The organism is Streptomyces sp. NPDC054866 (assembly GCF_053610745.1).
Genome location: NZ_JBSGZA010000009.1, coordinates 268,458 through 326,128, shown reverse-complemented (window position 1 = coordinate 326,128; position 57,671 = coordinate 268,458). Strand labels below are relative to the sequence as shown.

At 69.3% G+C, this 57,671-nt stretch carries 44 protein-coding genes (2 of these 44 cut by a window edge); 17 read left to right on the top strand and 27 right to left on the bottom strand.

Going from position 1 to position 57,671, the window contains the following annotated elements; genetic code table 11:
- Positions 1-3,462 carry the 3' portion of a type VII secretion protein EccCa gene (eccCa, locus tag ACWGI2_RS36220; protein WP_453700092.1) on the top strand. Its footprint begins 516 nt before the window's first position, so 3,462 of the gene's 3,978 nt are visible here — the last part of the coding sequence; its start codon lies off the left edge, out of view; it ends in the stop codon at positions 3,460-3,462.
- Positions 3,463-4,316: 854 nt separating this feature from the next.
- Here eccCa and ACWGI2_RS36215 read toward each other — a convergent pair.
- The 6 genes from ACWGI2_RS36215 to ACWGI2_RS36190 all read right to left on the bottom strand — a co-directional run bounded on the left by ACWGI2_RS36215 (position 4,317) and on the right by ACWGI2_RS36190 (position 9,528).
- Positions 4,317-4,535, bottom strand: a complete 219-nt coding sequence (locus tag ACWGI2_RS36215; RefSeq protein WP_453700091.1) for a hypothetical protein — start codon at positions 4,533-4,535, stop codon at positions 4,317-4,319.
- A 155-nt stretch (positions 4,536-4,690) separates the two neighbouring features.
- Complete coding sequence (locus ACWGI2_RS36210; RefSeq protein WP_453700090.1) at positions 4,691-5,251, bottom strand: hypothetical protein; 561 nt, start codon at positions 5,249-5,251, stop codon at positions 4,691-4,693.
- Positions 5,252-5,433: 182 nt separating this feature from the next.
- Positions 5,434-5,736 carry a WXG100 family type VII secretion target gene (locus tag ACWGI2_RS36205; protein ID WP_453400866.1) on the bottom strand — a complete coding sequence of 101 codons (303 nt, stop codon included), beginning with the start codon at positions 5,734-5,736 and terminating at the stop codon, positions 5,434-5,436.
- A 56-nt stretch (positions 5,737-5,792) separates the two neighbouring features.
- Positions 5,793-6,131 carry a WXG100 family type VII secretion target gene (locus ACWGI2_RS36200; RefSeq protein WP_453400867.1) on the bottom strand — a complete coding sequence of 113 codons (339 nt, stop codon included), beginning with the start codon at positions 6,129-6,131 and terminating at the stop codon, positions 5,793-5,795.
- A gap of 57 nt (positions 6,132-6,188) precedes the next feature.
- A complete protein-coding gene (locus tag ACWGI2_RS36195; protein WP_453700089.1) occupies positions 6,189-7,280 on the bottom strand; it encodes a S8 family serine peptidase in 1,092 nt (363 codons plus the stop codon).
- A 1,774-nt stretch (positions 7,281-9,054) separates the two neighbouring features.
- The gene (locus ACWGI2_RS36190; RefSeq protein WP_453700087.1) at positions 9,055-9,528 is read right to left on the bottom strand and encodes a hypothetical protein; all 474 of its coding nucleotides are present in this window, start codon (positions 9,526-9,528) and stop codon (positions 9,055-9,057) included.
- Between the two features lie 1,037 nt (positions 9,529-10,565).
- On the opposite strand from ACWGI2_RS36190, the gene ACWGI2_RS36185 reads away from it, so the two are divergent.
- From ACWGI2_RS36185 to ACWGI2_RS36175, 3 genes are all read left to right on the top strand, one after another.
- The gene (locus tag ACWGI2_RS36185) at positions 10,566-10,991 is read left to right on the top strand and encodes a hypothetical protein (RefSeq protein WP_453400870.1); all 426 of its coding nucleotides are present in this window, start codon (positions 10,566-10,568) and stop codon (positions 10,989-10,991) included.
- Between the two features lie 10 nt (positions 10,992-11,001).
- Complete coding sequence (locus ACWGI2_RS36180) at positions 11,002-13,293, top strand: hypothetical protein (protein ID WP_453700085.1); 2,292 nt, start codon at positions 11,002-11,004, stop codon at positions 13,291-13,293.
- A 423-nt stretch (positions 13,294-13,716) separates the two neighbouring features.
- Complete coding sequence (locus tag ACWGI2_RS36175) at positions 13,717-14,001, top strand: hypothetical protein (RefSeq protein ID WP_453700084.1); 285 nt, start codon at positions 13,717-13,719, stop codon at positions 13,999-14,001.
- 390 nt (positions 14,002-14,391) lie between these two features.
- On the opposite strand, the gene mycP is transcribed toward ACWGI2_RS36175, so the two are convergent.
- Both mycP and eccB read right to left on the bottom strand, forming a co-directional pair.
- A complete protein-coding gene (gene mycP / locus ACWGI2_RS36170; RefSeq protein ID WP_453700083.1) occupies positions 14,392-15,639 on the bottom strand; it encodes a type VII secretion-associated serine protease mycosin in 1,248 nt (415 codons plus the stop codon).
- 18 nt (positions 15,640-15,657) lie between these two features.
- On the bottom strand, positions 15,658-17,190 hold the full coding sequence (gene eccB / locus ACWGI2_RS36165) for a type VII secretion protein EccB (RefSeq protein ID WP_453700081.1): 1,533 nt from the start codon (positions 17,188-17,190) through the stop codon (positions 15,658-15,660).
- Between the two features lie 186 nt (positions 17,191-17,376).
- Here eccB and eccE point away from each other — a divergent pair, with 186 nt between their 5' ends.
- From eccE to ACWGI2_RS36120, 9 genes are all read left to right on the top strand, one after another.
- On the top strand, positions 17,377-18,699 hold the full coding sequence (eccE, locus tag ACWGI2_RS36160) for a type VII secretion protein EccE (protein WP_453700079.1): 1,323 nt from the start codon (positions 17,377-17,379) through the stop codon (positions 18,697-18,699).
- A complete protein-coding gene (locus ACWGI2_RS36155) occupies positions 18,699-19,469 on the top strand; it encodes a hypothetical protein (protein WP_453700078.1) in 771 nt (256 codons plus the stop codon). Before eccE ends, ACWGI2_RS36155 begins: the two co-directional genes overlap by 1 nt.
- 307 nt (positions 19,470-19,776) lie before the next feature.
- Positions 19,777-22,965 carry an SCO5717 family growth-regulating ATPase gene (locus ACWGI2_RS36150; RefSeq protein ID WP_453700076.1) on the top strand — a complete coding sequence of 1,063 codons (3,189 nt, stop codon included), beginning with the start codon at positions 19,777-19,779 and terminating at the stop codon, positions 22,963-22,965.
- Positions 22,966-23,543: 578 nt separating this feature from the next.
- Positions 23,544-25,442 (top strand): ABC transporter substrate-binding protein, encoded by a 1,899-nt coding sequence (locus ACWGI2_RS36145; RefSeq protein WP_453700074.1) that lies wholly within the window; start codon positions 23,544-23,546, stop codon positions 25,440-25,442.
- Positions 25,443-25,445: 3 nt separating this feature from the next.
- A complete protein-coding gene (locus ACWGI2_RS36140) occupies positions 25,446-26,528 on the top strand; it encodes an ABC transporter permease (protein ID WP_453400879.1) in 1,083 nt (360 codons plus the stop codon).
- Positions 26,525-27,463: an ABC transporter permease gene (locus tag ACWGI2_RS36135; RefSeq protein ID WP_453700072.1), complete on the top strand. Its 939-nt coding sequence runs from the start codon at positions 26,525-26,527 to the stop codon at positions 27,461-27,463. The genes ACWGI2_RS36140 and ACWGI2_RS36135 overlap by 4 nt, the downstream gene beginning before the upstream one ends.
- A 29-nt stretch (positions 27,464-27,492) precedes the next feature.
- Positions 27,493-28,518, top strand: a complete 1,026-nt coding sequence (locus tag ACWGI2_RS36130; protein WP_453700130.1) for an ABC transporter ATP-binding protein — start codon at positions 27,493-27,495, stop codon at positions 28,516-28,518.
- A gap of 35 nt (positions 28,519-28,553) precedes the next feature.
- Positions 28,554-29,570: an oligopeptide/dipeptide ABC transporter ATP-binding protein gene (locus tag ACWGI2_RS36125; RefSeq protein ID WP_453700070.1), complete on the top strand. Its 1,017-nt coding sequence runs from the start codon at positions 28,554-28,556 to the stop codon at positions 29,568-29,570.
- A gap of 133 nt (positions 29,571-29,703) precedes the next feature.
- Positions 29,704-29,901, top strand: a complete 198-nt coding sequence (locus ACWGI2_RS36120) for a hypothetical protein (protein WP_453700069.1) — start codon at positions 29,704-29,706, stop codon at positions 29,899-29,901.
- Positions 29,902-29,988: 87 nt separating this feature from the next.
- On the opposite strand, the gene ACWGI2_RS36115 is transcribed toward ACWGI2_RS36120, so the two are convergent.
- Entirely contained in the window at positions 29,989-30,177 is a 189-nt protein-coding gene (locus ACWGI2_RS36115; RefSeq protein ID WP_453700129.1) for a hypothetical protein, read from the bottom strand.
- Positions 30,178-30,362: 185 nt separating this feature from the next.
- On the opposite strand from ACWGI2_RS36115, the gene ACWGI2_RS36110 reads away from it, so the two are divergent.
- A complete protein-coding gene (locus ACWGI2_RS36110; RefSeq protein ID WP_453400883.1) occupies positions 30,363-30,563 on the top strand; it encodes a hypothetical protein in 201 nt (66 codons plus the stop codon).
- A gap of 22 nt (positions 30,564-30,585) precedes the next feature.
- Here ACWGI2_RS36110 and ACWGI2_RS36105 read toward each other — a convergent pair whose 3' ends face one another.
- From ACWGI2_RS36105 to rimP, 9 genes are all read right to left on the bottom strand, one after another.
- A complete protein-coding gene (locus ACWGI2_RS36105; protein ID WP_453700067.1) occupies positions 30,586-31,533 on the bottom strand; it encodes a bifunctional riboflavin kinase/FAD synthetase in 948 nt (315 codons plus the stop codon).
- A 114-nt stretch (positions 31,534-31,647) separates the two neighbouring features.
- Complete coding sequence (locus ACWGI2_RS36100) at positions 31,648-35,337, bottom strand: trypsin-like peptidase domain-containing protein (protein WP_453700066.1); 3,690 nt, start codon at positions 35,335-35,337, stop codon at positions 31,648-31,650.
- Between the two features lie 238 nt (positions 35,338-35,575).
- On the bottom strand, positions 35,576-36,484 hold the full coding sequence (gene truB, locus ACWGI2_RS36095; protein ID WP_453700064.1) for a tRNA pseudouridine(55) synthase TruB: 909 nt from the start codon (positions 36,482-36,484) through the stop codon (positions 35,576-35,578).
- Entirely contained in the window at positions 36,481-36,942 is a 462-nt protein-coding gene (gene rbfA, locus ACWGI2_RS36090; protein WP_453400887.1) for a 30S ribosome-binding factor RbfA, read from the bottom strand. Before rbfA ends, truB begins: the two co-directional genes overlap by 4 nt.
- A gap of 32 nt (positions 36,943-36,974) precedes the next feature.
- The gene (locus ACWGI2_RS36085; RefSeq protein WP_453700063.1) at positions 36,975-37,268 is read right to left on the bottom strand and encodes a DUF503 domain-containing protein; all 294 of its coding nucleotides are present in this window, start codon (positions 37,266-37,268) and stop codon (positions 36,975-36,977) included.
- A gap of 139 nt (positions 37,269-37,407) precedes the next feature.
- Complete coding sequence (infB, locus tag ACWGI2_RS36080; RefSeq protein ID WP_453700062.1) at positions 37,408-40,554, bottom strand: translation initiation factor IF-2; 3,147 nt, start codon at positions 40,552-40,554, stop codon at positions 37,408-37,410.
- 145 nt (positions 40,555-40,699) lie between these two features.
- Complete coding sequence (locus ACWGI2_RS36075; RefSeq protein WP_160507520.1) at positions 40,700-40,990, bottom strand: YlxR family protein; 291 nt, start codon at positions 40,988-40,990, stop codon at positions 40,700-40,702.
- Between the two features lie 67 nt (positions 40,991-41,057).
- Entirely contained in the window at positions 41,058-42,056 is a 999-nt protein-coding gene (gene nusA / locus ACWGI2_RS36070; RefSeq protein ID WP_453400890.1) for a transcription termination factor NusA, read from the bottom strand.
- A 2-nt stretch (positions 42,057-42,058) separates the two neighbouring features.
- Positions 42,059-42,559, bottom strand: coding sequence for a ribosome maturation factor RimP (gene rimP / locus ACWGI2_RS36065; RefSeq protein ID WP_453400891.1), 501 nt, complete (start codon positions 42,557-42,559; stop codon positions 42,059-42,061).
- A gap of 262 nt (positions 42,560-42,821) precedes the next feature.
- On the opposite strand from rimP, the gene ACWGI2_RS36060 reads away from it, so the two are divergent.
- The 3 genes from ACWGI2_RS36060 to ACWGI2_RS36050 are packed head-to-tail and all read left to right on the top strand — an operon-like array spanning position 42,822 to position 44,740.
- The gene (locus ACWGI2_RS36060) at positions 42,822-43,364 is read left to right on the top strand and encodes a hypothetical protein (protein ID WP_453700060.1); all 543 of its coding nucleotides are present in this window, start codon (positions 42,822-42,824) and stop codon (positions 43,362-43,364) included.
- The gene (locus tag ACWGI2_RS36055) at positions 43,361-43,819 is read left to right on the top strand and encodes a ferritin-like domain-containing protein (protein WP_453400893.1); all 459 of its coding nucleotides are present in this window, start codon (positions 43,361-43,363) and stop codon (positions 43,817-43,819) included. Before ACWGI2_RS36060 ends, ACWGI2_RS36055 begins: the two co-directional genes overlap by 4 nt.
- Positions 43,820-43,846: 27 nt before the next feature.
- Entirely contained in the window at positions 43,847-44,740 is an 894-nt protein-coding gene (locus ACWGI2_RS36050) for an aminoglycoside phosphotransferase family protein (protein ID WP_453700059.1), read from the top strand.
- A 191-nt stretch (positions 44,741-44,931) separates the two neighbouring features.
- Here the strand turns inward: ACWGI2_RS36050 and ACWGI2_RS36045 are convergent, their stop codons facing one another.
- From ACWGI2_RS36045 to ACWGI2_RS36005, 9 genes are all read right to left on the bottom strand, one after another.
- Positions 44,932-46,626, bottom strand: coding sequence for a proline--tRNA ligase (locus tag ACWGI2_RS36045; RefSeq protein ID WP_453700058.1), 1,695 nt, complete (start codon positions 46,624-46,626; stop codon positions 44,932-44,934).
- Between the two features lie 69 nt (positions 46,627-46,695).
- Positions 46,696-47,241 carry a GNAT family N-acetyltransferase gene (locus ACWGI2_RS36040; protein WP_453700056.1) on the bottom strand — a complete coding sequence of 182 codons (546 nt, stop codon included), beginning with the start codon at positions 47,239-47,241 and terminating at the stop codon, positions 46,696-46,698.
- 72 nt (positions 47,242-47,313) lie between these two features.
- Positions 47,314-48,162 carry a GNAT family N-acetyltransferase gene (locus ACWGI2_RS36035; RefSeq protein WP_453700054.1) on the bottom strand — a complete coding sequence of 283 codons (849 nt, stop codon included), beginning with the start codon at positions 48,160-48,162 and terminating at the stop codon, positions 47,314-47,316.
- 357 nt (positions 48,163-48,519) lie between these two features.
- Positions 48,520-49,677: a flavodoxin-dependent (E)-4-hydroxy-3-methylbut-2-enyl-diphosphate synthase gene (gene ispG / locus ACWGI2_RS36030; RefSeq protein ID WP_453400898.1), complete on the bottom strand. Its 1,158-nt coding sequence runs from the start codon at positions 49,675-49,677 to the stop codon at positions 48,520-48,522.
- Between the two features lie 163 nt (positions 49,678-49,840).
- Positions 49,841-51,142, bottom strand: coding sequence for a M50 family metallopeptidase (locus tag ACWGI2_RS36025; protein ID WP_453700052.1), 1,302 nt, complete (start codon positions 51,140-51,142; stop codon positions 49,841-49,843).
- The gene (gene dxr / locus ACWGI2_RS36020) at positions 51,139-52,395 is read right to left on the bottom strand and encodes a 1-deoxy-D-xylulose-5-phosphate reductoisomerase (protein WP_453700050.1); all 1,257 of its coding nucleotides are present in this window, start codon (positions 52,393-52,395) and stop codon (positions 51,139-51,141) included. Before dxr ends, ACWGI2_RS36025 begins: the two co-directional genes overlap by 4 nt.
- 109 nt (positions 52,396-52,504) lie before the next feature.
- Entirely contained in the window at positions 52,505-54,451 is a 1,947-nt protein-coding gene (locus tag ACWGI2_RS36015; protein WP_453700048.1) for an acyl-CoA dehydrogenase family protein, read from the bottom strand.
- A gap of 224 nt (positions 54,452-54,675) precedes the next feature.
- Positions 54,676-56,121, bottom strand: a complete 1,446-nt coding sequence (locus tag ACWGI2_RS36010; RefSeq protein ID WP_453400902.1) for an aldehyde dehydrogenase family protein — start codon at positions 56,119-56,121, stop codon at positions 54,676-54,678.
- Between the two features lie 144 nt (positions 56,122-56,265).
- A protein-coding gene (locus ACWGI2_RS36005; protein ID WP_453700046.1) for a PucR family transcriptional regulator crosses the window boundary here: on the bottom strand, positions 56,266-57,671 show its 3' portion. Its footprint extends 184 nt past the window's final position; only the last 1,406 of its 1,590 coding nucleotides appear in the window; the start codon falls outside the window, past its right edge — the gene reads right to left on this strand; the stop codon is at positions 56,266-56,268.

The following is a 57,671-nucleotide window of genomic DNA, read 5'->3' as shown; positions in this document are numbered from 1 at the left end:
GAGACCGCGCCGGTGGACGAACTGGAACCGCTCACCGCGGGGGCGATGCAGCGCTTCCTCGCCGCGCACAGCACGCTGGAAGACCTGCCCATGGCGATCTCTCTGCGGGCCTTCTACCACGTGACGGTCAGCGGTGATCCAGACACCGTCCGGGCAGCGGCCCGGGCGCTGACCGGCTCTCTCGCTTCGCTGCACTCCCCCCAGGACCTGGTGATCGCCGTCGCGGTGGGGAGGGACGCCGCTCCGGAATGGGAGTGGTCCAAGTGGCTTCCGCACTGCCAGACGCAGGGCAGCGCGGACGGTGCGGGCAGCCGACGCTTGATCACCGGTGACCCGATCGAGCTCGAGGCCATGCTCTCCGCCCGGCTGCAGGGGCGCCCCCGCTTCCACCCCGGCGGAGCGCACGTGCCGGACGAACCGCACATCGTCGTCGTACTCGATGGTCTTTCGCTGCCTCCCATGTCGGTCCTCGCGTCCCCTGAGGGGCTGCAGGGAGTGACGGTCCTGGAGGTCGTGCCGGGAGAACTGACGGGCGGGCGAGGTGGGCTGTCCCTCGTCGTCCAGCCGAGGTCGCTGCGCATCGAATCCGGACACGGCCTGGTGTACGAGGGCACGCCCGACCTCCTCTCCTACGAGGCCGCCGAGGCGCTGGCCCGGCAGCTGGCCCCGCTGCGGGTGGCATCGGGCGGGGACGACGACGAACCGCTGCTCGCCAACCTCGAGTTCACGGATCTGCTGAGCCTGGGCGACGCGAACTCGGTCGACACGGCCCGGACGTGGCGCCCGCGCGCGCAGGCCGAGCGGTTGCGCGTGCCGATCGGTGTCGGCGAGGACGGCCGCCCCGTGATGCTGGACCTCAAGGAGGCGGCGCAGGAGGGCATGGGCCCGCACGGTCTGTGCGTGGGAGCCACCGGTTCCGGCAAGTCGGAGCTGCTGCGCACTCTGGTGCTCGGCCTCGCGGTCACCCACTCCTCCGAGAGCCTGAACTTCGTCCTTGCCGACTTCAAGGGCGGTGCGACCTTCGCCGGCATGGCGCAGATGCCGCATGTCGCCGCCGTGATCACGAACTTGGCGGACGATCTGACGCTCGTCGACCGCATGGGCGACTCCATCCGCGGCGAGCTCAACCGGCGTCAGGAGCTGCTGCGCGACTCGGGCAACTACGCCAACATCCACGACTACGAGAAGGCCCGCGCGGCCGGTGCCCCGCTCCAGCCGATCCCGTCCCTGGTGCTGGTCATCGACGAGTTCAGCGAACTCCTCACCTCCAAGCCGGACTTCATCGAGATGTTCGTGCAGATCGGCCGTATCGGCCGCTCCCTCGGCGTGCATCTGCTGCTGGCCTCGCAGCGTCTGGAGGAGGGTCGGCTTCGCGGCCTGGAGACGTATCTCTCGTACCGCGTCGGTCTGCGGACGTTCTCCGCCGCCGAGTCACGTGCGGCGCTCGGCGTACCGGACGCGTACCAGCTGCCGAACGTGCCCGGCTCCGGATACCTGAAGTACGGCACGGACGAGATGGTGCGCTTCAAGGCGGCGTACGTCTCCGGGGTGTACCGCTCGGGATCGGAGCAGGCCGCCGCCTTGGGCGGGCCACGGCCGGTGGACCGCCGTCCGGTGCTGTTCACGGCTGCCGAGGTACCCGTGCGCTATGCCGCGGCGGCGGCCGTGCCGGAGCCGCGTACGCAGTCGGCGACTGACCCGGACGACGCACTGGCCGACACCGTCCTCGATGTCATCGTGCGCCGCCTGGAGGCACAGGGCCCGGCGGCCCACCAGGTGTGGCTGCCGCCGCTGGACAGCCCACCGTCCCTGGACCAGCTGCTTCCGGGGCTCGCGACCGTGCCGGGGCGTGGGCTCACGCAGCCCGGTTACGAGGGAGCGGGGCGGCTCGTGGTCCCCCTCGGTCTGGTCGACAAGCCGTACGAGCAGCGTCGTGACGCGCTGTGGTGCGACTTCTCGGGCGCGGCGGGCCACATGCAGATCGTCGGTGGCCCGCAGTCCGGCAAGTCGACGTTGCTGCGCTCACTGATGGCGTCCTTCGCCCTCACGCACACTCCGCGTGAAGTGCAGCTCTACGGCCTGGACTTCGGCGGCGGTGGCATGGCTGCCGTCGCCGGCCTCCCGCACGTCGGCGGGGTCGCCTCGCGCCTCGACCCCGAGCGGGTGCGGCGCACGGTCGCCGAGGTGTACGGCGTGATGACGCGCCGCGAGGAGTACTTCCGTACGTCCGGCATCGCGTCGATCGCGGACTTCCGGGCGCGGAGGGCCCGCGGTGACATCTCGGTCGCCGACCAGCCGTGGGGCGACGTCTTCCTGATCATCGACGGATGGGGCAACTTCCGCTCGGATTACGAGGCCTTGGAGCCTGCGGTCCTGGACATCGCGGCGCGCGGCCTCGGTTACGGAGTCCACCTGGTCCTTTCGGCATCGAGGTCGATGGAGGTCCGTGCGAATCTCAAGGACCACCTCATGAACCGCCTCGAACTGCGCCTCGGCGACACCATGGACTCCGAGTTCGACCGCAAGGTCGCCGCCAATGTCCCGGCAGGGGTGCCGGGCCGGGGCCAGTCCCCTCAGAAGCAGCACTTCATGGCGGCGGTCCCGCGCATCGACGGGCTGTCGTCCGACACGGACCTCGCTGACGCCACGGCCACCCTGACCGCCGAGGTGTCCCGCCACTGGACGGAGCCGGGCGCACCGAAGGTCCGCCTGCTGCCGAGGGAGCTCCCCTCCGACCAGCTCCCGCCGGGCAACGTCTTCCCCAACCGTGGTGTGTCCTTCGCTCTCGACGAGACCAACCTCGAACCGGTCTTCGTGGACTTCGAACAGGACCCGTTCTTCTTCGTCTTCGGCGAGAGCGAGTCGGGCAAGTCGAACCTGCTTCGCCTGCTGATCACCCGCCTCACCGAGCGCTACAGCGGCGACGAGTGCAAGCTCTTCGTGGTCGACAACCGCCGCTCCCTGCTCGACGTGACCCCGGCCTCGCACCTGGCGGAGTACATCCCCATGTCCAACGCCATGGACCACCACATGACGGCGCTGGCCGACCTGATGAACCGCCGCACGCCGACGGCCGACGTCACCGCGCAGCAGCTCCGGGACCGCAGCTGGTGGCGGGGCCCTACGGTGTACGTGATCGTCGACGACTATGACCTGGTCTCCACGTCCAGCGGCAACCCGCTGGGCCAGCTCACCGAGTTGCTCCCCTTCGCCCGCGACGTCGGCGTCCGCTTCATCATCGCGCGGTCTACGGCGGGCGCGGGACGTGCGGCGTACGAACCCTTCATGCAGCGGATGAAGGAGCTGGGCGCGCAGGGGGTGGTGCTCGCCGGGGACCCGGGCGAGGGCGACATCCTGGGCGGCGTGCGACCGCGGCCGATGCCGGCGGGGCGGGGGACCTTCGTCTCGCGGCGGCGGGGGAAGCCGTTGGTGCAGACGGGGTTGGTGGCTGGGGAGTATTAAGGGGATCAGGCTGATCAGGACCGTACGACAGACGCCGTACGGCAGGGGAAGGGGGACCGAATATGACTGCCCTGGCTAGCACCGAACTTCAGATACTTACGGTGGAGACCGTGAGCCCTTCGGAAGCCATCTGCACGGTGCGGTGTCTAGCGGGAGTCGCACGAACCGAGCAATCATTCAGCGTCAGGAGCGCGGCTCACGTACCGACGTCAGAAGTCCTATACGTCGAGCTGGATTGGATAGACCGCTACCAACGGCGCGTGGACTTCTTCGATCCTCCCCACGGAGCAAAGGTCGCCTTGTCGGGGGTGGGAGTTCCTGCCCTGCGCCTGGGCATGATCATCTCCACTTCCGGCGCGTGAGACAGGAATGATCCGGGTCCAGGCGTATGTGGCGCGTCCCCCAGAGGGCTCCAAGTAGGTAGCGCGAGAGGTTCATTGGAACGTCAGGAAGTGTCCTCTGCGTCATGGCCGAGGCAGAGGACCAGGAGTCGGAGCAGCACGTCAAGGTGCGCTAGGCGAGGAGCGTGTCGAGATCGCTTACCTCCCCGAGGGAGTCGTGGCCATGCCACGCCAAGCCGCGGTCGGCCTATAGCCCGCCGGGATTCCGCCCCGTCTGTCAACCACCCAAGCAAGCCGCCCACTTGACGAGTACGGCTCCGGCAGATCTACGTCCGTGCCAAGCTCGGCGACGGCATCAATGCGGCTCTTGGGTGTTGCTGTCATCGTTCCGCCGGGGACCTATGCGCGCTGCGCCTAGTCATCCGCCGATCAGTTCGGCAACTTCAGGTTCGTACAGCCGTGCTGCTTGGCGGCGCGTTCGGCGAACGCACTCAGGGATTTACTGAGGAACTCTCATTGCGGATCGGCGAACTGCGTGGCGTTGATACGGAAGGCCGCCCGTGTGGCGCCTGGGCAAACAGCGCTCGCCCACGCGCCATCCCGGTCGATGCCCTTGGCCGCGTCCCGTGAGCCTGATTCACCGGGTGCTGACAGCAGGCGCTGGGCATAGGGTCCGAACGCGGCCTCCAGCTCGAAGAGGGCTGCGTCCCACCCCTCGGTCTCGCCCAACACGCAGACTTCCAGCGGCGGTGCCCGGCGCGTCGGTCTCCTTGAGCCAGTGGATTCCATCGCGCTCACGGATCGGTATGCCGCGACAGGTTCCCCTCGCGGCATACGGGGAGGGCTGCCCTTCTGGCGCAGGCACCGATGGGATCGGTCCTCCCTGATCAGCCGTACAGGAACCGGTTCGCCGCCTTGCTCGCGGTGGCCGCCGCGAATTCCCCCGCAGCGCGGGCCCCAGTCGAGTCCTCGTGCGGCTGGTCGCTCGAAAAGGTCACGACGCCGGAAGCGGGTCTGTTGCTGCAAGACAGCACAATGCTGGTGTTCAGCATGTTCGTGTAGCCGTGCCAACCGCCGCCCAGAGGCAAGGGTAGATCAGCATTCTCGGCCGACGACAGCTCCGAGAAGATGTCGTCCAGGCCCGAACCAGACGGGCGAGCGTCGTGGGGCAGCAGACCGACGATCAGGGTCATGTCTGCGACACGGCAATAGCTGAAGCGGTGGTGACCGTAGCCACGCTGCATGTCACGCGACAAGCCGGCCCTATCGAAGTGAGTGAAGGCTGCCGACTCCTCGAGAGGAATCAAGCCGCCGCAGTACTCAGCGAGTCGGTCCTCATATCGCCACTCCTTGCCGGTGTCACTCAACCAGTACCAGCCGTAACCGATACCGACGACGAGTGCCAGCGGCAGAACGGCATACAGGGCAGCGCCGCGTACGAACCCCACCCGCCTTTCTCCCCTTCCTCGCACTGGCGGCCAGAATCGCACCTGCAGACTTTCGGAAATCCGGCGCCACCGCACTACGCGGCATTCTGGAATGCGGCCGTTACTGCCTGGCTCGCATTGCCGACGAGTCGGGGTGGGCATCTCCCGCGAATGCCCACCCCGGACCTGCGTAATGCTCAAGATCACTGGAAGTAGCTGGCGCCCTTCAGGTCACCGCCGCGGTAGTCGCCGCCGGCCTGGCCGACCTTCTGGCCGATGTCCACGAGGGCCCGGTGAATCGCCTCGACGTTGTTGTCCCATTCCTTCTGCTTCAGGACGTACGCCCTGTGAGCCTCTCCCTCCCAGCCCTCGGCCACCTTCGCCACCGCCCGCTTGATGTCCGCGAGGTCGGCCTCCAACTGCTTGGCCTGAATGCCGAGTTCGGTCGTGATGGCGTCAAGGCCGCCGTATTTGACCGCGAGCTCGTCCAAGTGAACGTTTGCCATGCCTACCCCGTTTCTCAGTAGTTGTGGGGAACGTCTTCCCCGCTGGGATCAGTGCTTCAGTAGCTGCTGATGGCCGAGTGCTTGCCGCCGTGTTGCACGTCAATACTGTTCATCGTCGACCGGACCTGGTCCTCAAGCCCATCGGCGATTTTCTCGTTGTCGTTGATGGCCTCCAGGAAATCCACCAGGATCCTCCCGATCGCCTGCATGCGTTCGTTGATCTCGGTCTGCTTCTTGTCGAACGCGTGCGCGCCGATGCCTCGCCAGTTCACCTCCATGGTGTCGAGGGTGCCCTGGAGACGCTTGAGCTGCTGCTGGACCGATTCGTACTTGCCCACGATCTCTTTCTTCAGCAGCGCCACTTGCTGGTTGTTCAACTTCTGGCCTTCAGCCACGACTGGGCTCCCTTCTTGAGCATTTGTTGGTATGCGTCGAGTGATGCCGCGCCGCGCTCAGGCTCTGCGGCGGGCACGCATCGTCATGAATGCGATGCCACCGATCATCACGACGGCAGCAGCAGAACCGAGGATCAACCACAGCTGGCTATCGCCTTCAGCGGACTGCGATCTTGAAGCCGCCGCTGCGGCTTCACCACCCGTAGATCCCTTCGAGGGCTTCGACGAGGCTTTTTCGGAAGGAGAGGGCGAAGCCTCCTTGCCTGACCCGACACCGGGAATCTTCTGGTTGGTGAGAGGGTCAACATCCGCAGGGCCAGGGTCCCCCTTCCCCTCCAGCAAGTTGGGAGCCGGCCGGACCAGGCCATAACCGAGGTACATACTCGGATCGTTCTTCGGCCAGTCGCGGCCCGCAGTGTCGATGAGGACGCGGAGGACCTGGTTGGCGGTCCAGTTGGGGTGCTTGGACCAGATCAGGGCGGCGGATGCGGAGGCGATGGCTGTGGCCGCGCTCGTTCCATCTCCGTCGTCGCAGTACGAGCGGAAGGTCGCATCGCACCATGTGGGAAGACCTAGGCCCGGGGCCGCCAAGTCAACGTAGTCACCACGTTCAGAGAACTTTGCGACCTTGCCGGACTTGTCCGCAGCGGAGACACCCGTGACAGATGGGTAAGCGGCGGGATACCCGATGAAGTTTTTCTTCTCTCTTTCATTCCCGACGCTGGCAAACATCAATTTGCCCTTCGAGGCCGCGTACTTCACCGATTCCTCCTCATCTGGATACATGTAATCAGATCCGAAGGACATGCTGATGATCTGGGCGTCACTGTCGGCTGCGGCCCGAATTGCTTCGGCACTCCGGCTACCCTCCTTCCCGAACTTGTCGCCCAGATTTGTGCGGAAAGACACGACTTCCGCTCCGGGCGCCAAACCCTTGATCCCCCCGCCTCGGCCGGATCCCACGATCAGCTCCGCCATCGTGGTTCCATGCCTGTCGTAGTCATCCAGTGACCCACCGGGCAGATCCGTCACGTCCTTGCCCGGCTGCACACGACCTTCAAGGGAGGGAGTCTTCGAGACCCCCGTGTCGATGACCGCGACTTTGATTCCCTTGCCAGTGCTGACTTTCCACAGGTCATTGGCACCCATGGCATCCAAGTGCCACTGTTGAGACTGAACGTCGTCGGCAACAGCGCTCGGGGCCAACGCAACTGACACGAGGGCCAACACACCGACTGTCGAGCCCACGAGAGCGGCAAATCTCCGTGCTGACCCCGAAAACTGCTCGACCCATTGGCCATGTCGGTCGAACTTTGGCTCCATGCCCTGCACGTCCTCGCTCGCGATCAGTCGATTACCGGCGGCACTTGCCGTCGGCTGCTAGGCAGATGTGTTTCCTCATCCTCAACCAGGTGCCCCGGCCGCTGCGCGCCCTCGTCCTCGTCCCGATCAGGGCGTTGTCTGTTGCTCCCAGAGCCACGCACCAAGCCTGCTCCACCAGCAGTGAACCCGTTACTGCCGCCCCCGCGGGTGGGCACACGCCCCCTGGGAGCCCCGACAACACCATCTGCATTAGCGGTGGATCGGCGAGGCGACTGCCCCCCACTGGCCGGGCGACCCTGGGGTGTCGCTCCCACTACCCCGCGCTGGTTTCCGCCTCCACCTGTGGTTCTCGAACCACTAGTGCCCTCAGCGCCAATGACCGGGCCGCGCGACACCCGAGACTTGCTAGGGCTCGGCACCGGGCCGGAGGCAGGCCGCCCCCCGACAACGCCATTGGCGCGTCCCGCACCAGTCCCGGGCATGCCAGAACGTGGGCCCACTGCTTCGCTGGGTCGAGGCGTTCCTCCGGTTACAGCACGCCCCAACGGCGGCTGCCCAGTCACCGTCGGGCCACTGATGCTTCTTCCCGGGGCAGGCTGTCCTGCGCGTCCAATCGGACCCGAAGGAGCACGTCCAGGACCAGCAGTCGGCCCTGACGGGCCCATGGTTCTCCCCTGAGCCGGGAGTGAAGTCTTGGGACCTCCTGCGGGCGCTGAGGTCCGAGTCACAGGGCCACTGATCGCAGGGTTCCGAGGACCGCCCACGAGGGGAGGAACAGGTTCACCACCAATACCCGTTGGACCAGGGCTTGGAGGCGGCGAACCGGGTGCCGGGCCAACGGTTTGCGGCGGCAAGGTACCGACACTGTCAATCTCCGTGCCAACAGACTGGTCCGGGGTGGCGATCGGACCACGTTCGGCGACCCGGGGCGGCGAGGTGTCGTTCGAAGGTGCGGGGTCTGACATCGCAGCGTCGACGGGAGCAGGAGCGATCCGCTGAGGTGCAGCGGGAAACGCAGCGGAACTCGCCGCCTCCCGGCCCCGACCACCAAGACCATCACCCCTGCCCACAGGCCTCGGCACTCCCACATTCGGCATAGCCGAGAACGTAGGCGGCTCCTGGTCAGCCATCGAGTGCTGCGACACCTGGTAGAACGACGACAACCGGTTCATCTGGTTGATCGCCTCTTGGCGATGGTTCTCCGCCTTGGCCGCAGCGTCGTACTCCGCATTGCCGTCCACCCGCTTGGGGGTGGGGATGTCCTCGACCATCTTCGGGTCGGCCCGCTGGTCCCGGGGCGGCATGGAGCTTCGGACGGATGCCAGCCCGGCACCCGCGGATGCGATGTGAACGCTGGCAGTGTCAGCGAACTCGGAGAGCTTATGCGTGTCCTTGACGAGGTTCTTGCCCCACTTGCGGAACGCCTCCCCCGACTCGCCTTCCCAGTCGACGCGATCGATGTGCTCGCCGAGCTCTTTGGCGGCCGCGGCAATCGCGTTGCGGGCCTTCTTGAGGGCCTCGCCCGCGCTCTCCAGGTCTGCGGGGTTCGCTTGTTCGACCAAGTCGATCATGTCGTTGAGGCGGTGGCCTTCGAAGCTCATCAGCGCCACCCGGAGTCAGAGCCGGCGTCGCCGTTACTACGCGGCGAGTCAGGCGTGCCGCTCCGCTCGCGCTCATCGGACAACTGCTCGCGGCGGACATCGGTCTGGATCGCCCAAAAGCGCTGCCGAAGGTCCTCGTCAAGATTGTCGAAGCCGACGTCCGCGCCATGCACCGCAATACCCATAGCGTCGATCTGGTCACCGAGCATCTTGGAGAGCGAGGTCAGCCGCTCGTGAACCTGGTCGTACTGCGAGTACAGCCCATCGGCTGCGGGGAACGAGCTCCCCCCACCGCTAAAAGACCCCCGGGAGAGCTTGTACCCCCCAACCTTGCTCGAACCGCCCGCCGAACCCTCGAACTCCGTCAGCAGCGTGTTGACGCGCCGACGAAAGGTCTTCAGCGCCTCCAGCCCGCGCTTGAGGTCGGCGCCGGATGACGGCGCGGCGCCCCCGCGCCCATCTGTAGCAAGCACGATGCCTTCCCTCCCCGTTACCGGCCCGCCCTGATCGCTTTACGATCTCGGTGGCTCGGTGGTCACTTATCGCGCACGCGTCACTCTAGTCACACACACTGTGACTACCAACTGATCTATGTGCCACACCGGGTTGAGAACCAGCCATCAGCCGAACTCTCACAGGCCCCGCGGACAAGGCGCAACTGTTCTCCGTGGGAACCCGCTACCAGTCAAGACTTGGTCGCTTGCGAGTCCGTGACGCCGCAAGGCGACTAACTTTTCGGTGCCTTGCTGTTGGCCGCAGGTCACACACTGCCACCTCTGCCCCCATGGAACGACATGTCCTCCACTCCACCCACCTGAGTACACCTACTCAGCTTCGCCGGGCACAACTATCGCTACTCTCACCAGGGTTCAGCTGAGCCAGCAGCACTGGCACCCCTCCACTGCACTCGAAGGAAGGAGACCATGCATGGCGTGGGACGAGTGGGAACATCTCAAGCCGGCAGCGGCCGAGCAGCGCACAGCTCACATGCAGCTCGACGAGGTGCAGGCCGACGGACGCGAGGTTGGCCCATCCAACAGCGGGAGCAGTGGCGCTGGCACGCTCAAGCGCAGCGCCAGCCCTTGGACCAGGGCAGCGAAGACCGCGGGTGACCTCGAGTCCAGCACGACCAGATCAAGAACCGACGTCCACTCGGCCCCCGGTGGCATACCCATCCTGGAACCCGAGGCCGACCTGCCCACCATCTCCCACGACGATCTTCACAGCCCACCCACCGACCGACGTCGACAGCGCGTCCTGGGCCTCCTTCACCCCGGCCCCGACCGCCACTGGCACCCCCGCGGCCTCGCCCGCCACTCGGCTACGGCCCACCCTTGCCGTGACCTGCCGCCGCAGGCGGATCACCTGGCCCGTGGCACCAGAGAGTTTCAGTGGCCGACAGGGCTTGGCCATCTCTTCACCGTTAGCCCTTGCAAGCAACTCTCCATGATCCATAAGGTTTTGCGGTCCGAACGTGTCCGGACGATCTCTACAGACGGGGGAATCTCAGATGGCCTGGGCCGAATGGGAGCAGTTGAACGCGGAGGCCACAGCGCGTCGGTCCAGCGGGATGCAGCTGAACGGTCAGCCCGCAGAAGGCGGGGGTGTAGGAGGCAAGGACCTCGTCGTCCGCGACAACGAGCTCGGAAAACTCGGCAACATGGCCTACGACCTGCGAGAACGCTTCCGCGTGGACAGCGACCACGCCCGTCAGAGCACGTTCGACGCCTCCATCGAGCTCTTCAACGACGGTCTGGACACCGGCTCCGCACTCACCGAGCTGCACGATGCGTGGAACAGCAAGACCAAGGTCCTCAAGGAAGCCTGCGCGCACATCTCCAACGGGCTCGACTTCACCCGCTCGCAGCACGCGAAGGACGAGGTCGATATCGAGACGTCACTCAAGGCCTCCGTCATTTCCAGCTACTTGACGTGAGGAGAAACAGGTGCTGACCGTAGAGGATCTGACGCAGCTGCGTCTCGGCAGGCTGCAAGAGGCCGTCTCCGACTGGGAGGCGATGGTGGGAAAGCTCCAGCGCCTGGCCGCCGGCAAGGGCGAGGGCATCACCGCCGGAGAACTTGCCCAGGCGGCGAACGGCGCCGTTTGGAGTGGCGACAGTGCCACCGTGACCCGCGAATTCGTTGACAAGACCGCGAAAGAGTTCAGCCACGCGGCCGCCGAGGCCAAGACCATCCTCGGGCTGCTGCGCGACACACACCACGACTTTGCCAAGCACCGCAGTGATCTCAAGGCGGCCATTGCCGACGCGGAGAAGCGGAACATCTACGTCGCGGACGACGGTACGGCAACCTCGGCTGCACCCCCGCCGGCGGTCACGAAAGGTAAATCACTCGCCCCCACCCAGGAAGAACTGGACGCGGCGGCCGAGCGCGTCTCGCGCATCCTGTGGGAGGCCACGGAGACCGATCGGATCGCAGCCAAGGCCTTGCGTGACATCGCGAAGAACAAGAACGACTTCAGGACCGGCGGGCCCAAGGATCTCGAAGAGGCGGACAGGCGGCAGGGCAAGAAGGAAGCCGAGTACTGGGCGAAGAAGATCAAGGAAGGGAACGTCGGGGACTGGAGCGACGCCAAACTCGCACGTTTCAACGAGGCCCTGCGCAACCAACGCGACAACGAGCAGTTCACCGCCACACTCGCCACATCCCTCGGCGGCGAGGGCACCCTCCAGTTCTGGCGTGACCTGGCCGCTCCGGCGGGCACCGACATCGAGGGCGACCGGGCAAAGATGCTGGCCCATGTCCAGGACAACATGAGCATGTCCCTCGCCAACGCCACCCACGTCGACACCGACGGCATGGACCAATGGAAGCGCGACGTCGTCGCAGCCGGGGACAAGCAGTTCCCGATCCGGCAGGGTCTCGAAGGGCCGTACGGTTTCCAGGTGGCGAGCAGCCTGATGCAGAAGGGCAAGTTTGATTCCAGCTTCCTCAATAGCTACGGCAGCGAACTGATCAAGTTCGAGCGTGAGAAGGGGAAGGACGAGACCCTAGGGAACCCCGACTTGCTGTGGAGCGACGACACGCAGCTGGACTACCCGCCCTCGGACAAGGGGAACGACCCGATGGCCGGCTTCCTGGAGGGCCTGGCGCACAACCCGCAGGCATCCGCGGAGTTCTTCAACGGCTCCACGGACACCAAGGGCCTGGAGAAGCTCGACAATTTCGCGTACCTCACGGGTGAGGAGCAGAAGAACAGCGATGGTGAGCCGATCGACGTCCGTAAATGGCCGGAGGACGAAGAGGGTAAGCAGCTCGGGTACGCGAACCTGGGGCATGCTCTGGAGTCGGGGACGCTCGGCTACGCGTACGACGACAAAACCCCGGAGATTCCCCCGCTGAAGACAGAGGCGGACATCGCGGCACGGGCTGAGCGGACCGACCTGATGGACAAGGTCGTCGACCACTACAAGAGCGCCGAGCTGATCGACGGGCAGCCAGGAGTGCGGGACAGTCTTGCGCGGATGGCGGCGGGGCATGTCGACAGCCTCACCTACTCGGTGAGCGACTTCGGGGGCAGCCGGGGTCCGGCCGGAATCGACGGACTACTCAACGCTGAAGAGAAGCGTCTGGTTGATTTCGGTTCTTCCGATTCCACAGGGTTCCTTCGCGCGCTGGGATCGGACCCGGATTCCTACGCGACGGTTTCCGGTGCGCAGCAGGTTTACGGTGCAAGCCTCATGGCGGCCCAAGGCGACAACCACAAGGCCGCAATTGATGCAGGTGGGTACAGCCTGCTGGTGCACGGCATGCTCGACGAGTCCCGTATGGAGGCCATCGGCAAGGACTTCGCCGACGACGAGACGGCGCGCAACAAGGAGCTGGAGAAGCAGGCGGAGTGGCGCAAGTTCGCCGCGAGTGCCGCGATCGGCACGGCAGTGGGCGTGGGAGCAGCCACTATCGTCCCCGCAGGTGCCGCTGCCATGATCGCCGTACCGCTTGCTTTCGAGGCTGGCGGTGGGGCGGCGGAGACGGCATGGGCGACCAGCACCATCGACTGGCTTGAGGCCAAGGAGTACAGCAACGACCAGGAGGCCATCAAGAGCATCGACGAGGCGCATGAAATTGGCAAGGACAATGCCATGACACCCATCGTGAACTATGCGGAGTCCAAGGGGATAGTTGGCGAACCTTGGCGTGCTGAAGAGCCGGATCTACGCACAATGTACATGCACGGCGCGAGGCAAGCGGACACCGACAATTCGAGAGGTCACTGAATGAGAAGGCGATGCGCCGGGTTCCTCGGCCTGATGGCCCTTCTGCTTGGCGCCGGTGGCTGCACCAGCGCGGATGATGGAAACGCTCGTGACGATCGTGCGACAGCGGAGCGGGAAACATGCGAGAAGCTGCTTGGCGATGAAGGCCTGAAGTGGATAGAGAGCCGCACCGAAAAGGATTCGTTGAAAATGACCGGCCCGGCAAATTTGACGGAGAACCGTACGGACTTCCGTAAGCAAGTGCTGGAGGCGCCGAAGAAGTACGAACCGCTGCGTTTCAACTCATCAAGAGCATGTGTGGCGAAGCGAGCTACGTCAAAGTATGGCGACAAGTCTCTCTCTGTCTCATACGGGCCATCTGAGTTCCCGTTTAATTACGACTTCGGGAGATCCCCTAGGTCCGACCGCGACACCAAGAGGACCGTGATCAGCGTCGGGCCCGATGTGAAGCTGGCCTACTGGGAACACCATCTCCTCGGCGAGATGCAGTACTACGTCTACGTCAGGTGTGGAGTACCCGGAAGCCCCGGGTCCCAGCTGAATGAAGTCCCGTTGGAAGGGCGCATGACGGACCACCTCACCACGGACCCCAGCACCCGCACCCACCTCCAACATCTGATGCACTCCGCCAAGGTGATGGCCGACGCCTTCAACTGCACCAACAAGCCCAAGATCCCCTCGACCGTCCCCGCCTCCGCGAAGGACTGAGAGGGGGTTTGAGGGCTGCCAGCCTTCAATATCCTGACATGTCGACAGGGTGCCCGGACGGTGAGAGTTGCCTTGACCTGGGCGAACACAACCCACTGAGCGAGGACCCCGGCGGGAAGGCTCCAGCGTCTGGGGTTTGGGCCGTGACTGGCTCTGCCCAAGAACCTCACGTACTCCTCCTCATCCGGACAGTGCTGAACTGCCCTGGGGTTCGTAGCGGCCGAGGTCTGGGACCACGTCCGACTCTCCAGCGGCTACTGCCCGTAGTTGCCCAGGCGCATGGCATCGGCTCCGGGAGCACGGCTTGGAATTGGGCGTCCGAGAGTGAGACGAGCGCCGCCGGATTAAGAGTCCATGGCGTGCAGCCGTACACGAATCCGCGCCACGGGCCTATCTGGCTCCCAGACCCCGCCGCCCCCGCCGCCGCCAATCCCGCACAGCCACCCCCGCCCCAGCAAGCCCCGCCACCACAACCCCCGCCCCCACAGCCACGTACGTAGCGATCCGCGCCGTACGCTCCTCTGACGTCTCACCGAGGTGGAGTTCAGCGGGAGTTGGGGCCTTCGCGCGAGTGATGGCCTCCTCGGCCCTCGGGGTCTCGATCGGGTGCTCGTCCTCCGTGAGGGCTCGGACCGGGTCCACCACTCCCCAGCCGACCAGGCGGTCGTGGCCCGCTACCGAGCGTTCCGCTGTCTGTTTGATCTGGGCCGTGATCTGGCGGGACGTCCAGTTCCTGTGCTTGGACTTGATCAGGGCCGCCACACCCGCCACGTACGGGGCCGAGAAGCTTGTGCCGTTGTCCGAGCAGTGGCCGCCGTCGGGGACAGTGGAGATCATGTCCACGCCCGGGGCCGCCACGCCCACGAACTCGCCCGACTGGGAGAACGCGGCCCGTTCGTTGTTCCGGTCCGATGCCGCTACCGCCAATACGCCTTCGTAGGAAGCCGGGTAGGTCCGCTTGACGTTGCCGCCCAGGCCGTCGTTGCCTGCGGAGGCCACGATCACCTTTTCATCCGCCAGCGCCCTGTCCACTGCCCGTTTCAGGATCGGGGTCGGCTTCACGGCGTTGGCCGTGTCCTGGGAGATGTTGATGATGTCCGCGTCGGCGGAGACCGCGTAGTCGATTGCTGCCGCGAGGGTCTCTGCCGTGCCGTGGCCCTCCGCGTCGTTCTGCTGGATGGGGATCAGCGTCGCGTCGGGGGCCAGGCCCACGAAGCCGGTGCCCTCGGCCGGGCGGGCGGCGATGATGCCCGCCACGCGCGTGCCGTGACCGACCTCATCCGTCGTGCCGTTCTCCTTGCCGCGCTTGATCTTGTCGCCGTTCTCGTCCTTGATGTTCTTGGGGAGCAGGTTGCGGCCCTTCGACACGTCCACCGCACTCTTGATCTGAGAGTTCTTGACGTCCACCCCTGTGTCGATCACCGCCACCCGTACGTCCTTTCCAGTGGACTGACGCCACAACTCGTCCAGGAGAACGCGCTGCAGTGCCCAGGGGCGGCCCTCGTATTTCTTGGACGGGAACGTGCACTGCTCCGCTCCCGCGGCTGCCGCGGGAGACGCGGCGAACGCCGTCGTCATCACTGTCAGGGCTGCTGCCGTGGCCGCTGTCACGCGCGGCCACCCGTATGCGTACGTCATCGTCGGCGTCCCTCCGGCCTAGGAACCCTGCGGCTGGCGTGCCGCCGAGGTCGAGAGACGCGGGCCCGTGGGGAGGAATGTGGACCATGGGGCCGGTACCGGAGTCACGTCCGTATTCGCGTAGCCCAGGCGGGTCTGCGCCTGTCGCGCCTCTGCCTGCTGCTGCTTGCGCTGCTTGGCCGTGGTGCCGATGCCCTCATCGTTCGTCGCGCTGTCGCTGTTGGACTGCATCGCGTAGCGCAGGCCCGTGTCCGTGGCGAGGAAGACGCCGCCCACCTTTGGCTCCGAGCCCGTGAACTGCCGGTACAGCAGGCCTGACCCAGCCGTGACGTACGCGCTGGACGAGCCCGTGGGCAGCGTTGCGGGGAAGTCCGTTCCCGCCCATGTGCTGAGCGTGGTGTCGCCGTCGTTGCCGTCCACCTTGCGCAGGACATTGCAGACGGTATTGCGGCTGCCTGCGTCGGCGGAGGCTTCGTTGGTGGCCTTCGGCGCATGGCTCGGCCACTTGTACGACGCGTCGAATGCCTCGCGGTCGGGGGTGAAAGCGCCGGTGCTCAGGTCGCGGGCGTGGCCGTCCTGGCGCAGAGAGAGCAGGTCGCGGCTGCTGAGAAGCAGTTTCGCGGTGAAGTCGGAGACCGGGGCGACCCGTCCGCGCTCAACGACGTAGTGCTGCATACCTGCCCCATCAGACGCCTTGAGGACCATGCCGACCCTGTTCGCCTGTTGGTCCTGGAGGCCCTCCACATTGGCCGGCGCTCCGGGAGTTCCCTCCACCTTCGGGTAGGAGATCGGGTCGCCGTAGTGCAGCGTGTCCAGCCACTCCTTGGACACCCGCTGCGGTTGACGGCCTGAATCGACGATTGTGCGCAGGAGGAGTTCGAGCCGTTCCCGTTCCGCGATCCGGTACGCCATCCCGTGAGCGTCCACCACGTAGCGGACCTTGTCTGGCCCGACGACGTACAGCAGCTCACCACCGCGCAACCGTTCGCTGCCCTCGGTCTTGTTCTGGTCGCGCTCCGCCAGGATGAACGCGGCCTTCTGGATCGCCCTGCCGCCCTCGCCCGGACGCTCGCACACCGCCCATCGCTTGGCGGAGCCAGCCTCGGACTCGGAGGGCAGGCGGTCGGGAGCGTACGGAATGCCGATGGTGGCCCCGTGCGGGATCTTGCCCTTGTCGAGTACCGATTCGTCGACGTTGATGACGTCGCCCTTGTCGGCGTCGAGGAGGAGCTTCGCCGAGGCCATGTTGAGGACCGGGTGCAGTTGGCGCTTGCCGTCCGTCTTCAGGACCACGTATCGCGTCGTGGACTTGCTCGCGATGATCACGTGCTCGTTCGGCTTGTCCCAGCCGGGCTTGGCCGCCGGTTTGAACATGCCCCACGCGCCGAAGACGGCGAGGACGATCACTCCGACGATGATGCCGGGAACCACGCCACGCAGCGGGCGAGGTGCGCCTTCCTCCGAACCCGATGGTGACGGCTGGATGAAGGACGCCAGCGTGCGGCGCTTCGCGAAGGTGTAGGCGTTGAGTTCGTCCCGCCGTGATGCCATGAGTGTCTGCTTCTCCCCCGTGCAGCGCCGGGGGCACGCGACCCCCACCCTCCGTTGTCAGACCCGGCCCCTACTATGCCTGTTGAGTAATCGCGCGTGTGGGGTGGGTAAGGTTCCCAGGCACTCCTGGGGTGCATGTTCCTTGACCACCAGGGGGATTCGGGAGATTTACGGGGGGTTGGACTGATGGCTTCCGCAGCGCGGACCGGAGCTCGGGGGCCGTCAGGGTCCGGGGGCCCGGGGCAGGCAGAGCCCGTTGGTGGCGGCGCGCCGTCAGGCCGAGGTGCCGTCACCTTCCATCTCCGGTCACGTTCAGCGCAGTTCGGGTCGTTTCGCTTGCAACGACTTGTGTTGATCGAGGTCGCAGCAGCGCTTCTGCTGACCGCATGGGTGATCGATCCGCTGGCCGTCGTGCCGACCGCTGTCGTCGCAGCCGTGCTGGCGCTGCTCGCTGTCGTACGCCGTCGTGGCCGCGCGTGGCCCGAATGGCTCGGTACCGCGCGGGCGTTGCGGGCACGCAGACGGCGAGCGCTGAGCGCCCCGATACCGCCGGGGACGGAGCCTGCCTTCGCCCCGGCCGTCGAGTGCGACCCGGCCTTGCGCACGTATGCCTACGCGGACCGGGACCGGCGACAGGTGGGGATGGTCGGTGACGGGACGTTCGTGACCGCTGTGCTCCAAGTGGAGTCGGATGCCACCGCGTTGCGGGCCGAGCGCGGGCGCCAGCCGCTGCCGGTGGGGCTCGTGCGTGATGCCCTGGAGGTGGACGGGATCCGGCTCGAGTCGGCGCAGATCGTGCAGCACGCCCAGCCGGCACCCGCACTGCATCTCCCCCAGCAGTCCGTGGCCGTCAGCAACTACGCGCCCCTTCAGGCTCAGACCGGAGCACCCGCCGTACGGATCACATGGGTTGCGCTGAAGCTCGATCCCGAGCTCTGCCCCGAGGCGGTGGCGGCGCGCGGAGGCGGCCTCGTAGGGGCCCAGAAGTGTGTGGTGCGTGTCATGGATCAGTTGGCGAGTCGGCTGACGGGGGCCGGGTTTCGGGCCACAGCGTTGACGGAGGAGCAGGTGGCCGCCGCCATCGCCACTTCGGCGGGCGCCAATCCCCTCGTCACGGCGGAGGCTGGGCGGACCGAGCTGCCGGAGCGCAGGACGGAGGAATCCGCACGTGCGTGGCGCTGCGACAACCGCCGCCATACGACTTACTGGGTCCGGCGCTGGCCACAGCTGGGGAACGCGGGCGGTCCGTCGCTGCCGCAGCTCGTCGCGTTGCTCACCGCCGTTCCTACACTGGCCACGACGTTCAGCCTCACCCTGCGCCAAGGGGAACGGCAGGAAGTGTCGCTGTGCGGGCACGTGCGCGTGACTGGGCGCAGTGACGCCGAACTCGAGGCGGCTCGGCACGCGTTGGAGCGAGGGGCCCGGCAGGCCGGTACGGGGTTGGTCAGGCTCGATCGCGAGCAGCTGCCCGGGATGCTCGCCACTCTGCCGCTCGGAGGTGCCCGCTGATGGCCGTCACGAATCCGACCACCCCAGCCACGCCGCCGTCGCCCGATCCGGGCAACACGTTCCGCACGGCGCTCCGCAGTGGATTCGGGCTGCTCGGGCCTCGGCATCGCCGCCACGCGCTCTCCGCCGAGCAGGTGGACGCGCTGGCGTTGCCCATCGGCGACGACGGCGTCGTGATCGGCGTGGACGCACAGGGCCAGCCTTCGGTTCTCGGCATCAACCGGCCTACGCCATACGACGTGCTGCTGATCGGAGGGCTGTGGACGGCGCAGGTCATCGCGTTGCGGGCCGCCGCGACGGGAGCGCGGGTGGCCGTGGAGACCGGTCGGGCCGCCGCCTGGGCCCAGCTCGTGGCAGCCCTCGGTGTCGGCCCGAGCGGGATGTCGGTGCACGACGTGGGGCGGGTGCCCCCACAGGGCGCGTCAGCGGGAAGTCCCGTGCTCGTGGTGCGGGATTGCGGGATGCGGCCGCCCCGGGGGCGCGTGGTCTCCGGACCCTGGCAGTCAGTCCTGACGCTGCTGCCCTATCTGAGTCCGGTCGCGCCCCGGCTGATTCGACAGGCCCGGCTCGTCGGCGTGCAGCGGGTCTCACCGGATGAGGCGGTCCAGATCGGGCGGTCCGTGGGGCTGCCGCGCGGTGATGTCGAGGCATTGCCGACGCTTGCCGACGGGGTCACTTTGTGGTGTGCCGATCGTGACCGGCAGTACGTGATGACGCAGCCCACAGACGCCGAGACCGGATTGTTGGGTACGGCGCGGAGGATGGATTGAGCGGAGGGTCGGTGTCGGTTGAGGATGCGAATTAGCAGGCATTCGATGCTTGTTGGTTGATTTATCCGTCCCGGTTTGGGATACGCGGATCACTCCCGTGGGGAGCGTGACGGAGAGGACAGTATTCGTGGGGTGGGCTGCCCTGCCGTGCTGGTGGTTTTGGTGATTAGGCTGGGACTGGGCGCGACGCCAGAACCCGCGAGTGGGTGGTGCGCGTCCATCACGGGGAGAGCCAAGGCGGATCGGACGACAGGAACGGTCGCCCCCCACCACGGCACGAGGGTGCTCGACCACACCAGGAGGCATTGTGAACAGCGATCGGGACGAGATCCGCGGGGGCTGGGATTCACCCGTCGATGATCAGTCCGACGCGGAGTCCGCAGCCGAGACTACGGGCGAGTTCACCATCGACTACGCCCCTCCTGCCTGGTACACGCAGAACGCGTCCGGCAGTGCGGGGGAGACTCCTTCGGCTTCGCCTGTGCCGTCTTCGTCACCTTCCTCGCCTTCGTCTCCGCCGGTTTCTTCGCCTTCGGCTGCTGCGGAGCCTGCCGCTCCGCCCGTTGCTCCGGAGCCTCCGGCTCCGCAGTCTCCGCCTGTCGGGCCGCCTGCCGTTGTGCCGAAGCTGCCTGTGGGCGGCGGGTTCCAGCCGCGGGCTGACTGGGCTGCGCCTGTTGCTCCGGCACCGGTTCCCTCTGCGGATCCTGCTCCTGCCGAGTCTGAGAGCCGTTCGCCTTCGGGGGGTGCCTCCGACTGGAGTGGTGCCGTTGCCGGTGTCGCCTCCTCCGTGCATGTGACCGGTGTTGTTCCTAAGCCTGAGGTTGCGTCAGAGGCGGAGCCTGAGGCCGAGGCAGAGGCCGAGCCTGAGGTGGCGCCCTCTGCCACGCCTTCCCCTGTGGTTGAGCCTGTTGCCGACAGCAGTGGCGATCTTGAGAGTGGCGCCACCATGCGGTTCTCCTCTGCTGCCCTGAAGCGGGAGATCGAGGAGCGGGCCGCCGGCTCCAGTTCCCCCTCTGAGCCTGAGGAGTCCTTGGGGTCTTCGGAGCCCTCGGGTGCAGACGAGTCGGATGAGGCTGACCTTGGCCTCGGTGATGAGCAGCCTGAGTCGTCTCTTCTGGCCGCAGCCGGACTCTCCTTCGGTGACGATGCGCCGCCTTCTGGTGAGCCTGTTGGAGAGTCCGTGGACGCGGATGAGTCGGACGAGGGCGTTTCTGCCTCTGATGATTCGGATGATGACGTCGAGGGCTCCGGCGATTCTGGTGCTTCCGGCGATTCCGGCGATTCTGGTGATGTCGCTGACGAGATCCGGGACGCTGCTCCGCAGGACGCTGCTCCGCAGGAACCTGCTCCTCAGGACGCCGTACCTGCCGCGCCGCCCGTCGATGAGGTGCAGGACTCCGTTCCGCCCTCCTGGACTCCGCCGCCCGCGCCGAACGGTGGGCTTCCGCCGCTGCCGCCCGCCTTCCAGCCTGCCGCGCCCACCTCGGCGCCGCAGTGGCCCGTGCCCGGCCAGGCCTCGGCTCCGCCGCCGGCTGCCGAGCCGACGCCGGCTGCCGAGCCCGTGCAGCCGCCCGTGCCGCAGCAGGCTGAGCCCGCGCCTGCCCCTGCCCCTGCGCCCGTACAGCAGTCGGCTCCTCAGGCTGCGCCGCCGGCTTGGCCCTCGCCCACCGGGCCCGTGGCTCCCTCACCGGTCGCGCCCACGCCGCCGGTTGCTGATGCGTCGGCTCCTCCCAGTGGGTACGGGTTCCCGCAGGGCGGTGCGGCCGCTCCTGCCCCGGCTCCTGCTCCGGCTCCGGCTCCCGTGACGCCTACTCCGGCTCCCGCCGCGCCAGCTCCGCCCGCCGGGTATGGGTTCCCTCAGCAGGGCACGCCCGCTCCGGCTCCGCCTGCCGGGTACGGGTTCCCCCAGCCGCCCGCGCCTCAGGCCCAGCAGCCGCTGCCGCAGGCTATGCCGCAGCCGCAGCCGCCTGCTCCCGTGCAGCCGCAGCCGCAGGCTCAGCAGCCTCTTCCGGCTCAGCAGCAGCCCCATGCCCAGCCTCAGCCGCAGGCCCAGCAGCCCCCGGCTCAGCCTCAGCCGCCCGTCGATCCCCGTACCGGTGCCGCCTGGCCGCAGGCCGTGCAGCATGATCAGCGGGAGCGGACCAACCCTGGCGCGCCGCTCGGTTACACCGCTGCCGTCGAGTTGTCCTCCGATCGGCTGCTGCGCAACACCAAGCCCAAGGCCAAGAGCAGTCGGCCCGCTGCCGGTGGGTCCCGGTTCAAGCTCGGCGGCAAGAAGGAAGAGGCCGAGCGGCAGCGGAAGTTGGAGCTGATCCGGACTCCGGTGCTGTCCTGCTATCGCATCGCCGTCATCAGTTTGAAGGGTGGCGTCGGTAAGACCACCACCACTACCGCGCTCGGCTCCACGCTCGCCACCGAGCGGCAGGACAAGATCCTTGCCATCGACGCCAACCCCGACGCCGGTACGCTCGGGCGCCGCGTGCGCCGCGAGACCGGGGCCACCATCCGTGACCTCGTGCAGGCGATCCCGTACCTCAACTCGTACATGGACATCCGGCGCTTCACCTCGCAGGCCGCGTCCGGGCTCGAGATCATCGCCAATGACGTCGATCCGGCCGTCTCGACGACCTTCAACGACGAGGACTACCGGCGTGCGATCGATGTGCTCGGGAAGCAGTATCCGATCATCCTGACCGACTCGGGTACGGGGCTGCTCTACAGCGCCATGCGGGGTGTTCTCGATCTCGCCGATCAGCTGATCATCATCTCTACGCCGTCTGTGGACGGCGCCAGCAGTGCGTCGACGACGTTGGACTGGTTGTCCGCGCATGGGTACGCCGACCTTGTCTCGCGGTCGATCACTGTCATCTCCGGGGTCCGTGAGACCGGGAAGATGATCAAGGTCGACGACATCGTGTCGCACTTCGAGACGCGGTGCCGGGGCGTTGTCGTCATTCCGTTTGATGAGCATCTTGCTGCTGGTGCCGAGGTTGATCTCGACATGATGCGGCCGAAGGTGCGGGAGGCGTACTTCAATCTCTCCGCGATGGTGGCGGAGGACTTTGTGCGGGCTCAGCAGCAGCAGGGGCTGTGGACTTCGGATGGGAATCCGCCGCCGGTCGTGGCTCCGCCTCTGCCTGGCCAGGGGGCCTATCCCGGTCAGCAGGCGCCTGCGCCTGGGCAGCAGCCTTATCCGGGGCAGGCGCCGCAGCCTGGGCAGGCGCCGCAGCCTGGGCAGGCGCCTTACCCGGGGCAGGCGCCGCAGCCTGGGCAGGTGCCTCAGCAGCCGTACGCTCCTCAGCCGCAGCAGCCGCAGTCCCCGCAGCCCGGCGGGCAGCCGTATCCGCAGCAGCCGGGGGCTCCGCAGGGGTGGCAGAACGCAGCTCCTCCGCAGGGGGCTGCGGCGCCTCCGCCTGTTCAGCCTGGGCAGCCGTTCCAGCCCGGGGCTCCGTATCAGCCCCCGCAGCCTCCCGCGCCGGAGGCGCCGCAGCAGTAGCCTTCGCCTCCGCCGATCTCAACTGGGCCCGCACCGACCCCTGGTGCGGGCCCAGCCCGTTGTCCCGGCGCCCCGCAGCTCCGCTGACGAACAGACTTTCCCGCCCACCCACCCGATTACCCCGCAGCCTTGCCCAAGCACCGAAGGAACCAAGGCCGGCAGGCGGACCGCGGGAACCGCGCGGGCGACGCGGCAGAAGGGGCGCGGGCGAAGGGCCACGGCGGGCAAGCCGACCACGGGCACAGCACATGCCGACGCGGCAGAAGGGCCACGGGTACCGCCCGACCGCAGCGGCAGGAACGCCAAGGCGCCCGCCCCGTAGCCGACCCGCAGCACCCACCCGCCGCCCCTCCCCCACCTGCCCCTCCCCCCACCATCACCCCCCGACCAGCCACGCTTCACAGGTCTTGACCAATGCGGATGAAATACGGGTCAACTCGTTATTTCCGCAGGCCACATGGGGTTCACCTGCCGTTGACTGACGCAGACTGGCGCTGGTAGACACACACATCAACCAGCTGGCGTTCCTTGATCAACTAGCCATCTCTGCGCGAGCGATGACGCGAGGTCACCGACCCATGGACACACAAGATCAGCACGGCAGAACACGGACTCATCGGTCTCACCCCACCACCAAGGCGCCCCCGAAGGCACCCGCACGCCTCCCCCTCCTCCTGGCGGCCGGAGCCGGAGCCCTCGCCCTGACCGCCGGGCTTGCCTCTCCCCTCAACCCGGCGCCTCAACAGGCCGAGGCGAAGGCGGACAGCAAGAAGACCCTCACCGTCGCGGTGGCCCAGAGCGTCGACTCGCTCAGCCCCTTCCTCGCCCAGCGGCTGCTCAGCACCAGCATCCACCGACTCACCTACGAGTACCTCACCAACTACGACGCCAAGGACAACCACGCGATCCCCGGCTTCGCCACCAAGTGGGAGCCCTCCGCGGACAAGCTGACCTGGACGTACACCATCCGGGGCGACTCCAAGTGGTCGGACGGCAAGAAGGCCACCGCCGAGGACGCCGCCTGGACGTTCAACAAGGTGATGTCCAAGGAAGGCACCGCCACCGCCAACTCCGGCTTCGTCGCCAACTTCAAGAAGGTGACCGCGCCGAGCCCCACCAAGCTCGTCATCGAGCTCAAGAAGCCGCAGGCCACCATGGCCGCGCTCGATGTGCCGATCGTCCCCAAGCACGTGTGGGAGAAGGTCGACGACGTCTCCAAGTTCAACAACGACAAGTCCTTCCCCGTGGTCGGCAACGGTCCGTTCGAACTCACGGACTACAAGACCGACCAGTACGTGAAGCTGAAGGCCAACAAGGACTTCTGGCGCGGCACGCCCAAGTTCGACGAGCTGGTCTTCAAGACGTACAAGGACCAGGACGCCGCCGTCGCCGCGCTGAAGAAGGGCGAGGTGTCCTTCGTCGCCGGGCAGCCCGCCCTCACCCCCGCGCAGGCCGCCGAGCTCAAGGGCACGGAGAACGTGAAGGTGAATGAAGGGCCTGGGCGGCGCTTCTTCGCCATCGCCACCAACCCCGGCGCGAAGACCCGCGACGGCAAGAAGTTCGGTGACGGCCACCCTGCGCTCCTGGACAAGAAGGTGCGTCAGGCGCTGTTCCGTTCCGTCGACCGTGAGGCGCTGGTCGACAAGGTCTTCCAGGGGCAGGCCGTGGAGGGCGAGGGTTACATTCCGCCGCGCTTCTCCGAGTACGCGTGGAAGCCCTCCGCCGATCAGAAGCTGTCGTACGACCCCAAGAAGGCCGCCCAACTCCTCGACGAGGCGGGCTACAAGAAGAACAGCGACGGCAAGCGCGTCGGCAAGGACGGGAAGCCGCTCGACTTCCGCATCCTGTGTCACGCCACCGACCCGAACGACAAGGCGGTCGGGAAGTATCTGAAGGAGTGGTGGGGTGATCTTGGTATTGGGCTCAAGGTCAACTGCCTCGATGATGTGTCCGTGCCCTGGTACGCGGGTGAGTACGATCTCGCGTTCGACGGCTGGTCGGTCAACCCGGACCCGGACTTCGTGCTCGGCATCCACTCCTGCGCCGCGCTCCCGGTGAAGGCCAAGGAGAGCGCCTCCACCGACAACTTCATCTGCGACAAGAAGTACGACGAGCTCTACAACAAGCAGCTTGCCGAGTACGACCCGGACAAGCGCGCGCAGACCGTCAAGGAGATGCAGTCCTGGCTCTACGACTCCGGGTACATGAACATCCTCGCGTACCCGAACGCCGTCGAGGCCTACCGCACCGACCAGATCAAGTCCATCACCACCATGCCGACGGCCGCGGGCAACATCTACGGCCAGGACGGTTACTGGTCCTGGTGGTCGGCGGAGCCCGCGGATGGGAAGAGTTCCTCCAAGGATGGAAGCTCGACCGGTGTCATCATCGGTATCGCCGCCGCCGCGGTGGTGCTCGTCGGCGGCGGAGTCCTGTTCGCCCTGCGCCGCCGTTCGACCGCAGAGGACCGCGAGTAACGCATGACCGCTGACAGCAATCCCGCTCTGCTCGACACCGAGGGCGCCGCGGCGACCGACGATCCGGCGTTCGCCGGGCCGTCGGCCCGCGGCCCCCGGGCCCGCAACACCCGCGCCTATCTCCAGTACGTGGCGGGCAAGCTGGGCGGCGCCGCCGTCTCGCTGTTCGCCGTCCTCGTCACCAGCTTCTTCCTGTTCCGGCTCATCCCGGGTGACCCGGTGAAGCAGATGACGGGCGGAAAGCGCGTATCGGCCGAACAGCTGGACGCGATGCGCAAGGAGTTCGGCCTCGACCAGCCGGTGATGACGCAGTTCTTCGACTACTGCGGCAACGCGCTCACCGGCGACTTCGGCACCTCCTACCAGTTCCACACCCCGGTGATGGAGAAGATCACCGAGGCGCTGCCCGCGACGCTCCTGCTCACCGGCACCGCGTTCGTGCTCTACACCCTCATCGGCATCTGGCTCGGCACCCGCACGGCCTGGCGCAACGGCGGGCTCGGGGACCGTGTCCACACCGGCCTCGCGCTCACCCTCTACTCCGTGCCGTCCTTCTGGCTCGGGCTGCTTCTGATCATCACCTTCTCGGTGGGGATCGGTCCGATTCCCGGGCTCTTCCCGACCGGCGGGCTCGAATCGGGGGGCGAGACGGGCATCGCGTACGTCATCGATGTCGCGCACCACCTGGTGCTCCCCGTCGTCACCCTGGTGGCGGTGGGATACGCGCAGACGCTCCTCGTCATGCGGTCCTCCCTGCTCGACGAGATGGGCAGCGACTATCTGACGACCGCCCGCGCCAAGGGGCTGCGGGACGATCTCGTACGCCGTCGTCATGCCGTCCCGAACGCGATGCTGCCCACCGTCACGCTGATGTTCGTGAACCTCGGCACGGTGGTGGCGGGCGCGATCCTCGTCGAGACCGTCTTCTCCTGGCCGGGGCTCGGCGGGCTCTTCTACGCCGCGCTCAGCGTGCCCGACCTGCCCCTCGTGCAGGGTCTGTTCTTCGTCTTCGCCGCCGCGGTGATCCTGATGAACACCCTGGCCGACGTGATCTATCCGCTGCTCGACCCGAGGGTGGGCCGATGACGACCGAAGCAACTGAGCCCGAGGCCCCCGAGGTCCCGGTCGCGAAGAGCCCCCGGGCGCTCGCCTGGACCCGCAGGCGGCACTCCGTGGCCCGCTTCTGGCGCGAGTACCGCACCCACCGGGCGGGGCTCTTCGGCCTTGCCGCGCTCGTCGTCATCGCGCTCGTCGCCGTCTTCGCGCCGCTACTGGTCGGCTCGGACGCGCAGAGCGTGACCGACGCGCCGGGCAAGCCGATGGAGTCGCCGAGCGGTGAATTCCCCCTCGGGACAGACCAGTTCGGGCGCGATCTGCTCGGCCTGCTCGTGTGGGGCGCGCGGATCTCACTCACCGTCGGGCTGCTCGCGGCCGTGCTCTCGGTGGCCATCGGCACGGTCGTGGGGATCACCGCGGGGCACTTCAAGGGCTGGTACTCCACCGTCATCATGCGGGTCACCGACTGGTTCCTGGTGATGCCGACGCTGGTGCTCGCCATCGCGCTCGCCTCGGTGATGTCCAAGTCCATCTGGACGATCATCCTGGCGATCGGCGTGACGACCTGGCCGACGACCGCGCGGCTCGTCCGCGCCCAGACCCTGGCCGTGGAGTCACGCCCGTACATCGAACGCGCGCAGGCGCTCGGCGGCGGCCACGGTCACGTCATGGGCCGGCACGTCCTGCCCAACGTCATGCCGCTGGTGCTCGCGCAGACCACGCTCGTCATCTCGAACGCCATCCTCACCGAGGCCACGCTCGCCTTCCTGGGCCTCGGCGACCCGACCGTCGTCTCCTGGGGCGGGCTGCTCCAGGACGCGCGCGAGGCGGGCGCGGTCAGCGCGGGCAACTGGTGGTACCTCGCTCCGCCCGGACTCGCCATCGCCGTCGTGGCCCTCGCGTTCACGCTGTGCGGACGCGCCGTGGAGTCCGTGCTCAACCCCAGGCTGGGGGTCTCCCGTTGAGTGATTCCGACAAGGTGACGGAGACCAAGGTGACAGAGGCCAAGGCAACGGAACAGCGCCTCCTCGACGTAAGAAATCTCGAAGTGACGTACGCGTCCGGGGCGGCCGCGGTGCGTGGCGTGAACCTCTCGGTCGACGCGGGCCAGAAGCTCGGCGTCGCGGGCGAGTCCGGCTGCGGCAAGTCCACGCTGGCGCTCGCGCTGCTGCGGCTGCTGCCCGCGGGCACGAAGGTGACCGGTGAGGTCCTGCTCGACGGCGAGGACGTCCTCACCATGAAGTGGGGTCAGGTCCGCGCGGTCCGGTGGGCGGGCGCGTCGATCGTCTTCCAGGGCGCGATGCACTCGCTCAACGCCGTGCACCGCATCGGGGACCAGATCGCCGAGCCGATCCTGCTGCACAAGAAGGCGACCCAGGCGGGGGCGAAGAAGAAGGCCGGGGAACTGCTCGAACAGGTGGGGCTTCCCGCTGCTCGCGCACAGGCGTATCCGCACGAGCTGTCAGGCGGGCAGCGCCAGCGCGTGATGATCGCGATGGCGCTCGCTTGCGATCCGCGCCTGATCATCGCCGATGAGCCGACGACGGCTCTGGACGTGATGATCCAGGCTCAGATCCTGCGCCTCATCGAGCAGTTGGTGTCCGAGCAGGACCTGGGCCTGATCATGATCAGTCATGACCTCGCGGTGCTCTCCGACACCTGCGACCGGCTCGCGGTGATGTACGCGGGCCGCGTCGTCGAGGAGGGCCCGGCCTCCGAGGTCTACGAGAACGCGCGGCACCCGTACGGGAAGGCCCTCTCCGCGGCCTTCCCCCGCATCGGCGACGCGGCATCCCGCTTCGCGCCGCGCGGCCTGCCCGGCGACCCGCCCGACCCGTCCCTGCTCCCCACGGGCTGCACGTTCCATCCGCGCTGCCCGGTCGCCCTCGACGTCTGCACCACGGAGGACCAGGCGCTGCGGGACGCGGGCCCCCGGCATCGCGCGGCGTGCGTGCACGCGGGCGCGCAGCTTCCGGCGCAGCCGACATCCCCGCCGGCGACGGCGGAGCGGACGCCGTGAGCCCCGACAGACCACGCACCGAGGAGCAGCGACGCATGACCACCGACGCACCCCTGACCTCCGCTGATCCGCTGCTGTCGGCGGGCGACCTGCACATCACGTTCCCCGGCCGCCGTGGCGCACCGCCCGCGCGGGCGGTGGACGGCGTCGACCTCGACATCAAGCCGGGCGAGATCGTGGCCCTGGTCGGCGAGTCGGGCTGCGGCAAGACGACCCTGGCCCGTTCCCTGCTCGGCCTGGTGGCGCCCACGTCCGGCAAGGTGACCTTCAGCGGCAAGCCGCTCGACTACTCGGGGCGCGCCCTGAAGGCGTACCGCAAGCGTGTCCAGCTCGTGCTCCAGGACCCGAGCGGCTCGCTGAATCCCCGCCACACCGTGTACGAGGCCGTGGCTGAGGGCCTGCGCATCCACGGGTACGGGGGCGACGAGCAGGCCGCGGTCGCCGACGCCCTGTCACGGGCGGGGCTCCGGCCGCCCGAGCGGTTCTTCCTGCGCTATCCGCACGAGCTGTCGGGCGGCCAGCGTCAGCGCGTCGTCATCGCGGGCGCGCTGGTCCTCGAGCCCGAACTGATCGTCGCGGACGAGCCGGTGGCCTCGCTGGATGCCTCCGTACGCGGCGAGATCCTCGCTCTGCTGCTCAGGCTCCGCGACGAACTCGGCCTTTCCGCGCTGGTGGTGACGCACGACCTGGGTCTGGCGTGGAACATCGCCGACCGCGTCGCGGTGATGTACCTGGGCCGGATCGTCGAGACGGGGACGGTGGAGGAGGTCCTGACGTCCCCTCAGCATCCGTACACGCAGGCGCTGTTGTCCGTGCTCCCGGAGGCCCCGGGTGATCCCGTGATCCTCACGGGCGAGCCGCCGGACCCGTCGCGCATCCCGGGCGGCTGCCGCTTCCACGCGCGCTGCCAGATTCTCGCCTCGGGTGAGGCGGAGACGGCGGGGGTGGCGGACCGCTGCCGGACGGAGGATCTTCCGGTGCTGTCCGGCGGCGGCGAGACGCAGGTGGCGTGCCACTGGGCGACGGTCAACGTGGGCGCGTCCGGGGTCTGACCGGCGGATCGTTACCTCTTCCACGTTCGGGTGATGCGGGCCTACCAGGCGTGATCTCTGGGGAGTCACTGAGTGTCGCGGTTCATCTACGGATCGTGAGCAACTCAACTCCACCGAAGTGAAGGAGATTTCCATGCGCCGTTCCGCCGCCGTCATCCTCGGGGCCGTCGCACTCCTGGGGGTGCTCGCCGTGCCGGCCAGCGCCATCCCGGACCCCGTCGGGACCGTCGACTGCGTGGCGCAGTCGGCAGGTGACGTCACCTCGCTCGTCGATCCGGCGAGCCCCGGCGTCCCCTCGGAGGTGCCGGGCGCGGCGTGCCTCGCCCCGTGACCTGAACACCCCTGCGTCGTCACGTACTTGCGCGGCCACCCCGGGACCCGCGCAAGTACGGTACGGCCACGTGCGGTTCAGCTCGCGTCAGTCCCACCTGTAGCCGTCGCCGAAGTTGAGGGTGTGCTCGAGCACGTCCTCCAGCGGGTCGTCGATCTGCCCGGTGTTGATCAGCGCGACCCTGGGGGCGTTGTGCGAGTTCTCGTGCGTCTCGTCAGCGTGGGCCGCGCCGGAGCACAGGGCGGACGGCACTGCCGCCATCGACGCGACCAGCAACCACCGGGATGTCTTCTGCACCCAACTGCCCTTCACAGCAGCCTCCTTGGCCCGTGCGTGTGCGGGCCGCCGGTCGCGTCCCACTCGCCGTGGCTAACCCCCGAACGACCGGAAAGTCACCGACGATCATACGAAAGGGTCGTCGGGCGACGCGGTCCGAAGAACCGTAAGAAAGCAGATATCGCATGCGTCATCGCCGCGCTTGGACCGTCACCCTGCTCGCCGCCCTCGCCATGTCCGTCATCGCGACCACCGCTCCGGTCTCGGCGGCCGAGTTCGCGCCGGTGAACCCGCCACCGCTGCCGCACATCGAGTCGCTGATCACCGAAGGGGTCACCGTCGAAGGGCCGCTGATCAACAGCGTCGCCCTCCCCCACCTCCGGTAAGCACGGAGGGCAGGGCAAAGAACTACTCGGCGGCCTCGATCAGCTCACGCGACTTCTTCACGTCGTCCGCGATCGCGACCAGCAGCGAGTCGATCGAGTCGAACTTCGCCTGCCCGCGCACGAAGGCGAGGAAGTCCACGGCCACGTGCAGCCCGTACAGGTCGAGCCCGACGCGGTCGATCGCGTACGCCTCGACGGTCCGCTCCGTGCCGTCGAACTGCGGGTTCGTCCCGACGGAGATCGCCGCGGGCATCGCCTCGCCCTGGGCGTGCAGCCACCCCGTGTAGACGCCGTCGGCGGGGATCGCGGTGTGCGGCAGCGTCTCCACGTTGGCGGTGGGGAAGCCCAGTTCACGCCCGCGCTGCGCGCCCCGTACGACGACGCCCTCGACGCGGTGCGGGCGGCCGAGGATCTCCGCCGCGCCCTCCACGTCGCCCTCGGCGACCAGGCGCCGGGTGAGGGTGGAGGAGAAGGGCTCGCCGCCCCCGGCCTCACCGCTCACGAACAGGTCGATGACATCGACTTCGTAGTCGTACGTGGCGCCGAGTTCGGTCAGGAAGGCGACGTTGCCCGCGGCCTTGTGACCGAAGCGGAAGTTGGGGCCCTCGACGACCACGCGCGCGTGCAGCTTGTCGACCAGGACCTTGACGACGAAGTCGGCGGGCGAGAGCTTCGAGAACTCCGTGGTGAACGGCAGGATGAGGAGCGCGTCCACGCCGAGATCCGCCATGAGTTCGGCGCGCCGGTGGTGCGGGGCGAGCAGCGGCGGGTGGCTGCCGGGGCGCACGACCTCGGAGGGGTGCGGGTCGAAGGTGACGACCACGGCGGGAACGCCGAGCTCACGGGCGCGTTCCACCGCGCGGCCGATGATCAGCTGGTGCCCGCGGTGCACGCCGTCGTAGGAACCGATGGTGACGACGCTGCGCCCCCAGTCCTGGGGGATGTCCTCCAAGCCACGCCAGCGCTGCACTGTCTTTGCTCCTCGCCGAACCTGTGTACGTGTGTGTACGTCCCATTGCCGATGCGCAGGTCTAAGACTGCCATGCCCGCGCGATCCGGATCGCATCGGAGGGGGTGGCGGGGGTCACGCCGGAACGCGTACTCCGGCGAGGTTCTCGATCATGCGGCGCGAGCTGGGACCGACGAGGGCGGACCAGTCCTGCGGGGCCTCGCAGATCCACCGGGCGACCCGCGTGGAGAAGCCCGGCACGGAGCGGGCCAGCTCGACCAGGCGCCGGTCGAAGCAGGTCGCGCCCTCCGGGGTGCGGACGAGCAGCGCGCCGACGCGGTGCACCAGCTCGCGGACGCGTTCCTTGTCGCCGCCGCCCGCCACGGCGCAGAGCACGGCGTCCAGGACCTCGGGCTCCCGCTCCTGGGTGAGCAGCACGTCCAGGAGTTCGGTGCGCAGCGCACGCGAGGTGTCCGTTCCGGGGGCGGCGACGGCGGTGGCGAGCGCGGCGCGCACCGGCGGCGGGCGGTCCCGCAGGAGGCCCTTGACCAGCGGGGAGAGTACGGCACGGACGCCGGGCCCCTGCTCGAACCGCAGATCGAGGTAGGCGGCCACGTGCCCCGCGAGGTCGGGGCGGAGCTCCAGCACGTCGCGTACGAGATCGGCCACCCGCCGCGCGAGCACGGGCGCGGTCACGTCGGCCAGGGCCCGCAGGACGTCGCCCGGCGCGGGGCCGGGGCCGTACAGCCGGGTCCGGAAGGCGGCGATGACCTGCTCCGGGTGGGTGTCGAGGGCGGCGACGAGCGCGCTCGCGGGCAGCTGCGGGTCACCGGCGGTGAAGCGCTTCAGGGCGGGCGGCAGATGGCGTGCGCGGGTCTGCGGATCGCGTACGAGGAGGGCGAGGGCCGCGCCGTGCAGCGAGTCGTCGGCGGTGCGGGCGAGCAGGGCGAAGGCCGCGTACCGCAGGAGCCTGCGGTCGGCGTCCGTGGTGGCGTGCGGGGCGGCGCGCAGGCCGTAGGCGACGGCGGCGACGTGGCGTGCGGGGCGCGGGTCGTGGACCCAACGGTCGACGGCTCGGCAGACGGCCGAGGGCTCCTCCTCCGCGAGGGCGCCGAGCAGTTCGTCGGCGCGGGGGTGGGCGCAGTCGACCAGGATCTCCGTGAGGTCGTCGATGGCGCGGTGCCGGTGGGTGTGGAGGAGGGCCTGGGCGGCCGATGCGACGGTGGCGTGCGGGGTGGCTTCGAGGGGGCGTTCGTCGGTGAACCAGCGGGTCAGTTGCGGCTGCGTTTTCGCGGGGTCCTCCGCCAGCAGTTCGGCCACCGCGTCGAGGCAGCGGCGGCCCTGCGGGGGACCGGGCGGGGGGTCGTGGATCACGGCGTCCCGCAGCAGATCGAAACGGTCGCTCTCGGGGAGCGGCAGGCCGAGCCAGAACCCGGCGGGGTACGTGCCCTGCTGGGCCAGCTCTCCCAGCAGCCCGAGGTAGGGCCGGGCGTCGGGCACCCGGGAGAGCGTCTCCACCAGCAGGCGCGTGGCCCACCACCGGGCACTCCCCTCCCCCTGCGCCTCGGCCCCCGGCGGTGCGGGGACGGCCCCCGGCGGTGCGGTGACTTCGCCCTCGGCCCCTGCCGGACCGGCACCAGGCGGTTGGGGTTGTGCCCACCCTTCCCCAAGCTCTCGGCTTCGCTCGAACAGGGGAGACCCCAATCGCCCTGCGGAACGCCTGCCCACAACAGAGGCGTCCTGACCGCCCACCACGGAGTCGGCCTCTCCCTCCCTCCCAACCGGGGCGTCCTCGTTGCCCGTCTCCGCCGCTGTGGGCATTCGTCCCGCAGGGCGGGACCGGTGGCCACTGCCCTGGATCCCGGGGGGCGATTCACGAGGCCTGGAGCAGGGCTCGCCGAACCGAGCCAAGTCCCTTAGCCGAGCCCCGAGTTCCGCGGGCCCCCGCTGGCGGCCCAGAAGCAACAGGGCCTGGATCACGGGGCCGATCCGGTGCCGGGGTACCGGCAGGGCCGCCTCCGGCACCGGCTCGCGGTGCCGGTACACGAGCGACCACAAAGCACCGTCCACGTCCAGATGCATTCCCTGGATCCAGTCCGCGAGCTCCTCGTGCGCGAACCGGTAGCCGTCCCCGGCAGGGACGAGCAGCCCCTCCGTGAGCACCGCGGAGGCCCACCCCGTCCCCCACGGGAACACCCCCTCGAACGACGCCCGGTCCAGCTCCCCCTGCCCCGGCCCCAGGCACCGCCGCGCGGCCTCGTGCACCTGCCCGGACACCTTCGCCGCGAGGCGCCGTACAGCCGCGCCCCGCAGCCCGTTCGCCGCGGCGAGCCGCACCGCGACCCGCAGGCACAACACGTCCAGATAGGCCTCGAAGATCTCCTCCCGGTCGGGGCGGCCCGGCGGCGGCTCCTCCGGCAGGGCCGCCCGCACCTCGGCCAGCAGCCGCAGGGCGAGCGGATGCCGCGCGTCGGCCGGGGCGAGCGCGCCGTCCGGGATGCCGTACCGCGCACGGGCGATCCGCGCCTGCCGCTCGGGCAGATCCCCCAGCCGCACACAGCCCGGAGCGAGTTCCTCGGGAAAGTGCTCCCCGGCCTGCTCCCAGTACTCCGCGCGGCAAGCCACCACGAGCCTCGCGCCCGTCCCCCGAAGCCACTCGGCCGTCCCGCTGCTCCACTCGGCGAGGCGGTGCGCCAGGACCGGCGGCATCTCCTCGGGGCCGTCGAGCAACAGCAGCAACGTCCGCCCCTCGTCCCGCACGAGCCGCGCGACCCGCCCCGCGGAGATGTCCCCGAGCCCGTCGTCCGCCTCGGCGAGCGAGCACTCCGCGGCCTCCTCCGAGGCCTCCGCGGCCTCCAGAATCCGCCCGGCCCGCTCCAGCGCCCGCTCCACCGCGTCGCCCACGCCCGTGTCCGTGCCCTGGAGGTCGGCGCCGCGCAGCCACAGCGTGGGTGCCGGTTCGGCGCCTCGCGCGCGGCATGCGGCGAGGGCGGCGAGTTCCGTCGTACGGCCGGTGCCGGGGTCGCCGACCAGACCGAGCACCTGCGCGGGCCCGGCGGTGAAGTCCGCCAACTCCCGTGTCGTATCGGGGCGTTCGACTGGTTCGAGGAGGGTGGGGCGCGGGCCGTCGGAGCCCACGGACGTCGCCGCCAGGTGCAGCGCGCCCGCCAGATTCAGATCGCGGCCGTACGCGGGAACGGTCGCCGCGTTGCGTGCCAGGAGCTCCGCGAGCGGCCCGCCCGGATCGGCGGCGGCCGCGTCCCGCAGCGGCACGGCGAACCCCGCCGCGCGGTGCTCGCTGTGCAGGGCGGTGCCGAGGACGGCGAGCACGGCTCCGGACGAGGCGTCGACGACCGGGCCGCCGGCCGCCCCGCCGCCGAGCCGCAGCGCGTCGGCGCCGTCCGTGCCGATCGCCAGCTCCATCGCCGCGTCGAGAAGGTGAAAGCGGTCCGTCGCCGTGTACGTCACGGGGGCCGGACCCAGGACCCGCGCCTCACGCCGGCCGCGCGCGACGATGCGTACGTAGGTGCCCACGGGAACGGTGTCGCGGACCGTGACGGGCAGCGGGCGCAGATGGAGCCCGTCGGTGCGGACGAGGGCCAGATCGGCCTCGGGGAGTGCCACCACGGCATCGGCGGTCACCACGCAGACGCGCTCCCCCGCCGCGTGCAGCACGAGCCGCGCGAGGCCGTCGACCGCTTCATGGCTGGTGATCACCGTGCCGTGGTCGTCTGCGGCGAACCCCATACCCCGTGGGCGCCCGGCCAGATCGCAGATCCGCACGAGGCCACCGTCGAGCCCCGTCGGGTCGCCCTGTCCCGCCATGCCCGAACCTCCCGCGACGCCCCGTCCTTCCGACGGTAGGTCGGCGGTGATCAGCGGGACAGAACGCGTCGCGAACGCGCCCCCTTCTGCTCCCTCGGTTCACTCCGAGCGCCTGCCTGATGGGGTGAATCGGCACGACGGAATGGATACATCTCTGGTGGGGGGTTCGTCGTGGAGCGGCGCGACGCACAACTGTCCGCCGCTCCACGACGGAGATTCCGCGTACGGGAGGGATGACTCAGGCGAAGACGGCCAGGCTCTTGGCCTTGCCCTTCAGCTCCTCGGCCAGGACCAGGAACCGGCCATCGGGGTCGAAGACCGCGACGGCGCCGACCCCGGCGTACTCCCCCGGCATCTCGATCCGCACGCCGTTGAGCAGCAGCTTCGCGCGCCTCTCGTCCACGTCCCAGCGCGGGAACGCGGCGGTGGCCGCGTCCGCCACCGGCATCACCGTCAGCTCCTCCTGGAGCTGGTCGATGGTCTTCGCCGCGTCCAGCTTGTAGGGCCCGACACGGGTGCGCCGCAGCGCCGTCAGATGACCGCCGACCCCGAGGTCCGCGCCGAGGTCGCGGGCGAGGGCGCGGATGTAGGTCCCCGACGAGCAGACCACGGAGACGACCAGGTCGAGGACGGGGGTGCCGTCATCGGCGACGGCGTCCCTGACGTCGTACACGGTGAAGGCGGAGATCTTCACCGGCCGGGCGGGGATCTCGAAGTCTTCGCCCTCGCGCGCTCGCGCGTACGACCGCTTGCCGTCGATCTTGATGGCGCTGACCTTCGACGGCACCTGCATGATGTCGCCGGAGAGCTTGGCGATGCCCGCGTCGATGGCGTCCCGCTTGATCCCCGAAGCGTCGGCCGACGAGGTGATCTCACCCTCGGCGTCGTCCGTGACGGTGTTCTGGCCGAGCCGGATCGTCCCCAGGTACTCCTTCTCCGTCAGCGCGAGATGGCCGAGGAGCTTGGTCGCCCGCTCCACGCCGAGGACGAGAACGCCCGTCGCCATGGGGTCGAGGGTGCCGGCGTGGCCGACACGGCGGGTCTTGGCGATCCCGCGCATCTTGGCGACCACGTCATGCGAAGTGAAGCCGGACGGCTTGTCGACGATGACAAGTCCGTCCGACGTCTTGTTGCTGGTGCTGCTCATGCTCGGGCGTCGCCGTCCGTTTCGTCGTCGGACTCGTCCTCAGGCTTGCGGTACGGGTCGGGCCCGCCGGCGAACTCGGCGCCCGCGGACACCTCGCGCACCTTCTCGTCCGACATCCGGGCCTTGTCGAGGAGGTCCTCGATGGCCTTGGCGTTGTCCGGCAGCGCGTCCGCCACGAAGGCGAGGCTCGGGGTGAACTTCACGCCCGCGGCCTGGCCCACCGCCGAACGGAGGACGCCCTTGGCGCTCTCCAGACCGGCGGCGGCCGCCGCGCGGTCCTCGTCGTCCCCGTAGACCGTGTAGAAGACGGTCGCCTCCCGCAGGTCACCCGTGACCCGGGTGTCCGTGATGGTCACATGCGTACCGAGCCGCGGGTCCTTGATCCCGCGCTGCAGCTTCTGGGCAACCACCTCTCGGATGAGGTCTGCCAGCCTTTTCGCCCGCGCGTTGTCGGCCACTGCTCCGTCTCCTTCTTCGCCTTGCTGTGCAATCAGTCTTCGTCGCTGTGGAGCCTGCGTCGAACGGAGAGCAGCTCCACCTCGGGACGGGCGGCGACCAGGCGCTCGCACCGGTCCAGTACGTCGGTGAGGTGCCCCGTCTCCCCGGAGACCAGCGCCAGACCGATCTCGGCCCTGCGATGGAGGTCTTGGTTCCCGGTCTCCGCCGCACTCACCGCGTACTTGCGCATGAGTTCGGCGACGATCGGGCGGACGACGGAGCGTTTCTCCTTCAGCGAGCGAACGTCGCCGAGGAGCAGATCGAAGGACAGTGTCCCCACATACATGTATGCCCGGATGTCCCGCCGGTTCGGGTTCGCGCCCCGCCAACCACTTGGCAGGGACACAAGAACCGTACACGGAACGGCCGGGGCCGATCGACGGGATTTACCTCCCCTCGACCGGCCCCGGTTCGAGCTGCCTGGATCAGCCTCGCGGCTTCTCGCGCATCTCGTACGTCGCGATGACGTCGTCGATCTTGATGTCGTTGAAGTTGCCGAGGTTGATACCGCCCTCGAACCCTTCGCGGATCTCGGTGACGTCGTCCTTGAAGCGGCGCAGACCGGAGATGTTGAGGCTCTCCGCGATGACCTTGCCGTCGCGGATGAGGCGCGCCTTGGTGTTGCGCTTGACCTCGCCCGACCGGACAAGAACACCGGCGATGTTGCCCAGCTTGGACGAGCGGAAGATCTCGCGGATCTCCGCCGTGCCGAGCTCGACCTCTTCGTACTCCGGCTTGAGCATGCCCTTGAGGGCCGCTTCGATCTCCTCGATCGCCTGGTAGATGACCGAGTAGTACCGGACGTCCACACCTTCGCGGTCGGCCATCTGCGCGGCACGACCGGCCGCACGGACGTTGAAGCCGATCACGATCGCGTCGGAGCCGGTCGCCAGGTCGATGTCCGACTCGGTGACCGCACCCACGCCGCGGTGCAGGACGCGGATGTCGACCTCTTCGCCGACGTCGAGCTGGAGCAGCGAGGACTCGAGAGCCTCCACCGAACCGGACGCGTCGCCCTTGATGATGAGGTTGAGTTCCTGCACCAGACCGGCCTTGAGGGCCTCGTCCAGGTTCTCCAGGGAGAACCGCACACCCTTGCGGGCGAAGCGGACGTTGCGCTCACGGGCGGCACGCTTCTCGGCGATCTGACGGGCCGTACGGTCCTCGTCGACGACCAGGAAGTTGTCGCCGGCACCCGGGACGTTGGTGAGACCGAGGACGAGGACCGGGGTCGAGGGACCCGCCTCGCTCACGTTCTCGCCCTTGTCGTCGAGCATCGCGCGGACTCGGCCGTACGCGTCGCCGACCACCATCGTGTCACCGACGCGGAGGGTACCGCGCTGGACCAGGACGGTCGCGACGGCGCCGCGGCCCTTGTCCAGGTGGGACTCGATCGCAATACCCTGCGCGTCCTGCTCAGGGTTGGCGCGCAGGTCGAGCGAGGCGTCCGCGGTCAGGACCACGGCCTCCAGGAGGGCCTCGATGTTCTCGCCCTGCTTGGCGGAGATGTCGACGAACATCGTGTCGCCGCCGTACTCCTCGGCCACCAGACCGAACTCGGTGAGCTGACCGCGCACCTTCGTCGGGTCGGCACCCTCGACGTCGATCTTGTTGACCGCGACCACGATCGGCACGTCGGCCGCCTTGGCGTGGTTCAGCGCCTCGATCGTCTGCGGCATCACACCGTCGTTGGCCGCGACCACGAGGATCGCGATGTCGGTGGACTTCGCACCACGGGCACGCATGGCGGTGAACGCCTCGTGACCGGGGGTGTCGATGAAGGTGATCTTGCGGTCTTCGCCGTTGACCTCGGAAGAGACCTGGTACGCACCGATGTGCTGCGTGATGCCGCCGGCCTCGCCCGCAATGACGTTCGTCTTGCGGATCGCGTCCAGAAGGCGGGTCTTACCGTGGTCGACGTGACCCATGACGGTCACGACCGGCGGACGCGCGACGAGCATGTCCTCGTCGCCCTCGTCCTCGCCGAACTCGATGTCGAAGGACTCGAGCAGCTCGCGGTCCTCCTCCTCGGGGCTGACGATCTCGAGGACGAAGTTCATCTCATCCGCGAGCAGCTTCAGCGTCTCGTCCGGGACGGACTGCGTCGCAGTGACCATCTCGCCGAGGTTCATCATCACGCCGACGAGCGACGCCGGGTTGGCGTTGATCTTCTCGGCGAAGTCGGTCAGCGAGGCACCACGGGACAGGCGGACCGCCTGGCCGTTGCCGCGCGGCAGCATGACGCCGCCGACCGACGGAGCCTGCATCGACTCGTACTCCTGGCGCCTCTGCCGCTTCGACTTGCGACCACGACGGGCGGGCCCGCCGGGACGGCCGAAGGCACCCTGCGTGCCACCACGGGCACCGGGACCGCCGGGACGGCCACCGAAGCCGGGACGACCGCCGCCGCCACCGGGACGACCGGCGAAGCCGCCGCCACCGCCACCGGGACCACCGGGACGACCGGCGAAGCCACCGCCGCCACCGCCACCGGGACGACCCGCGAAGCCGCCGCCACCGGGACGACCGCCGCCGCCACCGGCACCGCCGGGACGACCGCCGCCACCGGGACCACGGCCACCGCCGGGGCCACCACCGGGACGCGGACCCGCGGCGGGACGCTGCGGCATCATGCCCGGGTTCGGACGGTTACCGCCGCCACCGGGGGCGCCGCCGGGACGCGGGGCACCGCCCTGCGGGCGAGGCATGCCGCCGGGGCTGGGGCGAGCGCCGCCCTGACCCTGCGGACGAGGAGCACCCTGGCCGCCCTGGCCCTGCGGGCGCGGGGCGCCGCCGGGACCGCCGGGGCCACCCTGGCCGCCGGGACGCGGGGCGCCGCCCGGACGGGGCGCCTGCGGGCGCGCCATGCCGGTGGAGCCACCAGAGGTGAAGGGGTTGTTGCCGGGACGCGGTCCTGCCGGACGGCCACCGGGGCGCGGAGCGCCACCCTGGCCGCCGGGACGCGGAGCGCCACCCTGCCGGTCGCCGCGGTCGCCACGACCGCCCTGACCCTGACCACCCTGGCCGGGGGCCGGACGGCCCGCGGGCTTCGGGGCACCCGGGCGAGCGCCCGGACGGGGGCCTGCCGGCGCCGAGGAGGCGGCCGGAGCGGCCGGCGGAGCGGTGAACTCCGGGGCGGCCGGAGCCGGGGTGACCGGCGCGGCCGGGGCAGCCGGCGCCGGCTTGGGCGTCGGCGGCTTCGGACCCGGGCGCGGGCCGGGAGCGGCCGGAGAGGCCGCGGGCTTGTCGGCCGCGGCGGCGGGCTTGGCCGCCGGCGGCTTGGGCGCGGCCGGACCCGGACGGGCGGCCTGCGCGGGAGAGGGGGTCGCCGAGCCCGAGGGGGCCGGCGGCTTGGGGGCGGCCTGCTTGCGCGGCGCCCCGGGCTTGGCGGCGGCGGGCTTGCCGTTGCCACCACCCGTGTTCAATGCGTCAGTCAATTTGCGTACAACGGGCGCCTCGATGGTCGAGGACGCCGAACGTACGAATTCACCGAGTTCTTGGAGCTTGGCCATGACGACCTTGCTCTCTACGCCGAACTCCTTGGCGAGCTCGTATACCCGGACCTTAGCCACTTCGCTCCTTTTAGGTCCGGGTTACGCCGGACCGTCGCTACTTCATGGGCGTACTCATCGCGTGCTCATCGAGTGCTCATCGCAATCTCGACCTACTTCCAACTCGCGGAATACCAGGGCCGCGCGGGGTTCCGCGCGACCTTCCTTACGGTGTTGCCTGCTGGGCAACTGTCTCGACGGCTCGGCGCAAGTCCGCCGTGTCGAGCGGGCCCGGGGCCCGGAAGGCCCTCGGGAACGCCCTGCGTCGGACCGCCAGGTCGAGACAGACCGGGACGGGGTGGATATACGCACCCCGGCCGGGCAGCGTACCGCTTGGATCGGGGGCGCAAGCGCCCTCTTTCGCCACGATGCGCAGCAGATCGCTCTTGGCCGCTCGCTCCCGGCACCCCACACAGGTGCGTTCAGGGCATGCGCGGGCTTGCGTCCGGCCAGACACGATTAAGTCTACCTCCCCGCACCGACCTCACCCCTTTGGGGCAAAAATCGAACGGTTGTTGTCTTGATCAAGACTCCTGGGAGTCCTGCGGCTGCTCGGTGTCGGGGCGGATGTCGATGCGCCAGCCCGTGAGCCGCGCGGCGAGGCGGGCGTTCTGGCCCTCCTTGCCGATCGCGAGGGACAGCTGGTAGTCGGGCACCGTGACCCGCGCGGAACGGGCCGCGAGGTCGACGATCTCCACCTTGCTGACCCGCGCCGGGGAGAGCGCGTGGGCGACCATCTCGCCCGGGTCGTCCGACCAGTCGACGATGTCGATCTTCTCGCCGTTGAGCTCGGCCATGACGTTGCGCACACGCTGGCCCATCGGGCCGATGCAGGCGCCCTTGGCGTTCAGGCCCGAGCGGGTCGAGCGCACCGCGATCTTGGTCCGGTGTCCGGCCTCACGGGCGATGGCCGAGATCTCGACGGAACCGTCGGCGATCTCCGGCACCTCGAGCGCGAAGAGCTTCTTGACGAGGTTCGGGTGCGTGCGGGACAGCGTGACCGAGGGGCCACGGACGCCCTTGGCCACCCGGACGACGTATGAACGAAGGCGGAGACCGTGGGCGTACTCCTCGCCCGGGACCTGCTCCTGCACCGGCAGGATGGCCTCGAGCTTGCCGATGTCGACGAGCACGTTCTTCGGGTCGCGGCCCTGCTGGACGACGCCCGTGACGATGTCGCCCTCGCGGCCCGCGTACTCGCCGAGGGTCGCGTCGTCCTCGGCGTCGCGCAGGCGCTGCAGGATGACCTGCTTGGCGGTCGTCGCGGCGATACGGCCGAAGTCGGACGGGGTGTCGTCGAACTCCTTGGCTTCCTGGCCCTCTTCGAGGTCCGCAGGGTCCTCCGTCGCCCACACCGTCACATGGCCGCTGTCGCGGTCCAGCTTCACGCGTGCGCGACGGAAGCTGCCGTCGGTGCGGTGGTAGGCGATGAGGAGGGCCGACTCGATCGCCTCGACCAGCAGGTCGAAGGAGATCTCCTTCTCCCGGACCAGACCCCGCAGGGCACTCATGTCGATGTCCACGGCTACGCCTCCTCTTCCTTCTTGTCCTTGCGGTTGAACTCGACCTCGACGCGCGCCTTGGCGATCGCGTCGAAGGTGAGCCTGCGGGCGGTGGGCTTGCGCCCCTTCACGCCCGGTACTTCGAGATCCACGCCTTCTTCGTCCACGTCGAGGATGCGGGCGATCAGCTCGTCGCCGCCCTCCGTCAGCTGGAACTTCACCAGGCGGCCGACGGCGCGCAGATAGTGGCGGTGCTCCGTCAGCGGGCGCTCGGCGCCCGGGGAGCCGACTTCGAGGGTGTACTCCCCGTCGCCCATCGCGTCGCTCTCGTCGAGCTTCTCGGAGAGTTCGCGGCTGATCTCCGCGATCTGATCCAGATCCACGCCGTCGTCCGAGTCGATGACGACTCGCAGCACCCGCTTGCGTCCGACCGAGGCCACTTCGATCTCTTCGAGATCCAGATCCTTCGAGCTGACGAGCGGTTCCAGCAGTTCTCGCAGCCTCTCGCTCTGGGTGGTGCTCATCCGGGTGACTCCTCGGCCGCGTGTGCTGTTGTGGGATCGTCGCGTGTCAGGTCAAAGGGTATCCGGTCCTGAGGGGTGTTGCCGCCGCTGTCCGGCGCCCGTCCGGCCCCTCTCCGGTCACGGTCCGGTCCCGGTCCGCCCCGCATCGAGCCGCTCACGCGTACGAGGGCAGCCCGCAGGTACGGTGATCACCGGGCTCGCGCCCGGCTCGCCCACCTTCTGACTGCCTGCCTTTCTGGCCTTCCTGCCGAGGACGTCTGCTGTGCCGTCGTATCCCACCCCCTCGCACGCCCGCTCGGGGCCGCGCCGGAGGAGCCTGCTGACCGGGGCCGCAGGAGCGGCCGGGGCCGTGCTGCTCTCGGGCTGCTCGGACTCCGCGTCCACGGACGCGGACGAGCGTCCTTCCGCCGCCGCGCGGCTGCGCGCGCGTGCCGCCCGGGACAGCGGTGAGCTGCTCGGGCGGTACGACGCCGTCATCGCCGCCCATCCCACGCTGGCCGGACGGCTCGGTCCGCTGCGGGCGGAGGTGAAGCGGCACGAGGCGGTCTTCGCCGAGGGGTCCGCACCCCCGTCTCCCTCGGCTTCACCGGGGTCCCCCTCCCCCTCCGCGTCGCCCTCGCGCAAGCCCTCCGTCCCCAAGGACGAGAAGGACGCCGTGCGCGAGCTCGCCAAGGCCGAGAAGGAGCTGGCGAAGAGCCGGGGAATCGATCTCCTCGACGCGCCGGACGAGCTGGCCAGGCTGCTCGCTTCGGTGGCGGCATCCGGCGCCGCGCACGCGTATCTGCTGACGGAGGGCGACAAGTGAGCGATTCCAAGGACGAGTTGCGGGCGGTGCAGGCCGCCCTTGGTGCCGAGCACGCCGCCGTGTACGGCTTCGGGGTCGTCGGCGGCCGGATCGGCGAGGACCGCAGGGACGAGGCGCGCACGGCGTACGACGCGCATCGCGCCCGGCGCGACGAGCTGCAGCGCGCCGTGCGCGACCTGGGCGGCGAGCCCGAGCCGTCGGCGGCCGCCTACGCGCTGCCGTTCGCGGTGCCGGACTCCGCGGCCGCCGCGCGGCTCGCGACGGAGCTGGAGGAGCGGGTCGCTGGGGTCTACTCGGATCTCGTACGGGCCTCCACCGGCACCCGGCGCGGGAACGCGGCCGAAGCGCTGCGGGAGGCGGCGGTCCGTGCGGCGCGGTGGCGCGGCGGGAGCGTAACCTTCCCTGGTCTCGCCGAGCGGGCCGCCACTCCTGGTTCCTCGGCACCCAAGGCCTGACCCGCTCCGGAAGGGAACACCTCGCGTATGGCTCTCGAACCGCCCCAGCGTCTGGTCACCGCTCTCGGTGAGACGGCGCAGGACGGCGACGACTGGCTGGCGAAGCTGCCCGAGGCAGCTGAACAGGCCGTCTCCCTACGCGAGTTGACCGTCGAGCGGGTCCACGTGCCCGGCGGGCGCAGCGGCCTCGTCATCCTCGTGCGCCTCGCCGACGGCACGCCCGCCGTTCTGAAGCTGGTGCCGCCGAGGTCGCGGCCGGAGAGCGAGCGGGCCGCGCTGGCGCACTGGAACGGGCTCGGCGCCGTACGGCTGCTCGACCCCTCCGCCGCGGACGGAGCCCTCCTCCTTGAACGGCTGCACCGCGATGTGTCGGTCCGTTCGCTGCCCGAGGCCAAGGCTCTCCTCGAAGCCGCGGGCACGCTGCGGCGGCTGTGGGTGGAGCCGCCCACGGATCACCGTTTCGAGACGGTCGCCGAGCGGACGGGGAGGCAGGCCGAGGCGATGCGGGCGTCTGTCGACGCGGAGGTCGGGCCGCTGGTCGAGGCCGCGCTCGCCGCGCGGGAGGAGTTGCTCGCCGGGGACGTGGAGGTGCGGCTGCTGCACGGGACGTTCCGGCAGAGCAAGGTTCTGCAGGGTGACCGGGTGCCGTGGCTGGCCGTGGGCCCCGACCCGGTGGTCGGGGAGCCCGCCTTCGACCTGGCGCGCCTCGTCCGCGACCGCGTCGAGGACCTGATCGCCTCCCCCTCGGGAGCGTCGATCACCCGCCGCCGGGTGAAGAAGCTGGCCGAGTCGCTGGATGTGGATCAGGAGCGGTTGCGGGGGTGGACGCTGTTCCGGGCCGTGGAGTCGGGCGTACGGGCCCGCCGTGTGGGGCGTGAGCAGGATGCGGAGCTGTTGTTGGAGTTCGCGGGGTGGTTGTAGGGGGGCGGGGCCCTGCGGGGCTTTTCCCCAACCCCGCCCCTTCCCGAAAACCCGCTCGGCGCGGGGGCCTTGGTGACCGCAATCACCGGCTCCGCCGAGTTCGTCCTCAAACGCCGGACGGGCTAGAAATAGCCCGGCCGGCGTTTGAGGCCATCTTTTCGGGGGTCCAGGGGGCGGAGCCCCAGCCCGGATCAGGCCGTCAGACGCGCAACTGCCTCAGCCACGGTGAGCTCCTCGCGCTCCCCGGTCCGCCGGTCCTTCAGCTCCACGACACCCTCGGCAGACCGACGCCCCGCCACCAGGATGGTCGGCACACCGATCAGCTCCGCGTCAGTGAACTTCACGCCGGGCGAGACGCCCGCCCGGTCATCGACCAGAACCCGCACACCCGCGGCATTCAGCTGCTCGGAAACATCGAGCGCGAGCTCGGTCTGGAGCGCCTTGCCCGCGGCCACCACGTGCACGTCGGCCGGGGCGATCTCGCGGGGCCAGCACAGCCCCTTCTCGTCCGCCGTCTGCTCGGCCAGCGCCGCCACCGCTCGCGAGACGCCGATGCCGTACGAGCCCATGGTCACGCGGACCGGCTTGCCCTGCTGGCCGAGGACGTCCAGCTGGAAGGCGTCGGCGAACTTGCGGCCCAGCTGGAAGATGTGGCCGATCTCGATGGCGCGGTCCAGCTTCAGGCCGGTGCCGCACTTGGGGCAGGGGTCGCCCTCCTCGACGACCACGACGTCGAGGTAGTCGTCGACCTCGAAGTCACGGCCCGCGACGACGTTCTTCGCGTGCGTGTTGATCTTGTTGGCGCCGGTGATCCAGGCGGTGCCCGCGGCCACGCGCGGGTCGGCGATGTAGCGGACCTTCTCCAGACCCTGCGGGCCGACGTAGCCACGTACGAGATCGTCGCGGCCCTCGAAGTCCTCCGCCGTCACCAGCTCCACGACCGCGGGCGACAGGTGCTCGCCGAGCTTGCCGAGGTCGACCTCCCGGTCGCCGGGGACGCCCACGGCGACGATCTCGCCGTCGACCTTGACCAGGAGGTTCTTGAGGGTCGCGGACGCGGGCACGCCGAGGTGGGCCGCGAGGGTCTCGATGGTCGGGGTGTCGGGGGTGTCCAGGTCCTCGGCCGGGCCATGCGCCGAACCGTCCACCACCGGGGCGACGAAGGAGACAGCCTCCGTGTTGGCCGCGTAGTCGCACGCGGGGCAGTCCACGAACGTGTCCTCACCGGCCGGCGCGGGCGCCAGGAACTCCTCGGACGCCGAGCCGCCCATCGCGCCGGAGACGGCGGAGACGATGCGGTGGTCGAGGCCGAGACGCTCGAAGATCTTGATGTACGCGGCGCGGTGCAGGTCGTACGACTCGGCGAGACCCTCGTCCGTCGTGTCGAAGGAGTACGAGTCCTTCATCTGGAACTCGCGGCCACGGAGCACACCGGCGCGGGGGCGGGCCTCGTCGCGGTACTTGGTCTGGATCTGGTAGAGGATCACCGGCAGGTCCTTGTAGGACGAGCACTGGTCCTTGACGATCTGGGTGAAGATCTCCTCGTGCGTGGGACCGAGGAGGTAGTCGGCGCCCTTGCGGTCCTTGAGGCGGAAGAGCAGGTCGCCGTACTCGTCGTAGCGGCCCGTCGCGTCGTACGACTCCTTGGGCAGGAGCGCGGGCAGGAGGACTTCCTGGGCGCCGATGGCGTCCATCTCCTCGCGTACGACGTGGGTGATGTTCTCCAGGACCTTCTTGCCCAGCGGCAGCCAGGACCAGATGCCGGCGGCGGTGCGGCGGACGTATCCGGCCCGGACGAGCAGCTTGTGGTTGAGCGTCTCGGCGTCCGCCGGGTCGTCGCGCAGTGTCTTGATCATCAATCGGGACATGCGCTGGACCTGGGCCATGGTGAACTCCTGCGTGGAAAGAATGATGTGCAGGAGGTTAGCCGGGGGCCGGGGGCGGGCGGAAATCGGTTAGGTGCCGGGCCGCCTCAGTGGCAAGGGCGCGCCCATCACCGCGTACGGCTTCGGGGCGCTGGGGAACTGGACGTTGCGGGCCAGGTCCGCGTAGCCGAGGGAGCGGTAGAGGCCCCGCGCGGGGCTCTCGATGTCGATCGCGGAGAGGATCGAGCGGGGCTGGTCGACGGCGTCCGTGATGGTGGTGATGAGCGTGCGGCCGACTCCGCGGTTCTGGTGGCCGGGCTGCACATGGAGCTCGGTGATCACGAAGGAGTCATCGAGCCAGTCGTCCCTGCCACCGGCCCGCAGATACGGCTCGACGACCGTGGACCACCAGTGCCCGCGGTCGTTGGGCATGCCGTAGACGAAGCCGACGAGCCGTCCCTCGGGGGTCCTGGCGCCGAGCGCGCGGGCGCCGGGGTAGGTGATGTGCCGCAGCACGATCTGCCGTCGCACGGCCACCTCGTCGTCGGTGAGCCCGAAGGCGTGGGCCTGCACCCGCAGCGCGTCGTCCACGTGCGTGGCGAGGTCCAGCGGCCCGATCACGACGTCGTCAGTCATGCGCCGAACTTTAACTCGCGTACGGGGGTACGTGAGGAGGGCGGTGTGAGACGCGTAGGAGCTGGAAGGGGGCTAGAACAGGACGCTCATGAACGCCCCGACCTCCTGGAACCCCACCCGCCGGTACGCCGCTCTGGCCGCGGTGTTGAAGTCGTTGACGTAGAGGCTGACGACCGGGGCGATGTCCGCGAGGGCGTAGCGCATGACGGCCGCCATGCCCGGTGCCGCGTAGCCCTTACCCCGGTACTCGGGGGCCACCCAGACGCCCTGCACCTGGCAGGCCTGTGCCGTGGCCGCGCCGATCTCGGCCTTGAAGATGACGTTGCCCTCGCGGTCGAGGCGGGCGAACGACCGCCCCGCGCCGACCAGTTCGGCGACCCGCGCCTGGTAGAGGAGGCCGCCGTCGCCCGCCATCGGCGAGATGCCGACCTCCTCGGTGAACATCGCCACGCAGGCGGGCATGATCGTCTCCATCTCGTCCTTGCGGACGCGACGGACGTACGGATCGGGGGTGATGTCGTACGGGAGGCGGTCGGCGACCATCAGGGGCTGCTGGGCGCGGACCTCGCGGGCGGGGCCCCAGGAGGGTTCGAGCAGCCGCCACAGCTGGGCGGTGGGCTCGGCGGGGCCGACGATGGAGGAGCAGCGGCGGCCTGCCCTGCGGGCGCGGTCCGCGAAGGCGCGGACCGCTCGCGGGGTCGCGCAGATCGGGACGAGGTTGGCGCCCGCGTAGCAGAGGGACTCCAGCATTCCGTCCTGGTACCAGCCCCACATCTCGCCGCCGAGCCGCCACGGGTCGAGGCCCGCGACGCGGACTCGTGAGGTCACGAAGGCGTTGGCCACGGGCTCGCGGTCGAGGACGGCGAGCGCGGCGTCCAGGTCACTCGGTTCGAGGACCCTGGTGGTGGTCTGAGTCAACACGTGCGGGGGCCTCACCATACGGTCTGCTGATCTCCGCACTGTACCTGGCGGGGGCGCCTTGTGCCGTGGGGTCGCTTGGAGGGGGCTTTGTCTGCTCTCCCCTGCGGGCGGCGGGTGCCTCCCTGCGGGTGGGGGGTGGCATTCTCTTCGCCGCTTCGCGGCGATCTTTCCCGCCCGCCCACCCGAAACCCGCAGGGCAATCGGGTGGGCGGGCGGGAGACATCCGTCGCGAAGCGGCGGTTCAGGGTGGAGGCGGCCCACAGGCAGAGGCGCAGCCGCCAGACACACGTGGGCCTCGCCACCAGGTGGTGGCGAGGCCCACGTCACGTATCAAGCCGCGCCCAGCGCAGCAGCGATTCAGCCCGCGACGGCCACCGTCGGCTCGCCCGAAGGGATGCCGTCCTTCTCCATCTGCTCAGCGATCTTCAGCGCCTCTTCGATGAGCGTCTCCACGATCTTCGACTCGGGGACGGTCTTGATGACCTCGCCCTTGACGAAGATCTGCCCCTTGCCGTTGCCGGAAGCCACGCCGAGGTCCGCCTCACGGGCCTCACCGGGGCCGTTCACGACGCAGCCCATGACCGCGACGCGGAGCGGGACCTCCATGCCGTCCAGGCCCGCCGTCACCTCTTCGGCCAGCTTGTAGACGTCGACCTGGGCACGGCCGCACGACGGGCAGGAGACGATCTCCAGGCGGCGCTGCTTGAGGTTCAGGGACTCCAGGATCTGCATGCCGACCTTGACCTCCTCCGCCGGAGGAGCCGAGAGCGAGACGCGGATCGTGTCGCCGATGCCCTCGGAGAGCAGCGCGCCGAAGGCCACCGCCGACTTGATCGTGCCCTGGAAGGCGGGGCCCGCCTCGGTCACGCCGAGGTGCAGCGGGTAGTCGCAGGCCGCGGCCAGTTGCCGGTAGGCATTGACCATGACCACCGGGTCGTTGTGCTTCACCGAGATCTTGATGTCCCGGAAGCCGTGCTCCTCGAAGAGCGACGCCTCCCACAGCGCCGACTCGACCAGCGCCTCCGGAGTGGCCTTGCCGTACTTCTGGAGGAGGCGCGCGTCCAGGGAGCCGGCGTTCACGCCGATCCGGATCGGCGTACCCGCGTCGTTCGCGGCCCGCGCGATCTCCTTCACCTTGTCGTCGAACTGCTTGATGTTGCCCGGGTTCACACGGACAGCGGCGCAACCGGCGTCGATCGCCGCGAAGACGTACTTCGGCTGGAAGTGGATGTCGGCGATCACCGGGATCTGCGACTTGCGCGCGATCGTGGCCAGCGCGTCCGCGTCGTCCTGCGTGGGACACGCGACCCGCACGATCTGGCATCCGGACGCGGTCAGCTCCGCGATCTGCTGAAGCGTCGCCCCGATGTCGGACGTACGCGTCGTCGTCATCGACTGCACCGAGACCGGTGCGTCCCCGCCGACGGCGACCGTACCGACCTGGATCTTGCGGCTGACACGGCGGTCGGCGAGCTTGGTCGGTACGGACGGGATTCCGAGAGAAACGGCAGTCATCTGGCGTGCATCCCCAAGGTGTGGATCAAGGTCCCGAGATCGGCGGGCTCCAGGCTTCGAGATTACGGCACCCCACAGGGCCCGAGCACATCCCGCCCCCAAGTCCACCCATTGGTGGGCGACCGGACACATAGAGTGCCCGGCCGCCGCAAACTTCGCGTTATCAGGAGATTCTTACGGGGTTAACTACATCCGCGATCAGGACGAGGATCGTGAAGCAGATGAAGATTCCGGCCACCACATAGGCGACGGGCATCAGCTTCGCGACGTCGAAGGGGCCCGGGTCGGGCCGCTTCATGAGCTTGGCCGCCTTGCGCCGCACCGACTCCCACAGGGCTCCCGCGATGTGCCCGCCGTCCAGCGGAAGCAGCGGCAGCATGTTGAACAGGAACAGGGAGAGGTTGAATCCCGCCACCAGGAACAGCATCATCGCGATCTGGTTCTCCGGCGGGATGTCGAGCGTGAAGACCTCGCCGCCCACGCGGGCCGCGCCGACGACGCCCATCGGGGAGTCCTGCTTGCGGTCGCCGTCGCCGAAGGCCGCGTCCCACAGGTCGGGGACCTTGGACGGCAGCGCGATGAGCGACTCGACGCCGTTCTCCATCATGTCGCCCATGCGGTTCACGGAGTCGCCGAAGCCCTGCTGGACGATGCCTGTGGCGGGGGTGAAGCCGAGGAAGCCCGCGGAGACGTACTTGCCCTCCACATAGCCACCCTCGCCGTCGGTCTTGCTGACCTGGTTCTTGATGAGGTTGGCGTGCAGATCGACCTGCTTGCCGTCGCGCTCGACCGTGATGGTGGCCGGGCCGATCGTCTCGCGGATCTTGCCCTGGAGCGCGGACCAGTCGTCGATGGGCTGCCCCTGGAAGCCGACGATCTTGTCGCCGAGCTTCAGGCCCGCCGCCTTGGCGGGCGCGACCGTGTCGCCCTTCTCGCACTTCGTGCGGTTCTCGCTCTGCTGGATGACGCAGTCGGACACCTTGCCGACCGTCGTCGTCTGCGTGCTGATGCCGAAGGTCATCATCACGCCGAGGAAGATCGCGACGGCCAGGATCAGGTTCATGAACGGGCCCGCGAACATCACGATCACGCGCTTCCACGGCTTGCGCGTGTAGAAGAGCCGCGTCTCGTCGCCGGGCTTGAGCTCCTCGAAGGCGGCCGACCGCGCGTCCTCGATCATGCCGCGCCACGGGGACGTCGAGCGTGACTCTATGCGGCCGTCCGGACCTGGCGGGAACATGCCGATCATGCGGATGTACCCGCCGAGGGGGATGGCCTTGATGCCGTACTCGGTGTCGCCCTTCTTGCGCGAGAAGATCGTCGGGCCGAAGCCGACCATGTACTGCGGCACGCGGATGCCGAACAGCTTGGCGGTCGACAGGTGGCCCAGCTCGTGCCAGGCGATCGAGAACAGCAGCCCGACCGCGAAGACGACTATGCCGAGGATCATCATCAAGGTCGTCATGCGCGGGCCTCCGCGGTCGCCTTCGCCGTCAGTTCACGTGCCCGGGCGCGCGCCCAGGTCTCCGCTTCGAGGACGTCCGCGACGGTCAGGGAAGTTCCCGCGGACGGCGTGCCGTGTTCGGCGACGACCTTCGTCACGGTCTCCATGATTCCGTTGAAGGGCAGGGCGCCGTTCAAGAACGCGTCCACGCACTCCTCGTTGGCGGCATTGAACACCGCCGGGGCCGTGCCCGCGAGCTTCCCCACGTGCCGGGCGAGCCCGACCGACGGAAAAGCGTCGTTGTCGAGGGGGAAGAACTCCCAGCTCGACGCCTTCGTCCAGTCGAAGGCGGGCGCGGCGTCCGGCACGCGCTCGGGCCAGCCGATGCCGATGGCGATCGGGCCGCTCATGTCGGGCGGCGTGGCCTGGGCCAGCGTCGATCCGTCGGTGAACTCGACCATGGAGTGCACGTAGGACTGCGGGTGGACGACGACCTCGATGCGCTCGAAGGGGATGTCGTAGAGGAGATGGGCCTCGATGACTTCCAGGCCCTTGTTGACGAGCGTCGCGGAGTTGACCGTGATGACCGGGCCCATGGCCCAGGTGGGGTGCGCGAGCGCGTCGTCCGGTGTGACGTTCGCCAGATCCGCCTTCGTACGTCCCCGGAACGGGCCCCCGGAGGCGGTGACGACCAGCTTGCGCACGTCGGCGCGGGTGCCCGCGGCGAGCGCCTGGAAGAGCGCGGCGTGCTCGGAGTCGACGGGGATGATCTGCCCCGGCTTGGCGAGCGCCTTCACCAGGGGGCCGCCGACGATCAGCGACTCCTTGTTGGCGAGCGCGAGGGTGCGGCCCGCTTCGAGCGCGGCGAGCGTGGGCGCGAGCCCGATGGACCCTGTGATGCCGTTCAGGACGGTGTGGCAGTCGGACGCGGCGACCTGCGTGGCCGCGTCGGACCCGGCGAGGATCTCGGGCAGCGGCTCACTGCCGTACTGCCCCTCCAGCGCCTCGCGCAGCGCCGGTACGACGTCCTCGCGGGCCACGGCCACGGTCCGCACCCGCAGCTGCCTCGCCTGCTCGGCGAGCAGTCCGACGCGGCCGCCCGCGGCGGACAGCGCGGTGACGCGGAAGCGACGGGGGTTGCGCAGGACGAGGTCGATGGCCTGCGTGCCGATCGACCCGGTCGAGCCGAGGATGACGATGTCCCGCGGGCCGTCCGTGACGACGGGGTCGAAGACGAGATGCGGGTCGGCGAGGGGGGCTGGACTGTCGCTCATCCCCCCATTCTTGCCTGGGCGAGGGGGTGAGGAGACACCGCGCCCCGATCCGGTCGGCCGAAATCGTGTTCCGGGGCGTTCCCGCGGGAGGGAACGCCCCGGAAAGCCGTCAGCGGATCGGCCGGTGGACGTTCTCCCGTGTGCTCGGGCCCGGTGTCGCGTCCGCGATCCAGGGGCCTTCGCCGCTGGGGTCGACGACGCCCGACTCCAGCCAGGTGTACATGCCGTTCAGGACGCCCTTGACGACCTTGCGGTCCACGTCGTCCGTGTTCTTCCACAGGCGGTCGAAGAGCTCTTCGACGCGGATGCGGGACTGGCGGCAGAACGTGTCGGCCAGCTGGTAGGCCTCGCGGCCGTGGTCCTCCGTCGTCCGGAGCAGTTCGGCGCGTACGCACGCGGCGCTCATCGCGAAGAGTTCGGCGCCGATGTCGACCACGCGGCCCAGGAAGCCCTGCTTGGTCTCCATCTTTCCCTGCCAGCGCGACATCGCGTAGAAGGTCGAGCGGGCCAGCCGGCGGGCGGTGCGTTCCACGTAGCGCAGGTGCGGGGAGAGGTCCGCGTGGCCGCTGGGGTGGAACTCGGCGTACGAGCGCGGGAGTTGGCCAGGCCCTGTGACCAGTTTCGGCAGCCAGCGGGCGTAGAAGCCGCCTGCCTTCGCGCCCGCCTTCGCCTTGTCGGTCAGGGACTTGTCCGGGTCGATCAGGTCGCCCGCCACCTTCAGGTGCGCGTCCACCGCCTCGCGGGCGATGAGCAGGTGCATGATCTCCGTCGAGCCCTCGAAGATGCGGTTGATGCGCAGGTCGCGCAGGACCTGTTCCGCCGGGACCGCGCGTTCGCCGCGGGCCGCGAGGGACTCGGCGGTCTCGAAGCCGCGGCCGCCGCGGATCTGCACCAGCTCGTCGGCCATCAGACAGCCCATCTCGGAGCCGTACAGCTTGGCGAGCGCGGCCTCGATGCGGATGTCGTTGCGGTCCTCGTCGGCCATCTGCGAGGAGAGGTCGAGTACGGCTTCCAGGGCGAAGGTCGTCGCCGCGATGAAGGAGATCTTCGCGCCGACCGCCTCGTGCAGCGCCACCGGCTTGCCCCATTGCTCCCGCGCGCCCGACCACTCACGGGCGATCTTCAGGCACCACTTGCCCGCGCCGACGCACATCGCGGGCAGTGAGAGACGGCCGGTGTTGAGGGTCGTCAGGGCGATCTTCAGGCCCGCGCCCTCCGGGCCGATGCGGTGCGCGGCGGGGACGCGGACCTGGTGGAAGCGGGTCACGCCGTTCTCCAGGCCGCGCAGGCCCATGAAGGCGTTGCGGTTCTCGACCGTGATGCCCTCCGCCGCGGCCTCCACCACGAAGGCCGTGATGCCGCCCTTGTGGCCGTCGGACTTCGGTACCCGCGCCATGACGACCAGGAGATCGGCGACGACGCCGTTCGTGGTCCACAGCTTCACGCCGTCCAGGACGTACGAGTCGCCGTCCGGCACCGCCATGGTGGCCAGGCGCGCCGGGTCGGAGCCGACGTCCGGCTCGGTCAGGAGGAAGGCGCTGATGTCCGTGCGGGCGCAGCGCGGCAGGAACTCGTCCTTCTGCTCCTGGGTGCCGAACTGCTTGAGCGGCTGCGGTACGCCGATCGACTGGTGGGCGGAGAGCAGCGCGCCGATCGACGGGTTCGCGGAGCCGACGAGCGCGAGCGCCTTGTTGTAGTACACCTGCGTGAGGCCGAGACCGCCGTACTTCGTGTCGATCTTCATGCCGAGCGCGCCGAGCTCCTTGAGCCCGTTGATCACCTCGTCGGGGATCTTCGCCTCGCGTTCGATGCGCGCCGAGTCGATCTTCGTCTCGCAGAAGTCCCGGAGCTTGGCGAGGAACTCCTCGCCGCGCCGTGCGTCCTCGTCGGCGGGCAGGGGATGCGGGTGGATCAGGTCGAGCCGGAAGCGGCCGAGGAAGAGTTCCTTGGCGAAGCTGGGCTTGCGCCAGTCCTGTTCGCGGGCGGCCTCGGCGACCTGCCGGGCCTCGCGCTCGCTGACGGACGCCCCGGAAGGGGGTGTGGGTTGTGCGGGCATTGAGGAGCTCACCTCGCCGCGGAGTGGGGCCGATCGGCTCCGATTGACCCGATCTTGACCCGGTCGGTTACTGACTGGTGCTACTCGATCGTATGGATCGTATGTACCCGATTCGCCCCGGGCCCACCAGTCCTCGTGCAGCGTTCGGCGCATCGCGTCCTGGCGCACGAGAACGGCCGGAGCCCCCGCACAGTGGGCTCCGGCCGTTGTCCTCGGCGTGTGGATCAGAGGGCGAGGCCCGTCATCACCATGACGCGCTCGTAGGTGTAGTCGTCCATCGCGAAGCGGACGCCCTCGCGGCCCACGCCGGACTGCTTGACGCCGCCGTACGGCATCTGGTCGGCGCGGTAGGAGGGGGCGTCGCCGATGACCACGCCGCCGACCTCCAGTTCGCGGTGCGCGCGGAAGGCGGTCTGCAGGTCGTGCGTGAAGACGCCAGCCTGGAGGCCGTACTTGGAGTCGTTGACGGCGGCGAACGCCTCCGCCTCGCCGTCCACCTTCTTGATCGTGAGGACGGGCCCGAAGACCTCCTCGCAGGCGATGGTGGCATCGGCCGGCACGTCGGCGAGCACGGTCGGCGCGTACGAGGCGCCGTCACGCTTGCCGCCCGCGAGCAGCTGCGCGCCCGCCTGCACGGCCTCGTCGACCCAGGACTCCACGCGCTTGGCGGCGTCCTCGTTGACGAGCGGACCGACGTCGGTCTTCGGGTCGGACGGGTCACCGGTGACCTGGGCCTCGATGGCCCGGAGCACGCGCGGCACGAGCCGGTCGTACACGGAGGCGTCGGCGATGACGCGCTGCACCGAGATGCAGGACTGGCCGCCCTGGTAGTTGGAGAAGGTCGCGATGCGCGAGGCGGCCCAGTCGAGGTCCTCGTCGGAGGAGAAGTCGGACAGGACGACGGCGGCGCCGTTTCCGCCGAGCTCCAGGGTGCAGTGCTTGCGCGGCACCGAGTCCATGATCGCGTAGCCGACCTTCTCGGAGCCCGTGAAGGAGATGACGGGAAGGCGCTCGTCCTGCACGAGGGCGGGCATCTTCTCGTTCGCGACCGGAAGGACCGACCAGGACCCGGCGGGCAGCTCGGTCTCGGCGAGCAGCTCGCCGATGAGGAGACCGGAGAGCGGGGTCGCGGGCGCCGGCTTGAGGATGATCGGCGTGCCGGACGCGATGGCCGGGGCGATCTTGTGGGCGCAGAGGTTCAGCGGGAAGTTGAACGGCGCGATCCCCAGGACTACACCCTTGGAGAAGCGGCGCGTGAAGGCGAGACGCCCCTGGCCACCGGCGTCCGTGTCGAGGCGCTGGGCCTCGCCGCCGTTGAACCGGCGGGCCTCCTCCGCGGCGAACCGGAAGACGGAGACGGCACGGCCGACCTCGCCACGGGCCCACTTGATCGGCTTGCCGTTCTCGGCGGAGATGAGCTGGGCGATCTCTTCCGTCCGCTCGACGAGCCTACGGCTCACGTGGTCGAGGGCGGCGGCCCGCACGTGCGCCGGGGTCGCGGCGAACTCGTCGCGCACGGCGTACGCGGCGGCGACGGCCTCCTCGACCTGGGCGTCGGTCGGGACGGCAGCCTTGCCGACGATCCGCCCGTCCCAGGGCGATGTGACGTCGAGAGTGGTCTCACCGGTGGTCTGGCGACCGGCGAGCCAGAAGGCGTGGATGGAAGTCATGTCGATTCCCGGCCCTTCCGCGAAGGTGTGTCTTGGGGGGTACGTTCCCCACCGTAGGGGCGGTATGGGTGCGGGACGTTTGTCCGACTCGGAGTACTGCCCTCCGGGGCCACGCCTCTTTGGCAGGGGAGTAATTCCCCTCAGTCACTCCGTACCGCTCGACGTCGCCTTCAGTGACAGCCACAGCTCCATCCGGACGTCCGGGTCGTCCAGGGAGCGGCCCAGGATCTCCTCGACCCTGCGCATGCGGTAGCGCAGCGTGTGGCGGTGGACGCCCAGATCGGCCGCTGCCGCGTCCCACTGGCCGTGGCGCGAGAGCCAGGCGCGCAACGAGGCGATCAGGTCGCCACGACCCTTGGCGTCATGTTCGTACAGGGCGCGCAGCAGCCCGTCGGCGAAGGCCCGCACCGCGTCGTCGGCGAGCAGCGGCAGGACCGAGCCCGCCGCGAGGTCCTCGTGCTCGACCATCGCGCGGCCCCGGCGCCGGGCGATGGAGAGCGCCTGGTCGGCCTGCTTGTACGCGGTGGCCGCCGCGATCGGTCCGGCGGGCGCGGAGAGGCCGAGGAGGAGGGGTGCCCCGTCGCCCGCGCCGCCCTCCGGTGCCTCGGAGCGTCCGGCTTCCAGCGTCTCCGCGTACGCGACGCAGGCCGCCGCGCCCGCGCCGCCGTCCACGACGAGCAGCACGAGCCGCTCGCCGTAGGGGACGACGAGGAGTGCCTCGCCTGCCCGCGCCGCGGCGGACTCGACGGCGTCGGTGAGCCCGGCGAAGGGATCGCCGTCCTCCGGGGTCGCGGTGGCCGGGACTTCAGCGACCACCAGGCGGAACGGGGCGTCGAGCAGGCTTCCGTACAACTCCCCCGCCACTGTGCGGGCGTGGTCGGGCTCCCCCGCGAGCAGCATGCGGAGCACCGCGGAGCCGACCCGGGCCTCGGCGGCTTGGAGCGAGCGGTTCCGCTCCGTGGTGAGGGTGAGCAGCGCTATGGCCGAGTGCAGTGCGTACCGCTCGGCGGTGCCGAGGGTGGATGCCGTGCCGACGGCGAGTGCGGCGCGGGGGCGCCGTCCGGTGCCGATCGAGTGCAGCTCCACCCGGTCCTCCGTGCCCGCGACGACCGCGCTGGCGGGCGCGGCACGGTCCCGCAGCCGCTCCACGTCGGAGGTGAGCCTCGCGGCCCTGCGGGACGCCCACTCGGGAGCCGTGGCGACGACGGCGCCGGACGCGTCGTACAGCGCGACCCAGCCGTCCACCTGTCCGGCGAGCGCTCCGAGCAGCCCCTCGGGGCCGTCGCTCAGCGCCTGCTTGGTCAGCTCGCGCTGGGCCGCGAAGCCCGCCGTGACCGCGCGGTACTGGTCCGCGGCGATGGCCGCGGAGACGGCCTTGCTGATGGCGAGGAAGGGGGTGCGGCGCGGGACTTCGAGGAGCGGAAGCCCCTCGTCCGCCGCGGCGGCGACCAGCGCGTCCGGAATGTCCTTGTAATGCACGCCGACCGCGAACCCGAGCCCGACGACGCCCGCCGCCGCGAGCCGCTTCACATAGCGGCGCATGGCTTCGG

Bases quoted from the DNA above. Each gene is read 5' to 3' on its own strand.
- ACWGI2_RS36195 (WP_453700089.1), bottom strand. From the start codon at position 7,280: ATGGGTGCCAATGACCTGTGGAAAGTCAGCACTGGCAAGGGAATCAAA.
- ACWGI2_RS36110 (WP_453400883.1), top strand. From the start codon at position 30,363: ATGCGTCATCGCCGCGCTTGGACCGTCACCCTGCTCGCCGCCCTCGCC.
- ACWGI2_RS36185 (WP_453400870.1), top strand. From the start codon at position 10,566: ATGGCCTGGGCCGAATGGGAGCAGTTGAACGCGGAGGCCACAGCGCGT.
- ACWGI2_RS36010 (WP_453400902.1), bottom strand. From the start codon at position 56,121: ATGACTTCCATCCACGCCTTCTGGCTCGCCGGTCGCCAGACCACCGGT.
- eccB (WP_453700081.1), bottom strand. From the start codon at position 17,190: ATGGCATCACGGCGGGACGAACTCAACGCCTACACCTTCGCGAAGCGC.
- ACWGI2_RS36120 (WP_453700069.1), top strand. From the start codon at position 29,704: ATGCGCCGTTCCGCCGCCGTCATCCTCGGGGCCGTCGCACTCCTGGGG.
- ACWGI2_RS36100 (WP_453700066.1), bottom strand. From the start codon at position 35,337: ATGGCGGGACAGGGCGACCCGACGGGGCTCGACGGTGGCCTCGTGCGG.
- ispG (WP_453400898.1), bottom strand. From the start codon at position 49,677: ATGACTGCCGTTTCTCTCGGAATCCCGTCCGTACCGACCAAGCTCGCC.
- ACWGI2_RS36135 (WP_453700072.1), top strand. From the start codon at position 26,525: ATGACGACCGAAGCAACTGAGCCCGAGGCCCCCGAGGTCCCGGTCGCG.
- ACWGI2_RS36125 (WP_453700070.1), top strand. From the start codon at position 28,554: ATGACCACCGACGCACCCCTGACCTCCGCTGATCCGCTGCTGTCGGCG.
- ACWGI2_RS36085 (WP_453700063.1), bottom strand. From the start codon at position 37,268: ATGTATGTGGGGACACTGTCCTTCGATCTGCTCCTCGGCGACGTTCGC.
- eccE (WP_453700079.1), top strand. From the start codon at position 17,377: ATGGCTTCCGCAGCGCGGACCGGAGCTCGGGGGCCGTCAGGGTCCGGG.
- ACWGI2_RS36045 (WP_453700058.1), bottom strand. From the start codon at position 46,626: ATGGCCCAGGTCCAGCGCATGTCCCGATTGATGATCAAGACACTGCGC.
- dxr (WP_453700050.1), bottom strand. From the start codon at position 52,395: ATGAGCGACAGTCCAGCCCCCCTCGCCGACCCGCATCTCGTCTTCGAC.
- ACWGI2_RS36140 (WP_453400879.1), top strand. From the start codon at position 25,446: ATGACCGCTGACAGCAATCCCGCTCTGCTCGACACCGAGGGCGCCGCG.
- ACWGI2_RS36050 (WP_453700059.1), top strand. From the start codon at position 43,847: ATGGCTCTCGAACCGCCCCAGCGTCTGGTCACCGCTCTCGGTGAGACG.
- ACWGI2_RS36145 (WP_453700074.1), top strand. From the start codon at position 23,544: ATGGACACACAAGATCAGCACGGCAGAACACGGACTCATCGGTCTCAC.
- ACWGI2_RS36025 (WP_453700052.1), bottom strand. From the start codon at position 51,142: ATGACGACCTTGATGATGATCCTCGGCATAGTCGTCTTCGCGGTCGGG.
- ACWGI2_RS36155 (WP_453700078.1), top strand. From the start codon at position 18,699: ATGGCCGTCACGAATCCGACCACCCCAGCCACGCCGCCGTCGCCCGAT.
- ACWGI2_RS36015 (WP_453700048.1), bottom strand. From the start codon at position 54,451: ATGCCCGCACAACCCACACCCCCTTCCGGGGCGTCCGTCAGCGAGCGC.
- rimP (WP_453400891.1), bottom strand. From the start codon at position 42,559: ATGAGCACCACCCAGAGCGAGAGGCTGCGAGAACTGCTGGAACCGCTC.
- ACWGI2_RS36205 (WP_453400866.1), bottom strand. From the start codon at position 5,736: ATGGCAAACGTTCACTTGGACGAGCTCGCGGTCAAATACGGCGGCCTT.
- mycP (WP_453700083.1), bottom strand. From the start codon at position 15,639: ATGACGTACGCATACGGGTGGCCGCGCGTGACAGCGGCCACGGCAGCA.
- truB (WP_453700064.1), bottom strand. From the start codon at position 36,484: ATGAGCAGCACCAGCAACAAGACGTCGGACGGACTTGTCATCGTCGAC.
- ACWGI2_RS36040 (WP_453700056.1), bottom strand. From the start codon at position 47,241: ATGACTGACGACGTCGTGATCGGGCCGCTGGACCTCGCCACGCACGTG.